The 53,532-nt window shown below is 60.6% G+C and carries 41 protein-coding genes and 6 pseudogenes; 23 read left to right on the top strand and 24 right to left on the bottom strand.

Annotation, left to right across the window (positions count from 1 at the left end; all coding sequences use genetic code 11):
- The first annotated feature begins 205 nt into the window (after nt 1-205).
- Both JWR98_RS25325 and JWR98_RS25330 read left to right on the top strand, forming a co-directional pair.
- Nucleotides 206-1,075: a Tim44 domain-containing protein gene (locus JWR98_RS25325; RefSeq protein WP_003177010.1), complete on the top strand. Its 870-nt coding sequence runs from the start codon at nt 206-208 to the stop codon at nt 1,073-1,075.
- 135 nt (nt 1,076-1,210) lie between these two features.
- Nucleotides 1,211-1,618, top strand: a complete 408-nt coding sequence (locus JWR98_RS25330; protein ID WP_078735291.1) for an SMI1/KNR4 family protein — start codon at nt 1,211-1,213, stop codon at nt 1,616-1,618.
- Between the two features lie 84 nt (nt 1,619-1,702).
- Here JWR98_RS25330 and JWR98_RS25335 read toward each other — a convergent pair whose 3' ends face one another.
- Nucleotides 1,703-3,466 (bottom strand): cation:proton antiporter, encoded by a 1,764-nt coding sequence (locus tag JWR98_RS25335; protein WP_078735292.1) that lies wholly within the window; start codon nt 3,464-3,466, stop codon nt 1,703-1,705.
- A 291-nt stretch (nt 3,467-3,757) separates the two neighbouring features.
- On the opposite strand from JWR98_RS25335, the gene JWR98_RS25340 reads away from it, so the two are divergent.
- Complete coding sequence (locus tag JWR98_RS25340; protein WP_003177014.1) at nt 3,758-4,243, top strand: acyl-CoA thioesterase; 486 nt, start codon at nt 3,758-3,760, stop codon at nt 4,241-4,243.
- 68 nt (nt 4,244-4,311) lie between these two features.
- On the opposite strand, the gene pdxY is transcribed toward JWR98_RS25340, so the two are convergent.
- Nucleotides 4,312-5,184: a pyridoxal kinase PdxY gene (pdxY, locus tag JWR98_RS25345; RefSeq protein WP_078826632.1), complete on the bottom strand. Its 873-nt coding sequence runs from the start codon at nt 5,182-5,184 to the stop codon at nt 4,312-4,314.
- Nucleotides 5,185-5,301: 117 nt separating this feature from the next.
- On the opposite strand from pdxY, the gene JWR98_RS25350 reads away from it, so the two are divergent.
- A complete protein-coding gene (locus JWR98_RS25350; RefSeq protein ID WP_003177016.1) occupies nt 5,302-5,697 on the top strand; it encodes a DUF3301 domain-containing protein in 396 nt (131 codons plus the stop codon).
- Here the strand turns inward: JWR98_RS25350 and JWR98_RS25355 are convergent.
- The 3 genes from JWR98_RS25355 to zigA are packed head-to-tail and all read right to left on the bottom strand — an operon-like array spanning nt 5,691 to nt 8,547.
- Entirely contained in the window at nt 5,691-6,653 is a 963-nt protein-coding gene (locus JWR98_RS25355) for a CobW family GTP-binding protein (RefSeq protein WP_078735415.1), read from the bottom strand. The genes JWR98_RS25350 and JWR98_RS25355 overlap by 7 nt on opposite strands.
- Nucleotides 6,654-6,697: 44 nt before the next feature.
- On the bottom strand, nt 6,698-7,342 hold the full coding sequence (locus tag JWR98_RS25360) for a DUF1826 domain-containing protein (RefSeq protein ID WP_205491504.1): 645 nt from the start codon (nt 7,340-7,342) through the stop codon (nt 6,698-6,700).
- Complete coding sequence (zigA, locus tag JWR98_RS25365; protein WP_205491505.1) at nt 7,342-8,547, bottom strand: zinc metallochaperone GTPase ZigA; 1,206 nt, start codon at nt 8,545-8,547, stop codon at nt 7,342-7,344. The genes JWR98_RS25360 and zigA overlap by 1 nt, the downstream gene beginning before the upstream one ends.
- A 156-nt stretch (nt 8,548-8,703) precedes the next feature.
- On the opposite strand from zigA, the gene JWR98_RS25370 reads away from it, so the two are divergent.
- Entirely contained in the window at nt 8,704-9,072 is a 369-nt protein-coding gene (locus JWR98_RS25370) for a glutamine synthetase (protein ID WP_078735296.1), read from the top strand.
- On the opposite strand, the gene JWR98_RS25375 is transcribed toward JWR98_RS25370, so the two are convergent.
- Entirely contained in the window at nt 9,069-10,271 is a 1,203-nt protein-coding gene (locus tag JWR98_RS25375; protein WP_205491506.1) for an N-acetylmuramoyl-L-alanine amidase, read from the bottom strand. The two genes, JWR98_RS25370 and JWR98_RS25375, sit on opposite strands and share 4 nt — an antisense overlap.
- 129 nt (nt 10,272-10,400) lie before the next feature.
- Between JWR98_RS25375 and folE2 the strand changes: the two genes are divergently transcribed.
- From folE2 to JWR98_RS25405, 6 genes and pseudogenes are all read left to right on the top strand, one after another.
- Nucleotides 10,401-11,291 (top strand): GTP cyclohydrolase FolE2, encoded by an 891-nt coding sequence (folE2, locus tag JWR98_RS25380; RefSeq protein WP_078735298.1) that lies wholly within the window; start codon nt 10,401-10,403, stop codon nt 11,289-11,291.
- Nucleotides 11,288-11,956 carry a metal ABC transporter ATP-binding protein gene (locus JWR98_RS25385; protein ID WP_078735299.1) on the top strand — a complete coding sequence of 223 codons (669 nt, stop codon included), beginning with the start codon at nt 11,288-11,290 and terminating at the stop codon, nt 11,954-11,956. Before folE2 ends, JWR98_RS25385 begins: the two co-directional genes overlap by 4 nt.
- A pseudogene (locus tag JWR98_RS25390) lies at nt 11,956-12,821 on the top strand (metal ABC transporter permease). Before JWR98_RS25385 ends, JWR98_RS25390 begins: the two are co-directional and overlap by 1 nt.
- 11 nt (nt 12,822-12,832) lie before the next feature.
- Nucleotides 12,833-13,711: a metal ABC transporter substrate-binding protein gene (locus JWR98_RS25395; RefSeq protein ID WP_205491508.1), complete on the top strand. Its 879-nt coding sequence runs from the start codon at nt 12,833-12,835 to the stop codon at nt 13,709-13,711.
- Nucleotides 13,708-14,268: a gamma carbonic anhydrase family protein gene (locus JWR98_RS25400; protein WP_003177026.1), complete on the top strand. Its 561-nt coding sequence runs from the start codon at nt 13,708-13,710 to the stop codon at nt 14,266-14,268. Before JWR98_RS25395 ends, JWR98_RS25400 begins: the two co-directional genes overlap by 4 nt.
- A 3-nt stretch (nt 14,269-14,271) precedes the next feature.
- Nucleotides 14,272-15,609, top strand: a complete 1,338-nt coding sequence (locus tag JWR98_RS25405; protein ID WP_078735302.1) for a dihydroorotase — start codon at nt 14,272-14,274, stop codon at nt 15,607-15,609.
- On the opposite strand, the gene JWR98_RS25410 is transcribed toward JWR98_RS25405, so the two are convergent.
- Nucleotides 15,606-16,127 (bottom strand): DUF3617 domain-containing protein, encoded by a 522-nt coding sequence (locus tag JWR98_RS25410; protein ID WP_078735303.1) that lies wholly within the window; start codon nt 16,125-16,127, stop codon nt 15,606-15,608. The two genes, JWR98_RS25405 and JWR98_RS25410, sit on opposite strands and share 4 nt — an antisense overlap.
- A 131-nt stretch (nt 16,128-16,258) precedes the next feature.
- On the opposite strand from JWR98_RS25410, the gene cls reads away from it, so the two are divergent.
- Entirely contained in the window at nt 16,259-17,698 is a 1,440-nt protein-coding gene (gene cls, locus JWR98_RS25415; protein ID WP_078735304.1) for a cardiolipin synthase, read from the top strand.
- Between the two features lie 71 nt (nt 17,699-17,769).
- Here cls and cfaB read toward each other — a convergent pair whose 3' ends face one another.
- The 8 genes and pseudogenes from cfaB to hflK (JWR98_RS25455) all read right to left on the bottom strand — a co-directional run bounded on the left by cfaB (nt 17,770) and on the right by hflK (JWR98_RS25455) (nt 26,941).
- Nucleotides 17,770-18,954 (bottom strand): C17 cyclopropane fatty acid synthase CfaB, encoded by a 1,185-nt coding sequence (gene cfaB / locus JWR98_RS25420; RefSeq protein ID WP_205491510.1) that lies wholly within the window; start codon nt 18,952-18,954, stop codon nt 17,770-17,772.
- Between the two features lie 87 nt (nt 18,955-19,041).
- Complete coding sequence (locus JWR98_RS25425) at nt 19,042-19,830, bottom strand: HvfC/BufC N-terminal domain-containing protein (RefSeq protein ID WP_205491512.1); 789 nt, start codon at nt 19,828-19,830, stop codon at nt 19,042-19,044.
- Nucleotides 19,821-20,666, bottom strand: a complete 846-nt coding sequence (gene bufB / locus JWR98_RS25430) for an MNIO family bufferin maturase (RefSeq protein WP_205491514.1) — start codon at nt 20,664-20,666, stop codon at nt 19,821-19,823. The genes JWR98_RS25425 and bufB overlap by 10 nt, the downstream gene beginning before the upstream one ends.
- 66 nt (nt 20,667-20,732) lie before the next feature.
- The gene (bufA2, locus tag JWR98_RS25435; RefSeq protein WP_078735308.1) at nt 20,733-20,984 is read right to left on the bottom strand and encodes a BufA2 family periplasmic bufferin-type metallophore; all 252 of its coding nucleotides are present in this window, start codon (nt 20,982-20,984) and stop codon (nt 20,733-20,735) included.
- 117 nt (nt 20,985-21,101) lie between these two features.
- Nucleotides 21,102-22,987 (bottom strand): annotated as a pseudogene (locus JWR98_RS25440) (cation-translocating P-type ATPase).
- Nucleotides 22,984-24,016: pseudogene (gene hflK, locus JWR98_RS25445) on the bottom strand (protease modulator HflK). Before hflK (JWR98_RS25445) ends, JWR98_RS25440 begins: the two co-directional pseudogenes overlap by 4 nt.
- On the bottom strand, nt 24,013-25,005 hold the full coding sequence (gene hflC / locus JWR98_RS25450; RefSeq protein WP_179119982.1) for a protease modulator HflC: 993 nt from the start codon (nt 25,003-25,005) through the stop codon (nt 24,013-24,015). Before hflC ends, hflK (JWR98_RS25445) begins: the two are co-directional and overlap by 4 nt.
- 9 nt (nt 25,006-25,014) lie before the next feature.
- Nucleotides 25,015-26,941, bottom strand: a pseudogene (gene hflK / locus JWR98_RS25455) (protease modulator HflK).
- Between the two features lie 224 nt (nt 26,942-27,165).
- Here hflK (JWR98_RS25455) and JWR98_RS25460 point away from each other — a divergent pair.
- The 7 genes and pseudogenes from JWR98_RS25460 to JWR98_RS25490 all read left to right on the top strand — a co-directional run bounded on the left by JWR98_RS25460 (nt 27,166) and on the right by JWR98_RS25490 (nt 32,979).
- Nucleotides 27,166-27,788, top strand: a pseudogene (locus tag JWR98_RS25460) (CDP-alcohol phosphatidyltransferase family protein).
- 10 nt (nt 27,789-27,798) lie between these two features.
- The gene (locus JWR98_RS25465) at nt 27,799-29,553 is read left to right on the top strand and encodes a bifunctional alpha/beta hydrolase/class I SAM-dependent methyltransferase (protein ID WP_205491516.1); all 1,755 of its coding nucleotides are present in this window, start codon (nt 27,799-27,801) and stop codon (nt 29,551-29,553) included.
- 2 nt (nt 29,554-29,555) lie between these two features.
- Nucleotides 29,556-30,854 carry a phosphatase PAP2/dual specificity phosphatase family protein gene (locus tag JWR98_RS25470; protein WP_205491518.1) on the top strand — a complete coding sequence of 433 codons (1,299 nt, stop codon included), beginning with the start codon at nt 29,556-29,558 and terminating at the stop codon, nt 30,852-30,854.
- Nucleotides 30,844-31,287, top strand: coding sequence for a hypothetical protein (locus tag JWR98_RS25475; RefSeq protein ID WP_205491520.1), 444 nt, complete (start codon nt 30,844-30,846; stop codon nt 31,285-31,287). Before JWR98_RS25470 ends, JWR98_RS25475 begins: the two co-directional genes overlap by 11 nt.
- A 9-nt stretch (nt 31,288-31,296) precedes the next feature.
- A complete protein-coding gene (locus tag JWR98_RS25480) occupies nt 31,297-31,917 on the top strand; it encodes a lysophospholipid acyltransferase family protein (protein WP_003177042.1) in 621 nt (206 codons plus the stop codon).
- A 1-nt stretch (nt 31,918) separates the two neighbouring features.
- Nucleotides 31,919-32,851 carry a phosphatidate cytidylyltransferase gene (locus JWR98_RS25485; protein WP_017528659.1) on the top strand — a complete coding sequence of 311 codons (933 nt, stop codon included), beginning with the start codon at nt 31,919-31,921 and terminating at the stop codon, nt 32,849-32,851.
- Nucleotides 32,842-32,979, top strand: a complete 138-nt coding sequence (locus JWR98_RS25490) for a hypothetical protein (RefSeq protein WP_179119979.1) — start codon at nt 32,842-32,844, stop codon at nt 32,977-32,979. The genes JWR98_RS25485 and JWR98_RS25490 overlap by 10 nt, the downstream gene beginning before the upstream one ends.
- A 140-nt stretch (nt 32,980-33,119) precedes the next feature.
- On the opposite strand, the gene JWR98_RS25495 is transcribed toward JWR98_RS25490, so the two are convergent.
- The gene (locus JWR98_RS25495) at nt 33,120-33,593 is read right to left on the bottom strand and encodes an Lrp/AsnC family transcriptional regulator (protein WP_078735416.1); all 474 of its coding nucleotides are present in this window, start codon (nt 33,591-33,593) and stop codon (nt 33,120-33,122) included.
- A gap of 139 nt (nt 33,594-33,732) precedes the next feature.
- Between JWR98_RS25495 and JWR98_RS25500 the strand changes: the two genes are divergently transcribed.
- The 3 genes from JWR98_RS25500 to pbpC all read left to right on the top strand — a co-directional run bounded on the left by JWR98_RS25500 (nt 33,733) and on the right by pbpC (nt 42,534).
- Complete coding sequence (locus JWR98_RS25500) at nt 33,733-34,362, top strand: LysE family translocator (protein WP_078735317.1); 630 nt, start codon at nt 33,733-33,735, stop codon at nt 34,360-34,362.
- Nucleotides 34,363-34,439: 77 nt separating this feature from the next.
- On the top strand, nt 34,440-40,256 hold the full coding sequence (locus JWR98_RS25505) for an alpha-2-macroglobulin (RefSeq protein ID WP_205491522.1): 5,817 nt from the start codon (nt 34,440-34,442) through the stop codon (nt 40,254-40,256).
- Nucleotides 40,237-42,534 carry a penicillin-binding protein 1C gene (gene pbpC / locus JWR98_RS25510; protein WP_205491523.1) on the top strand — a complete coding sequence of 766 codons (2,298 nt, stop codon included), beginning with the start codon at nt 40,237-40,239 and terminating at the stop codon, nt 42,532-42,534. The genes JWR98_RS25505 and pbpC overlap by 20 nt, the downstream gene beginning before the upstream one ends.
- On the opposite strand, the gene JWR98_RS25515 is transcribed toward pbpC, so the two are convergent.
- Entirely contained in the window at nt 42,531-42,911 is a 381-nt protein-coding gene (locus tag JWR98_RS25515) for an avidin-fold protein (protein ID WP_205491524.1), read from the bottom strand. The genes pbpC and JWR98_RS25515 overlap by 4 nt on opposite strands.
- 480 nt (nt 42,912-43,391) lie before the next feature.
- Between JWR98_RS25515 and JWR98_RS25520 the strand changes: the two genes are divergently transcribed.
- A complete protein-coding gene (locus JWR98_RS25520) occupies nt 43,392-44,294 on the top strand; it encodes a hypothetical protein (protein WP_164420171.1) in 903 nt (300 codons plus the stop codon).
- Between the two features lie 179 nt (nt 44,295-44,473).
- Here the strand turns inward: JWR98_RS25520 and JWR98_RS25525 are convergent, their stop codons facing one another.
- From JWR98_RS25525 to JWR98_RS25555, 7 genes and pseudogenes are all read right to left on the bottom strand, one after another.
- Nucleotides 44,474-45,508, bottom strand: a complete 1,035-nt coding sequence (locus JWR98_RS25525) for a Shedu immune nuclease family protein (RefSeq protein WP_122736353.1) — start codon at nt 45,506-45,508, stop codon at nt 44,474-44,476.
- A gap of 253 nt (nt 45,509-45,761) precedes the next feature.
- Nucleotides 45,762-47,051, bottom strand: a complete 1,290-nt coding sequence (locus JWR98_RS25530; RefSeq protein WP_225908858.1) for an abortive infection family protein — start codon at nt 47,049-47,051, stop codon at nt 45,762-45,764.
- A gap of 484 nt (nt 47,052-47,535) precedes the next feature.
- Nucleotides 47,536-48,339, bottom strand: coding sequence for an IS21-like element helper ATPase IstB (gene istB / locus JWR98_RS25535; protein ID WP_205491525.1), 804 nt, complete (start codon nt 48,337-48,339; stop codon nt 47,536-47,538).
- A pseudogene (gene istA, locus JWR98_RS25540) lies at nt 48,332-49,834 on the bottom strand (IS21 family transposase). The gene istB and the pseudogene istA overlap by 8 nt, the downstream one beginning before the upstream one ends.
- Before the next feature lie 84 nt (nt 49,835-49,918).
- Nucleotides 49,919-50,500: a TniQ family protein gene (locus JWR98_RS25545; protein ID WP_205491526.1), complete on the bottom strand. Its 582-nt coding sequence runs from the start codon at nt 50,498-50,500 to the stop codon at nt 49,919-49,921.
- Nucleotides 50,501-50,737: 237 nt separating this feature from the next.
- Nucleotides 50,738-52,570 (bottom strand): glutamine--fructose-6-phosphate transaminase (isomerizing), encoded by a 1,833-nt coding sequence (glmS, locus tag JWR98_RS25550; RefSeq protein WP_003177058.1) that lies wholly within the window; start codon nt 52,568-52,570, stop codon nt 50,738-50,740.
- 10 nt (nt 52,571-52,580) lie between these two features.
- Nucleotides 52,581-53,348 carry a DeoR/GlpR family DNA-binding transcription regulator gene (locus JWR98_RS25555; RefSeq protein ID WP_078735320.1) on the bottom strand — a complete coding sequence of 256 codons (768 nt, stop codon included), beginning with the start codon at nt 53,346-53,348 and terminating at the stop codon, nt 52,581-52,583.
- Between the last annotated feature and the right edge of the window lie 184 nt (nt 53,349-53,532).

The following is a 53,532-nucleotide window of genomic DNA, read 5'->3' on the forward strand; positions in this document are numbered from 1 at the left end:
CTCCCTCGCCACAAGAAACACTACGTAACATGAAGATTGTCGGCCCGCCCTTGTTTTAGACAAGTGCGGACCTACATCTGTAACTAGTCCTACAGCCCCTTCGGATTAGGTCTTACGCAAAAGCCCGAAACATTATGTCGCTAGCCACTGTCATTACACCTGTGCAACATGGCGCGCGTGCAATCCACAAATGGGAATTCCCTTTATGAAACGTTTTCTTAGCATCGCCATGGCGTTGTGCATCGGCCTGACGATGAGCCTCGACGCCAACGCCAAACGCTTCGGTGGCGGCAAAAGCTCGGGCGCGGCGCCGACTCACCAGACCAGCCAAATGGCTCCAACCGCCGGTGCGGGCGGTGCTGCGGCTACCGCGGGCGCAGCCGGTGCCACTGGCGCCGCCGCCAAGGCCGGCGGTGCTTCGCGCTGGTTGGGCCCTCTGGCCGGTATCGCAGCCGGTGGCCTGCTCGCGTCCATGTTCATGGGCGGCGGCTTCCAGGGCATGCAGATCTTCGACATCCTGATCATGGCCGTCATCGCCTTCCTGGTCTTCCGTTTCATCGCCGCCCGTCGTCGCAAGCAGCAGGAGCACCTGGCTCCAGCCGGCGCGCCGATGCAGCGTGAAGCGTTCGAGCAAAAACCTGCCATGGGTTCGATCTTCGGTGGTTCAGCAGCACCCGCTGCAGCCCGTCCGGTGATCAACGCACCGGCCTGGTTCAACGAAGAGCGCTTCGTCGAAGCGGCCCGCAGCCACTTCCAGTCCCTGCAACAGCACTGGGACGCCAACGAAATGGACAAGATCTCCGAGTTCGTGACCCCACAACTGCTGGAGTTCCTCAAGCGCGAACGCGCCGACCTGGGCGACGGCTTCCAGTCGACCTACATCGACGACCTGCGCGTACAGTTGGACGGTGTGGACGATCGCGCCGACAAGACCATCGCCACCCTGACCTTCAGCGGTGTGTCGAAGACCTCGCGTTTCGATCAGGGCGAAGCGTTCAGCGAAAGCTGGAACATGGAACGCGCCCAAGGCGACGACCAGCCGTGGCTGGTCGCCGGTATCCGCCAGAACGGCTGATCCCCTTACACGTGTGCAAGCTGTAACAAAACCCCGGACTTGTTCCGGGGTTTTCTATTTCACGGTTGCACTTATAGCGAGCTACTGTATAAAACGCCCCTATTAACCGCGCCATCTAGCAAGAGGATCCCGGCCGTGGAAGAAATCATCGAACAACTGCGTGAAGCCAACGAACCGGTCCCGGTTCCCTTGGAGCTACCTGACGAAGATCAACTGGTCGAAATCGAAGAACAGCTGTTCATCGATATCCCGTTTGTCTTCCGCGAATTCCTGCTGACCGTCAGCGACGTGGTCTACGGCAGCCTGGAGCCGGTCACCGTTACCGACCCACAATCCCACACCTACCTGCCAGACGTGGCCGCCAATGCCTGGGATGCCGGCGTTGATCGCAGCATGATCCCGATCTGCCAGGACGGCGACGACTACTACTGCGTCGAGGAAGACGGCACTGTGGTGCTGTGGTCCGCCGAAGAAGAACTCGTCCAGGAAGAAACCTGGGAATCGGTGTGGCACTGGGCGCGGGACGTCTGGCTGGAAAGCTGATAACTGCCCCACTAACCAATAGGCTTGCTGTGGTGAGTGGGCTTGCCCCGCGCCGGGCCGCGTAGCGGTCCCCATCAGCTCCCATTAGTGCTCCGGCGTATCCTTGTGGTTATCCAGCGTCTCCAGCAACGCGACCTGCATCCGCGTATGCACGCGGATGAACCAGCGCCAGAGCACGGCCGCCACCGCCGCCGCGACCACGGCAATCAGCACCAGCAACTTGTTGGTCGGCAGAATACTGGCCGACAAGGCTGCCAATAGCAGGAAGATCACCAGCAGCGACAAAATGGGGATCAGCTCTGCAATTACCCGGCGCACGCGCTGGGTATGCCGCCCGGCCATTTCCGGTTTCACGCTCATCTGCGCCAGCAACATCGACAGCGCCTTGAGCTTGCGGTACGCCGCGATCAAGAACGGCAGCGACAACAGCAAAGCCCCACCCCAGATCAATGCCTTCTGCCAGCTTGGATCGCTGATCCAGCCCTGCAGATAGCCGCCGATACGCGTTGCGAAAAAGCTGCCGGTGAAGAAGATCGCAATCACCAGCGCCAAGTTGACCCCCACCTGCAGGATAATTTTGCGGATCATCGACGCCAGCATCGCGCCCTCGCCTTGCGGCTGAATGCTGCGCAGCCACTCACCATACATACCGAATACCCGGCTCATGCGCTGGGGCATCACGGCGGCAAGCTTCAATGACAACGGATCGGCACCGCGAATCAGGTAAGGCGTGAGCAGCGTGGTAATCGCCGACACCGCGACCGCCACCGGATAAAGAAAATCGCTGGTGACCTGCAAGGTCATCCCCAACGCGGCGATGATGAAGGAGAACTCGCCAATCTGTGACAGCCCCATGCCCACACGCAGTGAGGTCCGACCATCATTGCCAGCGATAAACGCCCCCAGGCCGCAGGACAGCATCTTGCCCAGCACTACGGCCACGGTGATGACCGCAATTGGCCAGGCGTATTGCAGCAGGATCTGTGGATCGATCATCAAACCGATCGCCACGAAGAAGATGGCACTGAACATGTCGCGAACCGGCTCGATCAGGCGCTCGATCTTAATCAACTGTCGGGACTCGGCCATGATCGCGCCGATCAGGAACGCCCCCAGCACCATGCTGTATTCGAGCTTGACCACCAGCAGGCAAAAACCGAAGCACAGGCCCAGTACCGTGATCAGCAGCATCTCATTGCTGTCGAACTTGGCCACGTAGGCCAGCAAACGCGGCACCAGCAAAATCCCGATGACCAGGGCGACGATCATGAACAGCGACAGCTTGCCGACGGTGGAGAACACTTCGCCGGAACTCACCGTACCGCTGACGGCGATGCTCGACAGCAAGGCGATGATGCCGATGCCCAGGATGTCCTCGACGATCAGCACACCGAAGATCAGTTGGGCGAAGCGCTGGTCCTTCATCTTCAGATCATTGAGCGCCTTGACGATGATGGTGGTCGAGGAAATCGCCAGGATTGCACCGAGGAACAGCGAGTCCATGGTGTTCCAGTCGAACCACTGGCCGATCTCGTAGCCGATCCAGATCATCAGGATAATTTCCAGGAAGGCCGCGATAAACGCAGTGGCGCCGACCTTGAACAGCTTGCGCAGGCTGAATTCCAGGCCCAGGCAGAACATCAGGAAGATCACCCCGAGCTCGGCGAGGGTCTTGATGGTGTCTTCGTCGTGAATCAGGCCGAACGGCGGGGTGTGTGGACCGATGATGAAGCCGGCGACGATGTACCCAAGCACCACCGGCTGCTTTAGACGGTGAAACAGGACGGTGACTACCCCGGCTACCAGCATGATCACGGCCAAGTCCTGGATAAAGCTGATGGCGTGCATGGCGAGGGGCTCCTTATGGGTACTGACGCTTTTGCCACGTCCACCTGCGAACATAAAAAATCGCAAAGAGCGGAAGGAAAAGTCTGCCTTGATCGTAAGAAATACCCTGAGATGGGCTTTTGAAGGTTAACACCGCGACTTCCGCCGGAAAGCCGGTGCAATATATGGAAACAGATCGGTCCAGGCGTGACGGCAAGCCGCCCACCGGCGTCCCGTAAGGGATGGCGCTGCAAAGATTCCAGCACCCGCAGAGGTGCGCCCCAACCAATGCCTACAACCCGTGAGTGTGCTATGGAACCCGGAAACGCCCAGCTGTCGATGACAGTACTGATGACCCCTGATATGGCCAACTTCTCAGGCAATGTCCACGGCGGCACCCTGCTCAAGTACCTCGACGAAGTGGCTTACGCCTGCGCGAGCCGTTATGCAGGCCGCTATGTGGTGACGTTGTCGGTGGACCAGGTGATTTTCCGCGAGCCGATCCATGTGGGCGAGCTGGTGACGTTCCTGGCGTCGGTCAACTACACCGGCAATACCTCGATGGAAGTGGGTATCAAGGTCGTGACCGAGAACATTCGCGAGCGCTCGGTACGCCATACCAACAGCTGCTTTTTCACCATGGTGGCCGTGGACGACCAGCGCAAACCGGCCGCCGTACCGCCGCTGCAGCCGCACAACAGCGAAGACAAACGCCGGTTCGTGCAGGCCCAGCAACGCCGGCAGATTCGCCAGGAGCTGGAGAAGCGCTACCAGGAAATCAAGGCGGACGCGCTGTAGGCCCCAACTTGCAAAGAAGATCAAATGTGGGAGGGGGCTTGCTCCCTCCCACATTGGGTTTTGTGTACTTACAGTCCGATCGGTGTTGCTTCAAACCGCACACGCGGATGAGCAATACGATCCTGCGCCCGCACCAGTTCCAGTTCATAACTGGCACACGCCTGGGTTTCCAGCAGCACTTCATGTACCGCCGCCGCAGTGAACTCAAACGCCGCCAGCAGGCTATCGCCCAACAACACCCGTGCCAGAAACAAACCCGAAGTCAGGTCGCCCACGCCTACCGGCTGGCGCGGAAATGCCAGCAAGGGCCGGCGCAGGTGCCAACTGCCATCGGCCGTCACCAGCAGCATCTCGAAACCATCCGCCAGCTTGCCCGGGTAATCCAGGTGCTTGACCAATACCGCCTTGGGCCCGCGCGCCAGCAACGCCTTGGCCATGGCCAGGCAATCGAACAGCGACTGCGGCTTGCGCCCGGCAAAACTGTCCAGCTCCAGCTGGTTGGGGCACAGGAAATCAGCCATGGCGGCGGCTTCGTCGAGCAGGAAATCGCTGACGTCCTGGGGCACGATGCAACCTTTTTCCGGATGGCCCATCACCGGGTCACACAGGTACAGGGCCTTGGGGTTGATGGCTTTGATCCGCGCCACACCGGTAAGAATCGCCCGGCCCTGGTCCGCGCTGCCCAGGTAGCCGGAAAGGATCGCATCGCAGTTACCCAGCTCGCCAATGGCAGCGATGCCTTCCACCAGCGCAGGAATTTGCTGCGATGCCAACACTTCGCCCGCCCACTGTCCATACTGGGTGTGGTTGGAGAACTGCACCGTGTTCAGCGGCCACACATTTACCCCGACCCGCTGCATGGGGAACACGGCGGCGCTGTTTCCGGCGTGGCCGAAGACCACATGAGACTGGATCGCAAGCAGATGAGGTGTGCGTTTCATGCAGGGGATTTCCGTAAAGCCGTTGAAATTCTGGCCGCGCAGTATGCGACTAAACGCAGCCTGTACGACAGACCGGCGACGCAGTTAAGCTGCGCTCACTTTGTTGGAGTTTTTCACATGCTGACCCTGGGAAACATGTTCGTGTTGATGCTGCTGGCGACGGGCGCTGCCTGGGTATGGCACAACCACGGCTTGCGCGAGCGGGCGCTGGAGAGGGTCAAGCAGCATTGCGCCAAGCTCGATATCGAGTTGCTCGACGGTGCGGTGGCCTTGAAGCGCATAGGCTTTGTGAAGGATGCCAGCGGGCGGCGACGTTTGGCGCGTGTCTACAATTTCGAGTTCACGGTGACGGGCGAGGCTCGCCACAGCGGGACCATCACCCAATTCGGCGCCCACAGCGCGCAGATCGAACTGGCGCCCTACCCGTTCGAAGCCAAGGAACCGCTGCCCAGCGCGGACGTGATCGAGCTGAGCCAGTGGCGTCAGGACCACGCGACCAAGAAGCGTCAGTAACGGCAGGCCGCCAGTGCGGCCTGTAACGCGGCCAGGTCCTGTGGTGCGCTGAAAATCAATTCGATACGCGAATCTCGCCGCCACTCGCTGGGTTGCCAGACGAGCGGGTTGTTATCCACAGAATTAGCGCTGAGCCATGCGTCACGGCTGTGGATAACCAGTTTGGCGCGGCGCCAATCAAGGCGTGTCAGCCACAAAACCAGGCGTTGCGGGTCAAATGGCTGGCTCGGGTGCCAGCGCCAGCCCACACTCCAGCCGCCCTCCTGGGCCTGACTCAAGCAAATCGGCACGGCGGGATCACTCCAGATCGCCGGCATTTGCGCCAATCCCTTGGGCACAGCGAAGTTATCCACAGCGGCGTCCGCTTTAGCATTAAGCCCAGGCAAGTGTGCCAACGGCAGCTGCGCCTGACGGGTCCAATAACGTGGACAATCGGGTAGTTGCCGTTCGATTGCCTGACGTTGCGCGGCGTTGAGCGCCTCGTCCTTGTTCAATACCAGCAACCCGGCACTGGCCAGCGCTTGCTGCTGAGCCTGCGGCAAGGGTTTGCCTGCCGCCAGGGCCTGTGCATCGAGTACCAGCACGCAGGGCTGAACGGCCAGCACGGTCTGCCACGGCGCTTCACGCAATTGCTTGAGCAACTGCGCAGGGTGGCCCAGGCCCGAGGGTTCGATAAACAGCCGATCCGGCTTGGCCTTACGCAGCAGACGACCCAGGCCTACCTGGAACGGTGCACCGTTCACACAGCACAGGCAGCCACCGGCCACTTCCCCAATAGCAATGCCGTCGTCATCCAGGCTCAGCAACGCGGCGTCCAGGCCTATCTGGCCGAACTCGTTGATCAACACCGCCCAGCGCTCGTTGACCGGGCGTTGGGCGAGCAGGTGCTTGATCAGGCTGGTCTTGCCGGCGCCCAAAGGTCCGGCAATCACGTGAGTGGGAATGTTCTGCAGCATCAGGGGCATCGTTCGGGCCGTGTAGAGCGTTTGATCCTACGCGGTTATGCGAGCCAATCCAGCGTCAGAATCAATCGGCGCTCATCGGCTTTCAGGGCAGGTGAGCGGTGAATCAGGCCATGAGCTTCGTTGCCATGCCATTTGGTGCCCTTGAGCAACGCCACTTCGCCACACTGGATCTGCTCAATCCGCTCAAGGGGTTCGGCGTCCGGTTGGCTCAGTTTGCGTCGGTCCATAACGCCCTCACGCAACCATTGGCTACCGACGCCGGCATAGGTGGTGATCAACCGAACCGGCACATGATCGACGTGAAAACGCGGGCACATGGCTTTGTCCAGCAAGCGCAGGCGCACGCCGATGCGCTTGGCGCCGAGCAGGCAGGCAAACGCGCTGACCAACCATGCCACATCGGCGATAAACCCTTCGTAGCCTTCAAGATCGCGGCAACTGGACGCCAAATCGCGCAAGTTAGGTTCGGCGTCTTCGCTGTTGAGCTCAATGACCATCGAGTCGGCCAGCGGCTCGTCAAGCGCCACCAGCAAGGCGCCGAATTCCGCGATGTGCAGCGGCAATTGGCGCTGCCACAGCGCCAGGTTGACGCCGTCTTCGAGGATCTCGGACAGCGCCAGCGGGGTGTCGCCACGGGTCTGGCGAATCACAGGACGCAAGGGGGTAAGGGGTGCCAGCATCAGGCTGCCTCTTCATACCAGGGGCCAAACGGATCAGCCAACAGGCGCCAACCTTCAACACCCAGGTCCATTTCTTCATCAGTGAGCAGGCAGGCGTCCAACTCGGCACGCATTTGCGCAAAGTCGATGTGCTGCCCGATAAACACCAGTTCCTGGCGGCAGTCGCCGGTGCTCAGCTGCCAATTGCCCATGATCGCCGCGACGCTTTCTTCGTCTTGCGGCCATTGGCTTTTCGGCACGAAGCGCCACCAGCGTCCGGCAAAACCGTGGCGCATCAGGCCACCGGCCTGGGACCAACTGCCCGCATCCTGGTGCTTGCTGGCCAACCAGAAAAACCCCTTGGAGCGCAGCAATTTGCCGTTGACCCAAGGGCGGTCGATAAAATCAAAAAAACGTTGCGGGTGGAACGGGCGACGGGCGCGATAGGCGGTGGAGGCGATACCGTATTCCTCGGTCTCCGGCACGTGTTCACCACGCAGCTCCTGCAACCAACCCGGCGCTTGCGCGGCGCGTTCGAAGTCGAAGCGGCCGGTGTTGAGGATCTTGTCCAACGGCACTTCACCCATGACCATCGGGATGATTTGCGCCTGGGCGTTGAGGCGTTCGAGGATCGCCATCAACTCTTCGCGCTCATGGCTGCCGATCAGGTCGATCTTGCTGATCAGGATGACGTCGGCGAATTCGATCTGTTCGATCAGCAGGTCAGTAATGGAGCGCTCATCCTCTTCACCGAGGGTTTCGCCCCGTGAGGCCAGGCTTTCGGCGGCTTGGTAGTCGAGCAGGAAATTCATGCCGTCGACCACGGTGACCATGGTGTCCAGCCGCGCGATATCGGCCAGGCTTTGCTCGTTTTCATCGCGGAAGGTGAAGGTTTCGGCCACCGGCAAAGGTTCGGAGATACCGGTGGATTCGATCAGCAGGTAATTGAACCGACCTTCCCTGGCGAGTTTTCCGACCTCTTCGAGCAGGTCCTCACGCAAGGTACAGCAGATGCAGCCGTTGCTCATTTCCACCAGTTTTTCTTCGGCGCGATTGAGCGTGACGTCGCGCTGCACCTCACTGCCGTCGATATTGATTTCACTCATGTCGTTGACGATCACCGCCACCCGCAGGTTTTCGCGGTTGCGCAGAACATAGTTGAGCAGCGTGCTTTTACCGGCGCCAAGAAAGCCGGACAACACGGTAACGGGGAGACGATTGGGCATCAGGTGGTTCTCATCAGGGGTGGCCGATCATGGCAAGCGGTTCACGGGTCAGGCTGCTTATTAATGTTATAGTATAACAACACAAATAAGCCAATCCCCTTGCTCCTTACGACGAAGGGCGCAATGCTTGAACCCTTCCCCGCCCCGAGGAACCTTATGAAATACCTGGTGTGCGCCCTCTTAATCACAGCGGCGGGATCTGCTTGCGCCCAAGCACCAAGCCTGCTGGCCAACTGCACGCGCAGCGCCAATCTGTTGGCCTGTAAGGATCCGCTGGGCAATGCCTACAGCGTGGCGACCGCAGGCAACACCACGTACTTGCGCGGTTTCGAGGTCGTCGGCAAACGTTACTGGGCACAAACCAATAGCCGCTATGGGCAGCTGACGTTCTTTACCGGGTTGGCTTCGGACGGTGAGGCGTGGGTCGGCTATACGCGGCGCGTGGGCTGGACCACCATCAACCGGTTTTCCAGCTCGGGCGGTGCCAGCGCCAGGTTCACCTGCAGCCGTATCACCGGCTGTTAAGCCTGGACGTCCTTCTGCTCCTGGACCCAGGCCATGTAGCTGTTCATCGGCGGGTTCTTCTGGAAGTAGTTTTTCAACCCTTCGAACAGGCCATCCGCGACCGCTTGTTGATGGCGTGCCGTTACCAGGCGCTGGGCATCGCGGGTATTGGAGATAAAGCCGGTCTCCACCAGGATCGACGGCACATCCGGTGACTTGAGCACGGCGAACCCGGCCTGCTCCACACGCTTTTGATGCAGGCTGGTGATGCCTTGCAGGCTACCCAGCACCGAGCTGCCCAGTTGCAGGCTGGAGGCGATGGTGGCGTTCATCGACATGTCCAGAATCACCCCGGCCAGCATCGGGTCCTTGTCTTTGAGGTGGAGCAGCGTGGTAGCGCCGAGCAGGTCCGCGCCGTTTTCGCGCTGGGCCATAAAGCGTGCCGTGGCCGACGTGGCGCCGCCCTCGGACAACGCATACACCGAGGCGCCCGAGGCCGTGAGCCGTGGCGCCGCGTCGGCATGCACCGAGATGAACATATCGGCCTTGTGCTGGCGGGCGATGTCCACACGCTTGCGCAGCGGCACGAAGAAGTCGTCGTTGCGCACCAGCTTCACGTCAAACCCCTTCTCGCGCTTCAAGCGTTTGGCCAGCAACTGGGCGATCGACAACACCACGTCTTTTTCGCGCTGGCCCTTGGAGCCGATCGCGCCCGGGTCTTTGCCGCCGTGGCCGGGGTCGACCACCACGATGATGTCGCGCTTGGGATGGGCCTTGTCCACCAATGGACTGGGCTCATGCGCAATCTGACGAGGCGCCTGGGTAGCGCTGGTGAGATCGAGTACCAGGCGATGCCCCTGCCCGTCCTGGGGCGGCAGTACAAAACTGTTGAGCTGCATCGGCGCGGCCAGGTCGAGCACGATACGCGTGTCGTTCGTACCAAAATGCCCCGAGCGAATCGAGGTGATGCCGCTGTTCTTCAACTCCAGCTGAGAAAAGTCACCGCTAAGCCCCGCGCCGCTCAGATCAATGATCAGGCGTTCCGGCGCCGTCAGGGAAAAGGTCTTGTATTGCACCGGGCCACTTAGATCGAAGACCAGCCGCAGCTTGTTGTCCGAGCGCCATAGGCGTGCATTGCGGATCTGCGTGGCATTCGCCGCGAACGGCAAGGTGAAGAGCGGGCTGACCAGGAGCAGGTTAAGGAGCTGACGTCTGTGCATGACAAATACCGCAAATAAAAGGAGCGTCCGTACTCGACATGACTGAAAAAAGACCGGTGCAGAAAATTCATCGTCGTCTCTATTGTTATACTATAACATGTCTAATTATTTCCAACGATGGACCTGCTTATGAATGCGCTGACTCTGCCGGATATCGCCGCGCAGGCTTCACGCCAAGCCTTGCCACTCGATTGGGTGGGCATGTGCGGCATCGCCCTACCGATACTGATCGACGGTCAGCGTCTAACCGCCACCGCGGATGCCGGCGTCAGCCTGGACGATGGCACCGCCCGTGGCATTCATATGTCACGTCTGTACCTGGCGCTGGAGATGTTCGACGAGCAACCCCTCACGCCTGCACTTCTGCGCAATGTACTGCAGCGTTTTCTTGAGAGTCATGAAGATTTATCTAAGAACGCCTACCTGCGTCTTCATACAAATCTGCTGCTCAAGCGCCCAGCGCTGGTCAGCCCTTTGGCCGGTTGGAAGCGCTATCCGATCAGCATCGAAGCGCGTCTGGAAAACCAGATGTTCCACGTGGAACAAAAAATTGACGTGACTTATTCATCCACTTGCCCCTGCTCCGCCGCCCTTGCCAGGCAGTTGATCCAACAGCAATTTCTCGACGATTTCGCCAACACGCCGTTGCACCATGAAGATGTACTCACCTGGCTCGGCAGCGCCAACGGTATCGTCGCCACGCCGCACAGCCAGCGCAGCAGCGCGCAACTGCATGTGCACCTGCAAGGCGATCATCTGGCACTGACTGAACTGATCGACGCCGCCGAAGCCGCACTCGGCACCGCTGTACAAACCGCTGTAAAGCGCGCGGACGAACAAGCCTTCGCCCTGGCCAATGGGCAGAACCTGATGTTCTGCGAAGACGCCGCCCGCCGTCTGAACCTCGCCTTGAAGCGCTCGGATGCCGTCAAAGCCTTCCATCTCAAAGTGATCCACGCCGAAAGCCTGCACGCGCACGATGCTGTGGCTGAAAGCCGCTGGACGAGAAACCCTGCATGATCACCTGCACCGCTTTGCGCTGGGGCGCCCCCGGCCAACCGCTTACACCCGCTGTGGACTTCACTCTGAAAAGAGGCAGCCTCACCGGGGTGATAGGTCCCAACGGCTGCGGCAAAAGCAGCCTGCTCAAAGTCATCGCCGGGCTGCAAAAGCCGCTGGCGGGGAAAGTCAGCGTGGAGGTTCCACGCCGCGGTGGCCTGGCGTTCCTGCCACAGCAGCAGCACCTCGACCGTCAATTCCCCATCAATCTGCAAGAACTGGTGGCCGCTGGTTTCTGGGGCACCCAACTCACCCCACAGCAACGCAGCCAACGCCTGCACGCAGTGCTGGAAGACTGGTGCCTCAGCGGTCTGGAGCAAAGGCCCTTGATGGCCTTGTCCGGCGGGCAACTGCAACGCGCCCTGCTCGCCCGCATGAGCCTGGCCGATTCGCCGGTGTTGCTGCTCGACGAGCCCCACGCCGCCCTCGATGAAGACGGCCAGGCGCTGTGCTGGAAACATATCCATGCCTGGCACGCCGAAGGCCGCACAGTGGTGGTGGTTTGCCACGATTTGGCTTCAGTCCGCCAGCATACCCAGCAGGTCGTGCAGATCAAAAGCAGCGGCTGCCTCGTCGGCCCCAGCAAAGAGCTGATCCGCCCACAGCCCCAGATGCAGGTGGCCTGATGCACTTCGCTGCCCACCTGTGGATGCCCTTTGCCGATTTCGTATTCATGCGCCGCGCCCTGCTTGGCGGGCTGGTGCTGGCGTGCAGCACTGCACCGCTGGGCGTATTCCTGATCCTGCGCCGCATGAGCCTGATCGGCGACGCGGTGGCCCACGGTATCCTGCCCGGCGCCGCCCTGGGCTTCTGGTTCGCCGGCCTCAGTCTGTCCGCGCTGACCATCGGCGCCTCGGCGCCGGCCTGGGCATGGCCGGTTTGTCGGCCTGGATCACCCGCCGCACCGGCCTGCGTGAAGACGCCAGCCTCGCGGCCATCTACCCCATCTCCCTCGCCGCCGGCGTGCTGATCCTCGGCATCGCCGGCAAACGCCTGGATCTCCTGCACCTGCTGTTCGGCTCGGCCCTGGCGGTGGACGAAACCACCCTCACCGGCATGCTCTGGGTCTCCGGGTTCAGCCTGATCGCCATGGGGCTGATCTACAAACCGTTGCTGCTGGACACCCTCGACCCGCTGTTCCTGCAAACCGTCAGCCGCCTGGGCCCGCTGGCCCACGGGCTGTTTCTGACGCTAGTGGTGCTGAATCTGGTGATCGGTTTCCAGGCCATCGGCGCCTTGATGGTGGTGGGTTTGATGATGTTGCCGGCCATCGCTTCACGTTTCTGGAGCCGGCGCCTGCCGGTTCTGATCGCGGTATCGGCGGTGCTGGGATGCCTGTCGGTGTGGCTTGGTCTGTTGCTGTCGTTTTACTACTCGTTGCCCAGCGGCCCGGCGATTGTGCTGGTGGCGGGTGCCGGGTATTTGCTGTCCGTGGTCTTCGGTCCGGTGCACGGTTTGCTGCGCCGCCCGCCTTTGCTGTCATCCCAATGAGGTGTTTCCCGATGCGCGCTCTACTCGTGCTGTTCAGTCTGCTGCTGCCGCTGTCGATGGCCCAGGCCGCCGACAAACTCCAAGTGGTCACCAGCTTCAGTATTCTCGATGACATCACCCATCAGATTGGTGGCGATCACATCCAGATCAGCAACATGGTCGGCCCCGACGCCGACGCCCATACCTACGAGCCGACGCCGGACGACGCCAAGGCGCTGCTCAAGGCCAAGCTGATCATCAAGAACGGCCTGGGCTTTGAACCCTGGCTGGACCGCCTGGTGACCAGCACCGAAACCAAGGCCACGGTGGTCACCGCCAGTAAAGGCGTGGTCTCCCACACCATGGACGAAGACGGTGAAACCATTCCCGATCCGCACGCCTGGCATAACCTGGCCAACGCCGAAATTTATGTGAACAACATCACCAAGGCACTGATCGCCGCCGACCCGGCCAATACCGCCGACTACCAGCGCAACAGCCAAACCTACCTGAAAGAAATCTACCGCCTGCTGGCCGAGGCCAAAGCCAAGTTCGGCGCCCTGCCACCGGGCAACCGTCGCATCGTCACCTCCCATGACGCCTTCGGCTACCTGGGCCAGGCCTATGGCATTCAGTTCCTGGCGCCGCAGGGCTTGTCCACCGAGCGTGAACCGTCGGCCGCCGAAGTGGCGGCGCTGATCACCCAGATCCGCAAGGAAAAGGTCAAGGCGGTTTTCATGGAGAACATCAAGGATTCACGCCTGCTCAAACAGATCGCCGATGAAAGCGGCGCGCAGATCGGCGGCACGCTGTACTCCGATGCCCTCGCCGCAGAAGGCCCGGCCAGCACCTTTACCGGTCTGTTCGAATACAACCTCAACACCCTGTGCGCTGCGTTGGGCAAGCCATGATCCGCAAGAACCCTTCCGGCGATCTGCCGGTGATTGCCGAATCGGCCTACGTCGACAAGACCGCCATCATCTGCGGCAAGGTGATCATCGGCGAGAACGTGTTCGTCGGCCCCTACGCCGTGATCCGCGCCGATGAAGTCGACGCCAGTGGCGCCATGGACCCGATCACCATTGGGGCCAACTCCAATATCCAGGACGGGGTGGTCATCCACTCCAAGTCCGGCGCGGCAGTGACCATCGGCGAATTCACCTCGATCGCCCACCGCTCTATTGTCCATGGGCCGTGCAGCGTCGGTGACCGCGTATTTATCGGCTTCAACAGCGTGCTGTTCAACTGCGTCGTGGGTGACGGTTGCGTGGTACGCCACAACTCGGTGGTCGATGGCCGGGATTTGCCGGATGCGTTCTATGTGCCGTCCACCACCCGTATCGGGCCCAACACTGACCTGTCGCAGTTCCCGCCGGTGAGCGTCAGCGCCTCGGAGTTTTCCGAAGACGTGGCGCGCACCAACGTTGACCTGGTGCGCGGTTACAAAGCCCTGCAAAACGAGTTCTGAACCATGAGCCGCCTGCTGATCCGCAACGCTCGCCTGGTGAATGAAGGCCGGATATTCGACGCCGACGTACTGGTCGCCAACGGCCGCATCGAGAAAATCGCCGGCAGCATCGAGGGCTGTAAAGCCCCCTTGTCCATCGATGCAGCAGGCCAATGGCTGCTGCCCGGGATGATCGATGACCAGGTGCATTTTCGTGACCCTGGCGCGCCGGACAAGGGCAGCGTCTACAGTGAATCCCGGGCGGCCGTGGCCGGCGGTATCACCAGCTTCATGGACATGCCCAACACCCAACCGGCGACGCTTGACCTGCAAGCCCTGGCCGACAAAAAGCACCGTGCGGCGCTGCATTCGGTGGCCAACTACGGCTTTCACTTCGGTGTGAGCAACGACAACCTCGACACGGTTGCCGCCCTCGATCCGCGTGAGGTAGCCGGGGTCAAGGTATTCATGGGTGCTTCCACCGGCAATATGCTGGTGGACGATCCGCGAATCCTTGAGCGGCTGTTCGCAGAAGTGCCGACCCTTTTGCTGGCCCACTGCGAACACACACCCAGTATCCAGGCCAACGAGCGGCGCCTGCGCGAGCGTTTCGGCAATCACATTCCCGCCGTCGCGCACCCGCTGATCCGCGATGCCGAGGCGTGCTATCGCTCCTCGTCCCACGCGGTTGAATTGGCGACACGTCACGGCACCCGCCTGCATGTGTTGCACCTGACCAGCGCCCGCGAGCTGGCGCTGTTTGAAGACAAGCCCCTGGCGCAAAAACGCATCACCGCCGAAGTCTGCCTGCACCACCTGCTGTTCGATGACCGCGACTATGCACGGCTGGGCCACCAGATCAAATGCAACCCGGCGATCAAGACACGCGCCGACCGCGACGCGCTGCGCCTGGCTTTATTGAGTGATCGTCTGGATGTGATTGGCACAGACCATGCGCCACATACCTGGGCGCAAAAGCAGTTGGAGTATCGTGAAGCACCGTCGGGGCTGCCACTGGTGCAACATGCGCTGCCGGCGCTATTGGAGTTGGTGGCGGACGGCGTTCTACCGCTGACCACACTGGTCGCTAAAACCAGTCACCGGGTTGCCGACCTGTTCAGCATCCCCGACCGTGGCTACCTGCGCGAGGGCTACTGGGCCGACCTTGTTCTGATCAAACCCGAACCAGAAGGCAAGCCGGTCCGCGAAGAACCGATCCTGGCCCGCTGCGGCTGGACCCCGTTCGCCGAACGCCGTTTTCGCCACAGCGTCAGCACTACCTTGGTGTCCGGCCACCTGGCGTGGCACAGCGGCCAGGTGGTCAACAGTTGTCAGGGCTTACCGTTGCTTTTTGAACGTTAGGCGCGCGGCTTGACCGTCCCGCAATTGTTGCCAAGCCACTGGGCGTGGGTATCCAGGCTGCCCTTTTGCTGAATACCGGTGGCATTGAAGGTGCCGTTGACGGTGGTGGTGAATTCCTTCTGGCTTTGGAAAGTGGCGACGCCGGTACCCTGGGCTTTCGGGCAACTGAAGCGGAATGTCCACTGGTTGCCGGTCTTGTCGGTCACTTCCTGCTTGCAGCCCGATTGCGGGTCGGTCAGGGGGATCGAGTCGGAGGCAACCTGGGCGGGGGTGAGGCACACCTGCACGCCTTTGCCGGCCATGGTGATGCCCTGTTTTTCCAGCATGGCGCGCTGTTCGGGGGTCATCTGTTGCTTGAGCTGACCGAGGATCAGGGACAAGTCCGGCAGGTCCTGGTTATCGACCTTCATATTGCTGGTGGTCAATTCCCACAAGCCCGGCGCCAGCATCTGCGCCTGTGCTGCCACCGGCAGCGACAAACCAACAACCATGGCTAAACCAAGCAGACGAGCATTCATCGGGTAACTCCTGGGTAATTGTGGGCGTTAGACGCTGCAAACGTGCCAGTGTTGCATGGCAAATAAAATAGCGACATTCAAGGCCGAACATGGTCTGTTAGGGCACTGGATTGTCTGGAGTAACGTCGTCCATGGATTTCTTTGGCCCGCACCTGCTCGCCTACGTCATCGCCACGCTGCACTTTCTCGGGACCCTTGCCGCGATCCATGCGGTGCTGACCGTCAGGACCGCCCAAGGCTCGATCGCCTGGGCCTTGTCACTGATGTTCATGCCCTACCTCACGTTGGTCCCCTACCTGATTTTCGGCCGCAGTACCTTCGACGCGTATATCCAGGCGCGCCGCCAGGCCAACCAGGAAATGCACACCGCCATCACCGAGCTGAACTGGCGCCCCTGGGTCGAAGAAGCCCTGGCTGCACGCAACTCCAGCGCCTACGCCTCGCTGCGCGCCATGCCCAAACTGGGGCGCATGCCGTGCCTGGCGAACAATGAAGTGCGCCTGCTGGTGAATGGCGACGCCACTTTCAGCGCGATCTTCGACGCGATTCGCGCTGCTAAAACGGCGGTGCTGTTCCAGTTTTTCATCATTCATGACGACGAGCTCGGCCGCCAGTTGCACGCCCTGCTCAAGGCAAAGGCCGCCGAAGGTGTCGCGATTCACGTGCTGTACGACCGCATCGGCAGCCACGCCCTGCCCCATCGGTATGTGCAATCGCTGCGCGACGCGGGCGTCAAGGTCAAGGCCTTCGCCACCCGCAGCGGTTGGCTCAACCGCTTCCAGGTCAACTTCCGCAACCACCGCAAGATCGTAGTCGTGGATGGCATCACCGGGTTTGTCGGCGGACATAACGTGGGCGATGAATACCTGGGCAAAAAACCGCCGCTGGCGCCGTGGCGCGATACGCATGTGCAAGTCACCGGGCCGGTGGTGGCGTGCCTGCAAGAGTCGTTCGCCGAAGACTGGTTCTGGGCCGCGCGGGAACTGCCGCCGCTGATATTGCCCGACGCCTACCCCGAGGACGGGGTGCTCTGCCAATTACTCGCCAGCGGCCCGGCGGACCCGTATGAAACCTGCTCGCTGTTTTTTGTCGAGGCCATCCACGCGGCGACCGAGCGCGTCTGGATCACCAGCCCGTATTTCGTCCCCGATGAGGCGGTGTTTGCCGCCCTGCGCCTGGCGGTGCTGCGCGGCGTCGATGTGCGCCTGCTGCTGCCGTCGCGGCCCGACCACCGCATCGTGTATGCCGCCTCCAGCCTTTATGCGATCGAAGCCGTGCGCGCCGGGGTGCGGGTGTTCCGCTACACGCCAGGCTTTCTGCATCAGAAAGTGGTGCTGGTCGACAGCGAAATCAGCGCCATCGGCAGCGCGAACATGGACAACCGTTCGTTCCGGCTTAACTTCGAGGTGATGCTGCTGACCGTCGACGAGGCCTTCGCCAAGGAGGTCGAGCACATGTTGCTGGATGACTTCGCCCAGGCCCATGAAGTCAGCCAGGAAGAAAGCCGCGAGACGCGGCGGTTGCAGCAACTGGGCATGCGGGTGGCGCGCTTGATCTCACCGATTCTCTAACAAACAATGCGGTAGAAAAATGTGGGAGGGGGCTTGCTCCCTCCCACATTTAAATCTCCACTGGTCTTCAGTCACCGGTAGATATCTTCTCGTGTCCACGGCAGTTCATGGCTGCCATCGGCATGCGGCTTCACCGCCAGGATCTGATGCAAGTTGATCCAACCCCGCGCAAACGCATAGGCGCAGCCGGCCAAATACAGGCGCCAGATACGCAGCGCCTGCTCCGGCACCCTCTTCGCCGCCGCTTCCAGGTTGTCTTCCAGGCGTTCGCTCCAATGGTCCAGGGTACGCGCGTAATGCAGGCGCAGGCTTTCGACGTCGACCACTTCCAGCCCCACTTCGCTGATTTCGGCGGTCATCATCGCCAGGTGCGGCAGTTCGCCATTGGGAAACACATAGCGCTCGATAAACTCGCCGGCGCCACGCCCCACCGGGCGGCCATCGGTGTGCTTGGCGGTAATGCCATGGTTCATCACCAGGCCGCCTTCGCGCACCGCGCCAAATAACGTCTGACAGTACTGCGCCAGGTTGGCGTGGCCGACGTGCTCGAACATGCCCACGCTCACCACTTTGTCGAAGCGGCCGTCCTGGGGCAGGTCGCGGTAGTCGAGCAGTTGCAGCTCGATCTGGTCTTCCAGGCCTTCGGCTTTCACCCGCTCCCGGGCCAGTGCCAACTGTTCCTTGCTCAGGGTGATGCCAAATACTTTCACCCCGAATTCCCGCGCTGCGTAACGCGCCAGCCCACCCCAGCCACAGCCGACGTCGAGCAAATAATCCCCCGGCTGCAAGCGCAACTTGCGGCACAGGTGGCGAAATTTGTCTTGTTGCGCCTGGTCGATGGATTCTCTGCCGGTTTCGAAATAGCCGCAGGAGTACGCCATGTCCTGATCCAGCCACAGCTGGTAGAACTCGTTGGACAGGTCGTAATGATAGGAAATCGCCGCTGCGTCAGTGGCCTTATCGTGGATCGAGCGAACCGGACGACTGTCTTCGTCGTCCTCGACCAGGGCGTGACTCAACTCGTCACACACCCGGATCACCTCGCTGATGGAGCCTTCCAGCTCCAGTTTGCCCTCGACGAAGGCCTCGCCCAGTGTGTCGAGCGTCGGATGGGTCAGTTGCGTGACGACCGTGGGGTCCTTCACCACGATGGTGACACTGGGCTCGGGGCCCAAGTTGAATTCATGGCCATCCCAGAGTCGAAGACGCAGCGGCAGCTGAAGATTCTGTAAGGCCGGTGGAAGTTGCGCGAGCATGAGTAGTCCCCCCTTGTTTCAGACGTCTGCTGAGAGGGTAGACCATCCCCAGAAAAAGTAGGAGGCTATCGATTTAATAGCCTTCTTCTATGGAGCTCGGTGTTGGAGTAACCCCTCCTGGAGCCATTGTTTGAGCCACGTAGCGGCCTGCAACGGCGCCCCCTCTGAATAAGTGACTGCCAGTTGCTCGCACAGTTCTGCGAAGGTCCAACCGGTCGTCACCATGCCCGACAGGGCGAACGATTCGGCGGGCTCCAGGCTACGGTAATTGCATACGTTCTGATGGCGCCAGATCAAGCAGAGCTGCGCAGAATCCAAGGCTTGGCTGCCGGGAAAATCCGACTCGCCCTTATTCGCTCGCCAGATCGCCAGCGTGTTGAAGCGACATAGCAGCGTCTGCACCGAAGGCGTCAGTTCGACCTGCAAACCCGGCCAGGCTTGCGGTGGCAGCACCGCCATATCCTCCAAGTTCAGCGGCGCGCCCTGTGGCGCATCGAATGCTAGCGTAAAGGCCCACTCCAACCGCGCCAGCTCCGCCAACGGCGCGCTTTGCTCGGCCACAAAATGTTCGAGGATGAACGCCGGCAACCGCTCACCCAGCCAGCGCAGGCTGAAATGGATCGACGGATAGCGACGCACATAAGCCTCAGCCAGCGCGGCAAACTCGTCATCTCCCAACCAATAGAAAATGGCGCTGAAGTCATGGCGCAGTACCTCCTGCAACCGCGCCCTGTAGGCGTTGTGGTAGATCGCCAGGCCCGTGTCCACATCCAGCGTCGGCCCACCGAGCAAAGTGGCGGCGAAGCCATTGTCGGCCTCCGGCGTTTGCGCTAATAAGTGCCGCTCAAAGGCCAACTGCCAATCGATCAGGCGCATAACGCCCTCCTGGCCAAGGCGCCGGCGCCCAGTTCGCGGGCCTTGCTCAATTCGCTGAGCAGCTCTTCGAAGGGCGGGAAATGGTCGTCGCGTTCCAGCAGCGTCGAGACCGGCCCCAGATGCTCCAGCGTTTGTTGATACAGGGCCCACACCGGATCGCACACCGGATGGTCATGGGTATCGACCACGTAGTCGCCATAGTCCATGTGCCCCGCCAGGTGCAATTGGCGAATGCTGTGGGGCGGCAAATTGCGAATGAACGTCCAGGCGTCGAACCCATGATTGCGCGAGCTGACATACACGTTGTTCACGTCCAGCAACAACTGGCACCCGGACAGGTGAGACAGCGCGTTGAGAAATTCCCACTCGGTGAATTCATCGGTCTTGGCGCGCACATAACTGGAGACGTTTTCCAGCACCAGCGGGCGCTGCAACACATCCTGCACTTGGCGAACGCGGCCAGCCACGTGGTAGAGGCTTTCTTCGGTGTACGGCAGCGGCAGCAGGTCATGCAACTGGTGCGCGCTGCCACGGCTCCAGCACAGGTGATCGGAAACCCACGCCGGCTGGATACGCTCGGCGAGCTGTTTGATTTGCTTCAGATAATCCATATCAAGGGCGTGAGGCCCGCCGATGGACAAGGACACCCCGTGCATCGCCAGCGGGTAGCGCTCGGCAATGGCGTCCAGGAAGTACAGGGCCTTACCGCCCTGCACCAGATAATTCTCGGAGATCACTTCGAACCAATCCACAGGCGGCGATTGCTCAAGGATCTGCTGGTAGTACTCACTGCGTAAGCCCAGGCCATAACCCAGACTTGGAAGGCAAGCGGACATGACTCGCTCCTGAGAAACGTGTCCGCAGCGGTGGGGGGCTCCGCTGCGGTTGCACGCGTTGGCCGGTTATTCGCCGACTTTGCCGCCCGCCTTGGCGCACTCAGCCTTGGTCATGGCCTTGAAGCCATGACCCTTGCAGACGGCCTGGCCTTTGCAGGCGTTTTCAGCGGTCTTGCAATCGTTCATGCCTTTGCACGAAGTCACGCCATAGCAATGCACTTGTGCATCTGCCGCTTGTACCTGGGTGGCAACACCGGCAAACATCGTAGCGGCGGCCATTGCGAGAGCGGCACCAGCAGCAGCGGATTTAATGTTCATTGTTGTATTCCTCATGATCGGTAGGGGTGTCGGTCTGAACGGGTTGTTCAGTCTCGACACACCACTAGAGTGAGGCCCCCATCCGGCGTTACAGCCCTGTACAAATATTTCTGAAATTTATTCGTCGAGCTTCAACAGAGGCTCCTGGAAGCGCAGCAAACGCCCGGCATTCCCCAGCACCAACAACGTACTAAGGTTGTGCAACACCGCCGCAATCATCGCACCAGCCGCGCCCAACCAGCCGAATGCGGCAAACACCACGATCGCCAACGTCCACCCCAAACCGATGATCACGTTGACCTGCAACGTGTGCCGGCACTGGCGACTCAAGCGCACGCAGTGCCCAGCCGGCGCAGGTCGCTGCCGATCAACACCACATCCGCCGACGCCAGGGCGATATCCGCACCGCCCGCGCCCATCGCCACCCCCACCACACCGGCCTTGAGCGCCAGGGAATCGTTGATGCCGTCGCCCACCACCATTGGCCGGAAACCGCTGGCGATTTCCCCCAGCACGCGGTTGAGCTTGTCCTCGGGCAACGCCTGGGCTTCGACATCACTGATGCCGACGTCCAGCGCCAGGCTGTCGGCCACGCTTTGACGGTCGCCCGTCAGCAGCAATTGGCGGCCCAGGCCCAGGTCGCGCAGTTCCTGCAGGGCCTGGCGCGCTTCCGGCTTGACGCTGTCGGCCAGCAACAGCCAGGCAAGGAATTGCCCGTTCAACGCCAGCCCGGCAATCGGGCCGTCATGGGTTGGCACCGTGGTGGTGACGATGCCCAACTGTTCGAACAACTCCGGCCGCCCCAGCGCCGCTTCGCCCCGCTCGGTCTGCGCCACCACGCCGAGGCCCTGACGTTCGCGAATGTCGGTCAATGCCAGCAGGTATTCCTGAGCCGCCAGCCCGGCCAACGCACGGCTGACCGGGTGGCTGCTGGCCGAACCCAGGCTGGCCGCCAGGTTGAGCAGCGCCTGGCGATCGGTGAACGAGGTTTCGATGGACTGCAAACGCAGGGTGCCAAAGGTCAGGGTGCCGGTCTTGTCGACCACCAGCGAGGTCAAATCCGCCAGTTCTTCAAGGAACGCCGAGCTGCGAATCAGGATCCCGTGGCGCGCCGCCACGGCAATCCCGGCAATCGCCGTGGCCGGTGCCGACAACACCAACGCACACGGGCACGCCGCCACCAGCACGGCGAGCATCGCCTGGGCGTCGTTAGTCACAAACCAGGTCACCGCCGCCAGCAGCAATACCAACACCATATAACTGCCCGCATAGCGTTCCAGCAGCCGAGTGATCGGCGGCTTGGAACGTTCGGCGTTCTGCATCAGCGCAATGACTTTGCCCAGGGTCGACTCATTGCCTGTGCGCGTCACTTGCAAACGCAGCAGCCCGTCGAGGTTGATCGCACCGCCAAACACCTGCACACCCACGCTGGCTTCCAACGGCACCGACTCACCGGTGATCGGCGCCGTGTCCAGGCTCGCCTGGCCGGACAGCACCACGCCATCGGCCGGCACGCGGTCACCGGCGCGCACTTCGACGATATCGCCGGTGTTCAGCGTGCCGTTGTCCACTTCGACGATGCTGCCGTCGGCCTGCACCAAGCGTGCGTGGCTGCGGGTCAGTTTGCCCAGGGCATGGATCGCCTCCTGGGAACCGATCACGCTGCGCTCTTCCAGCACATGGCCGAAGATCATGATGATCGGCAGCAACGCAGCGGTCAGCAGATCGCCCGTGGCCCAGGCACCGAGCATGGCCAGGGCGATCAGTTGGTCGGTGATGCCATGCAGGCTGGGGAACCGCAGGCTGAACCAGGCCGAGCGCATCACCGGCACGGCCACCAGCAAGGACGCCACGCCCAGCAGCAACTGGCTGACACCCGTCTGGTCCGGCGCCAGCCAGCGCCACGCCAGGCCCAGTACCAGCAAGCCCAGCGCCAACATCGCCAGGGTCAATTGCCGGGCGGCGCTGCGCTGCTCGGCGGAGGTCAGCATGGGTGCGCTCATTGCTCGGCTCCCTGGATGATCAAGCGGGAGTCGTCTTTAGGGTCGACCGTGGTCACAGAGCCGGCCTGCCGAGAATCTTCGGCAGGCGCTCGCGGTACAGCCGCAACAGCAAGCCAGGGTCTTTGACCTGGGCAAGGCTGGCGACGGTGGCGGTTTGCGCCTGGGCGTTGGCCAGGCGCTCGCTGGCCTGGGCATGGGCAACCTGCACCAGGCGGTCGGCGGCCTGAGTCGCAGTCTGGGTGAGTTTTTCCGCGTCGGTACGCGCGTTGGCCACCGCTTTGTCAGCCTGCTGGCTGGCGGTGAGCACCGCATTGAACGCGTTCACCGCCGGGCTCGGCAGACTCGATTGCACGTCCACGCGGGTGACTTCGATGCCCAGGCCCAAGCCGCTGGCAGTCAGTTCCGCCAGGCGTTTATTGATGCCTTGTACCAAGTCACCACGCAGACGCTCGCGCCGCTCGGCGGCGCCGTTGTCAGTGCCGATCAACTCGGGGCGCGCAACCAGGATCGTGTCCAGGTCGCGCGCGCCGTCAGGGCCACGGCGCTGCGCGTCACCAAGCGGTCCAGGGCCGGCAATACGTGATCGCCCTGCAAGACAAAGGCATACGGCTGCGTGACCTTGTAGAACACCCGCACATCCAGTTGCACCACCCCGGCATCGCCGGTCAGCAGGTAACCGGAGCCGGCCAGAGCATCGCTCAACGGCGTCGCAAAACTGGCCACGCGGTCGGCCTGGATGGCGGCATCGGAACGCAGCAGGTTCTCCACCCGCCGCTCGATCACACGGTCAGCCGCCGGCAGCAGCACCACCTGCTCGAACGGTTGCGGCCAGGCCAACAAAAGCCCGGCATTCTGGATGCGGTCCAGGGCGCCAAAGTGCAGCACCACGGCACGGTTCTGCGGGTCGATCTGGCGCACATTGGAAAACGCCCAGGCCAACGCCGCCAATACCGTCACCGCGTAGAGCGCCATGAATGTCAGGCGTCCGGCCTGGATCCACGGGCTGTCCGGGCTGTCACGCTCGGTCATGGCTGGACGTCCTTGGGCCCATCCACCAGCGCGCGGAACGGCGCGGCGTCGGTGCGCAGGATAATTTTGGTGCCCGGCGTGACCACCGTACCCAAGGTATCCAACGAACGCAGCAGGTTATACAACTGCGGATTGCCGGCGTAGGCCCGCCCGTAGATCTGCGCCGCCTCGACCCGCGATTGCGCTTCGATATCGGCGGCTTTCACCGTGGCGTCGGCCTGCACGATGCGCGCATCGCGCTCGGCGGCGGAGCGAATTTGCGCCGCTTCGCGCTTGCCCACGGCGGTGCGTTCGGTGGCGATGGTCTCGCGCTCGGCCCGCATGCGGTCGACGGTGGCGGTGAGCGTCACCGACGGCAACGTCAGGCGTTCGATACCGACCTGGGCCACGCGCACGCCATAGGTGGCGAGTAGCTGTTGATCGATCTGCTGGCGCAACTGCGCCTCGAAATCGGCAATACGCACCTGGCTGGCGTCGGTATTGATCAGGCTGGACAGGTCGAAGCTGGCCGCCGTGGTTTCCAGCGCCGAGCCGACAAACGTGCGAATCTGCCGCGCCGCTTCATCCGGCTGGTTCTGCACAGCCCGCATAAAGCGCTGAACATTGTCGGCATCGCCTTGTACCTGCCACGCCACGTAGGCCTGCACGATGATGCGCAGGCCATCGCGGGTGCCCACGTCCTGCAAACCGCTGGAGGTGGTGCGCAGGCGCAGGTCCACCGGGATCGCCGCTTCGAACGGCGCCGGCCAGCGCCAGCCCAGGCCCGGCTCCAGCAGCACCCGCGAGGGGTTGCCGAACCGTGTGATCACCGTGGCTTCGCCGGAACGCACCTGCACCAGGCTGGCCGCCGCAACCGCAAACAGCACCAGCAATACCGCCCAGGCCATGCGCCGCCACGGAAAGGGGCCGGCCGCCTGTTCGTCACCATGATGGTGATGGTGGCCGTGATGATGGTGATGACCGTGATCGTGAGAATGAGCGCTCAACAGACAGACTCCTTATTGAACGGCTTTACGCGGCACCGAGGGGTCGGCCGGCAAGGTAAAAGAACGCAGATCGATCGTCGGTGCGCCGTTGGCGCCCAGGCGGTGATCCAGAATCAGCAGCTTGGCGTGGGCCAGGCCTTGGCTCAGTTGGCCAAGGTATTGCTCCAGCACGAAGGCCTGGCCCGCGCTGGCGTAGGCTTTTTGTTCGGCGGCAAAGCGCAGGTTTCGCCGCCTGGGCGCCGGCATTCACTTCGCGCGCGGTGGCCACGGCCTGGTCGCGGGCGGTGCTGGCTTGCAGCAACGCCTGGTTGGTTTGCTCACTGGCGGCGCCGCGTTCGCGGGAGATCAGCGCTTGGGCGCCGATCTGCGCGGCTTGCACGCCGTGGTAGGCATTGGCGGCACCGGCGGGTGGGTGGATGGCCTCCACCACAGTGGCAAGGATTTCCACACCGCTGTCGAGTTTTTGCAGGTCGGCCTGCACGGCGCGGCCGATCTCGTCGGCCAGGAGGGTGCGCTGTTCACCGAGCAATTCGTCGAGGGTGCGCGAGGCGAAATCGTGGACCAGGATGCGGCTGGCGGTGCTGCGAATCAGGCTCGGCACATTCGCGCTGTGATAGATCGCGGCCAGCGCGGCCTGGTCGGTCAGGCCGATGCGGTAGACGAAACGCACGTCCATATTGACGATCTGGAAGCCCTGCTTGTCGCCGCTGCTGCTGGCGATCACCTGGGATTTGTCATTCACATGGCTGGCGTCCCATAAGCGGTTGGCGATGGCGGGCGGAGGGCCTTCGGCGGCGGCCAGCTCAGGCGCGGCGGCTTCGCTGACGCTGGTGGCCAGCTCATGCACCACGCCGTTTTCCACCGGGATGACGCGACCCAGCGGCCATGGCAAGCCGGCATGCAGGCCGGGGCCGAACACCTGCACCGGTTTGCCGAAGCGCTCATAAATCCCACGGCCTTGCAGGGGTACTTCATGCACGCCGGTCAGCGCCCATCCCACGGCCATCACCACCAGCAGCACCGGCAGAAAGGCGCGGCGCATGTAGGTAAAGGCCCAGATCTGACGCAGATCGATGCCGAAGCGGTTATGCAATTCGTGCTGCAACGCCAGCAGCGGCTGAGGCGGCCAGCGCAGCAACCCGGCGATAAAACTCTGCGCCATCAGGCGCGGTTCGAGGCGCGGTTGGCGCGGGCTGAACAGCGACAATGCGGCCCTGAGCAGAAACTCCACCGCCACCAGCGCGGGTAGCAGGCCGATCAGCGCGGCCAGGCGCAACGGCCACACCGATTCGGCACCGGCAAACAGCAGGCAAACCGCACTGACCAGCAGGCAAATGATCGCCACACGGCTTAACTGTGCCAGTTGCGAAGCTTCCGGCCATTGCGCGGCGGTTTCCTGGGCCAGGCGCCGTTCAAACACCAGCAAACCAAATGCGAGTGCCAACGCCAACGCCGCGCCGATACTGGCTGACTGGCCGACCACCGCAGCCGGCAGCGCCAGGTTCCAGAATTCGATAATGCTGACCAGCGCCAGCAGCGACCAACCCGCGAGCCACAACACCGGCGTGCCGATCTGCGCCAGCAAGCCGCTGCCCAGGCGCCCGACGAGGCGCGCATAAGCGCTGGTGTCTTCAGCCAACTGGGGGGTCAACTCAACGGTCGGCTCTTCCAAGGCCTGGGCGCGCCAGTCCGCCACCCACCAGGCCGATTGCAACCCGGCCACCAACACCAGCAAGGCCGACGCACAGTTGATCAGCATCACCGGCCAGATCGACAACGGTGCGAACAGCGCGACAAACAGCGCCAACACCCAACCACCGACGGCCAGCACCGTGAGGCTGATACCGGCCTGGCGCAACCGACGAGCATGGAACAGCCCCTGCTGAAAACGCGGCAGGCCTTCCACCGAAGCGCCGTCCGCTTCTAGATCCACTTGCATCGACTCAACGCCCGCTCATACACAGTTCGTTACGATATAACACGCGGCGTGAAATTTTTGTTTGTGAATACATCACAAGCGCCCTCCCACATTTGTTCCCGTGCGCGTTCGAAATCGTGATTAACCCCCCATAAACACGAGCCATCACTGGTGCACGCTGCGTTTAATCGGCACACTCCCAACCAGCTTTTCGCGGGCCCACGGACAAGGAAGCGTCACCCCCCATGATTTCGATCTATCAGCTCAAACCGCGTTTTCAAAATCTGCTGCGGCCTCTCGTGCAGCGCCTCTACGACAACGGCACCACCGCCAACCAGATCACCGTGCTGGCCGGGGTGGTTTCGCTGCTGGTGGGCCTGCTCATCGCCAGCTTCGCCCAGCATTTATGGCTGTTTGCGCTGATCCCGCTGTGGATGATCCTGCGCATGGCCCTCAACGCCATCGACGGCATGCTCGCTCGGGAATTCGGCCAGCAGTCGCGCCTGGGCGCCTACCTCAATGAACTGTGCGACGTGATCGCCGACAGTGCACTGATCCTGCCGTTTGCGTTGATTCCAGGTGTAAGCCTGCGCCGGTACTGCTGGTGGCACTGCTCGCGGTATTCAGCGAATACGCCGGCGTGCTCGGCCCCATGGTCGGCGCTTCGCGACGCTACGACGGGCCGATGGGCAAGAGTGACCGCGCGTTTGTACTCGGCGTGCTGGCCACCGGCGTTGCGCTGGGCTGGCTCGGTGCCAATTGGGTCGACACGGTGATGTGGCTGGTCGCCGCCCTGCTCGCTTACACCCTGGTCAACCGGGTGCGTCAGGGCCTCAAAGAAGAACAATCCATCTCCCCTTCTGCATAAGGATTTTGCGATGCGCGAACAGCAACAGCACACCTTCAGTACCCATGACGGCGTCGAGCTTTTCTATCGGCATTGGCCAGCCACCGCCTCAATGGATGGCGAGCCCCGCCAAGCCATCGTGCTGTTCCATCGCGGCCACGAGCACTCGGGGCGCATCGCCCACCTGGTCGATGAGCTGAACCTGCCGCAATTCGATTTCTTCGCCTGGGACGCCCGCGGCCATGGCCAGTCCCCCGGCGAGCGCGGTGACAGCCCCAGCTTCGCCACCAGCGCCCGGGACGTGCAGACCTTCTGCGACCATATCGGCGCCACGTATGGCATCGAGGAAGAAAACTTCGCGGTGATCGCGCAAAGCGTTGGCGCAGTGATTGCGGCCACCTGGGTGCACGATTACGCCCCCCGGATCCGTGCGCTGGTGCTCGCCTCCCCGGCGTTCAAGGTCAAGCTGTACGTGCCCTTCGCCCGCCCGGGCCTGGCGCTGATGCGCAAGTTCCGCGGCAACTTTTTCGTCAATAGCTACGTCAAGGCCAAGTTCCTCAGCCATGACCCGGAGCGCGTGGCGTCCTACGACAGCGACCCACTGATCACCAAGGCGATTTCGGTAAATGTGCTGCTGGGCCTGTACGAAGCCGCCGATCGGGTTGTAGCCGATGCCCAGGCGATCCAGGTGCCGACCCAATTGCTCGTCTCCGGCTCAGACTTCGTGGTGCACCGCAAACCCCAGCAGCAATTTTTCGACCGCCTCGGCAGCCTGAAAAAAGAACTGCACATCCTTCCCGGGTTCTTCCACGACACCCTCGGCGAACGCGACCGCGCCGTGGCCGTGAGCAGCGCCCGGCGCTTTATCCTGCAGAATTTCGCACACCCGCTGGACCGCGCCTCGCTGCTGGACGCCGACAAACTCGGCGCCACCTGCGCCGAATCCGAATCCCTTGCCGCGCCACTGCCGCGCAATTCCTTGCGCGACCTGTACTGGCGCATGACCCGCGCCAGCATGGGCCTGGGCAAGAACCTGTCGGACGGCGTAAAGCTGGGCTTCGACACCGGTTTCGACTCCGGCAGTACCCTCGACTACGTGTACCGCAACACGCCCACCGGCAAGGGTGGGCTGGGGCGGATGATCGACACCAACTACCTCAACTCCATCGGCTGGCGCGGCATTCGCCAGCGCAAGCTGAACGTCGAAGAACTGCTGCGCCTGGCCATGGCCAAGCTGCGCGCGGATGATCGTGAAGTGCGTATCGTCGACATCGCCGCCGGCCACGGGCGCTACATCCTGGAAGCCTTGCAGGGCGTGTCGCCGCTGCCGGAATCAATCCTGCTGCGTGACTACAGCGATATCAACGTGCGCGACGGTGGCGCGTTGATTCGTGAAAAGGGCCTGGGGGACATCGCACAGTTCGTCAAAGGCGATGCATTCGACCGCCTGGACCTGGCGGCACTGGAGCCCAAGCCGACGTTGGCCGTGGTGTCCGGGCTGTATGAGCTGTTTGCCGACAACGGCATGGTCGGCGGTTCGCTGGCCGGCCTGGCCGAAGCGGTCGAACCGGGGGGTTACCTGGTGTACACCGGCCAGCCATGGCATCCGCAGCTGGAACTGATCGCCCGCGCCCTCACCAGCCACCGCCAGGGCCAGGCCTGGGTGATGCGCCGTCGCAGCCAGGCGGAAATGGATCAGTTGGTCGAAGCTGCGGGCTTTCGCAAAATCACCCAACGCGTGGATGAGTGGGGCATCTTCACCGTGTCCCTGGCGCAGAAGATCTGAGCATGCGCGAACCCGGTTTATTAAAGCCCGCGGTCTTGTGGCTGCTGCTGTTGGCGCCGCTGTTCTTCAGCACCTATGGCTTTGCCACCTGGGTCACCAGCCAGCGCAGCGACGTGGGCACGCTGGTGTTCGGCTGGGAAACCCATATGCCGTTCTGGGCGTGGACCATCGTGCCCTACTGGTCCATTGACCTGCTCTACGGTTTCTCCCTGCTGCTGCCCAACACCCGCCACGAACTCAAGCAACATGCCCTGCGCCTGCTGAGCGCGCAGGTGATTGCGGTGAGCTGCTTCCTGATCTGGCCGCTGCGTTTCACTTTCGAACGGCCGGAACTGGATGGCGTGTTTGGCTGGCTGTTCGCCGTGTTGGCGGGCTTCGATAAGCCGTTCAACCAGGCGCCGTCGCTGCATATCGCATTGCTGGTGATTTTATGGGTCATGTTCCAACGCCACACCCAAGGCTTCTGGCGATGGCTGGCACATGGCTGGTTCGCGCTGATCGGTATTTCGGTACTGACCACTTACCAACATCACTTTGTCGACTTACCCACAGGCGCCCTGGCCGGCTGGCTATGTGTGTGGTTATGGCCGATGGAACACCCAAGCCCGCTGCTGAACGCGCGATTAACCCGAGATTCTAAGCGCTGGCGGCTGGGGGCGCGCTACGGGTTGGGCGCGCTGGCGCTGATCATCCTGGCGTTCAGCCTGGGCGGCGGATGGCTGTGGCTACTGTGGCCGGCGGTGTCACTGGGCTTGGTCAAGGCGAACTATTTCGTACTGGGCGCGGCGGGCTTCCAGAAACGCGCCGATGGCCGGCTGACGCCCGCTGCGCGCTGGCTGTATGCGCCTTACCTGGCGGCAGCATGGGTCAATTCGCGGTGGTGGACACGCAAGCATCCACAGCCGGACCTGATTGTGGATAACGTTTGGCTTGGGCGGATTCCTACCTCTAGAGAGCAGGATTCGTTCAGTGCCATCGTCGATCTCTGCGCCGAATTGCCGATTAATCCACAAGCGCGAGCGTATCAATGTATCCCCGTGCTGGATTTGATCGCGCCGACTTCAGCCGAATGCCGGCAAGCGGCTGAGGCCATCGAACGCTTGCGCGCAAGCGGGCCGTTGCTGGTGTGTTGCGCGCTTGGCTACTCGCGCAGCGCCACCGCCGTGGCCGCCTGGCTGTTGCACAGTGGGCGCGCTGCGACGGTGGAGGATGCGCTGACTATCATTCGTTCAGCGCGGACCGACGTTGTCCTGCACCCCGCTCACCGTGAAGCATTGGAGGGTCTGCCCCATGCTTGCTGATATGGAACTCCAAGTGGTTGCCAGCCTGTTGCGCCGTGGTCGCGCGCTGGATCAGTTATCCACAGGCCTGACCGTGGCCGGCGTAATATTCGGCCTGGCGCAATTGCTGATGCCGAGCATCACGCCGATCTGCCTGCTGCTCAGCCTGTGGATGATTATCCTCGGGCTGCTGCAAAAGTACTGGGCGCTACGCGTGGCCTTCGATGCCGACCTGTTTGCCCTGCTGGCACGCGATATCGCGCGCACCGCAGACCTCGACCAGGCCCTGCAGACCCTCGGCCTGCAATCGCCCAAACGTGCCGGCCGGCCCTGGACTGAACGGCGTCGCGGTGCGCTCAAACTGCTGCGCAAACAAGCCTGGCTGCTCGGTGCGCAAGCGCTGCTGACCCTGGGTGTGATCCTCGCCAGCCCTTGGCTGCCTTTTGCCGGATAAGGAATCACCATGTTCGAACCTGTGGTTGCCACGCTGATAACCTCCATGGCCCGCACTGTCACCGGTGCCCGCAGCCTGTGGCTGGGTTGCGCGCCAGTGCCGGTGCAGCGCATCTACTTCGCCAACCACAGCAGCCACGGCGACTTCGTGCTGCTGTGGGCCTCGCTGCCGCAAAACCTGCGCAAATTCACGCGCCCGGTGGCCGGCAGCGATTACTGGAACAAAAGCGCGCTGCGTCGCTACATCATCAACCGCGTGTTCAACGGCGTGCTGATTGATCGCGAGCGCAAGGAGCCTGTGGATAACCCTCTGCAGCCGATGCTCGCCGCACTGGAGGGTGGCGATTCGCTGATCATCTTCCCCGAAGGCACGCGCAATCTGGAGGACGGCTTGCTGCCGTTCAAGAGCGGTTTGTATCACTTGGCTAAAAGTTACCCACAAGCCGAACTGATCCCGGTGTGGATCGCCAACCTCAACCGGGTCATGCCCAAGGGCCGCGTCTTGCCGCTGCCGCTGCTGTGCACCACCAGCTTCGGCGCGCCGCTGCAACTGGAAGACGGTGAAGACAAGGCGCTGTTCCTCGCCCGCACCCGCGACGCCCTGCTCGCCCTCGCCCCGGAGCATTCCTGACATGGATAGCCAAACCCTGATGTTATTCGGCGGGATCGGCGCGATCCTCGTGCTGGCCTCGCTGATCGGCCTGATCCTCAAACTGCGCACCCGTGGCACGCCAAATGCGGTGATCGACAACCTCAACGCGCGCATCAACGCCTGGTGGGTCATGGTGGTGGTGATCGGCATCGCCTTCTGGCTCGGCACCGGCGCGGTGATTCTGCTGTTCTACGCGGTGTCGTTCTACGCCCTGCGCGAATTCCTCACCCTCACCCCCACCCGTCGCAGCGACTACCCGGCGCTGGTGGCCGCGTTCTACCTGGCGCTACCGCTGCAATATCTGCTGATTTATTCCGATTGGTACGGGCTGTTCTCGATCTTCATCCCGGTGTACGTGTTTTTGCTGCTACCCATCCTCGCCTCGTTGGGCGGCGACAGCACGCACTTCCTGGAGCGCGCCTCCAAGGTGCAATGGGGCCTGATGATCGCGGTGTTCTGCGTGTCGTTCGTGCCGGCGCTGCTGACCCTGGACATCCCCGGCTACGAAGGGCGCAACCTGCTGTTGATTGCCTACCTGGTGATCGTGGTGCAGCTGTCGGACGTGCTGCAGTACGTGTGCGGCAAGCTGTTCGGCAAACACAAGATCGCACCCAACTTGTCACCCTCCAAAACCGTGGAAGGCTTTGTCGGCGGGATTTTGCTGTCATCGCTGATAGGCGCGGCGCTGTGGTGGACCACGCCGTTCAACCCGTGGCAGTCGTTTCTGATTGCACTGCTGATCAACCTGCTGGGGTTTGCCGGTGGGATTGTGATGTCGGCAATCAAGCGTGATCGGGGGGTCAAAGACTGGGGCCATATGATCGAAGGGCACGGCGGCATGCTGGATCGGCTGGATTCGGTGTGTTTTGCGGCACCGATTTTCTTTCATCTGGTGCGGTACTGGTGGACCTGACCCACACCGCCCCAAAACCGCTGCACTGCGCCGAGCAGTTACTCGACTCCCGGCAGGCTGCCGGTCATCTGGTCGAGATGGCCAAGGTCATGGTGGACCGCTCGCTGGACTGCATGAACCCGCAATAACCCTGTGGCGAGGGAGCTTGCTCCCGTTGGGCCGCGAAGCGGCCCCAGCTCTTTGTGTTGAAAAAGCTGTGACTGCTGCGCAGTCCAACGGGAGCAAGCTCCGTCGCCACAAAATACAGTGTTCGCCCTTAACTTTTTACCTAGCCCGGCAAATGCCCCAGCGGCAACGCCCCTGGGGTTTTCACCGTCTGAATCGCAAAATTGCTGCGAATGTCACGCACCCCCGGCAGCTTCAACAAACTGCCGGTCACAAACCGCTCATACCCGCGCAGATCCGGCACCACCACCTGCAACAGAAAATCCGACTCCCCCGACACCAGAAACGCCGAGATCACTTCCGGTAATGCGCTCACCGCCTCGCGGAAGGCATTCGCTTCGGTGTCGTTATGCCGCTCCACCTTCACTCCCACGAACACCATCATGCCCAGCCCCACTTCATCGCGGTCGAGGGTGGCCTGGTAGCCGCGGATCACCCCGGCCTCTTCCAACAGGCGAACACGGCGCAGGCAGGGTGACGCCGACAGGCCGATTTCGTCGGCCAGTTGCACATTGCTCAGGCGGCCATCTCGTTGCAGGGCTTCCAGAATTCTGCGGTCAAAAGCATCAAGTTTCAGATTTGGCATAAGTGAATGACCAATTAGCTATTAAGTGGCAGACAGTGCCAAGACTAGACAGTTTTATGGTTGATTACGCAAGCACCTGCCCTGCCTTCCCGCCCTAGAATTAGCCGAGAAATCAAAAGGGGGGGTGGGGATGAAAGAGCTCTGGTTGTTCTTCATGGCGCTGTCGGTGGCATACCTGCTGCCAGGACCGGACATGATCCTGCTGCTGCAAACCGGCGCGCGCCAGGGCAAGGCCTTGGCGCTGACCACGGCGATCGGTTTGGGCATCGCCCGGGCATGCCATGTGGCATTGGCGGCCATGGGCCTGGCGACCCTGTTCAAGGTGGCACCCTGGACCTTCGATGTGGTGCGCCTGTGTGGCGCCGCGTACTTATTGTGGCTGGGTGTTCAGTGCCTGCGCGCGCCCATGTTGCCGACCCTTGATCCGGCACAGGGTATGCCCGCGACAAAGGCCTGGCGCACTGCGCTACAACGCGGCCTGCTGACCAACCTGCTCAACCCCAAGGCGCTGTTGTTCTGTTCGGTGTTGCTGCCGCAGTTCATCAACCCCCAAGGCGGCTCGGTGGCGGCGCAGTTCGCCTTGCTAGGCATGATCCTGGTGGGCGTGGGTTTTATCTTCGACTGCGGCTATGCCCTGGCCGGTGCGCGTATGGGCCAGTGGCTGGCGCGCAATCGCTCGGCACAGCGTATCCAGCAGTGGTTATTCGGCAGCCTTTTGATCGGTTTTGCGGTGCGTCTCACTTTTGTGCAACACGCCTAGCAATACAGCGTATCGACGACATCTTTTGTAGCAAAGACGCGTGTAAGATACGCCGCACTTAGCCAGGGATGCTCACCATGTTCGATTCGCTCAAAGCCATCAGCCGTCGTGTTGTCGGTGTGTTTCTGACCGTGGCGAGGGCCGTTTTCGGACAATGGCAGCCGCCGCAATGGCTGCGCGCCGTCGGCCGTGGCGTGGCGAACCTGGGGGGTAAAGCCCGTGCTTACCCGCGCCAGACCGGTGCCGGGGTGCTCGGCCTCGTGCTGCTCGCCGCTGCGGGTTTCTACGGCTGGCACTGGTATTCCAACCTGCCGAAGCCGCACACCGCGAGTTATTCGCTGCATAAACCGAACCTGACCGACTACACCCAGCCAACCCCGGTTGTGGATAACTTGCAGGTGCGCTTCGCCGAATCCGTGGCCCCACTGGCGGCCATCGGCAAACCGGTGACCGAGGGCATTACCCTCAAACCCGAGGTTGCCGGTACCTGGCGCTGGGCGGATGACCGCAGCCTGTTGTTCGTGCCGGAAAAAGACTGGCCCATCGACGCCCATTACACCCTCGACCTGGCGAAGAAAAACCTGCTCGCCGATGGTGTGTTGCTCGACCAATACAGCACGCAATTTTCCACCCAGCCGTTCCGCGCCACCCTGGCGCAAAACGAGCTGTACCAAGACCCGTCCAATCCGACGCTGAAACAGCTTGTTGCAACCTTCCATTTTTCCCACCCGGTAGATGAAGACAACCTACGCAAACGCGTAACGGTGACCCTCGGCAAAGGCTTGGCCTACCGCGACGCCCAGCTGCCCAACCGTCCGGAAATCACCTTCGACGAGAAAAAACTCAACGCCTACGTACGCTCCGCCGCCCTGGCCACGCCGCTGGAAAGTACCCCGGTCAGCGCCAAACTCGATGAAGGCATCAAGGCGCGTGACGGTGGCAATGCCAGCACCGCGCCGTTGGTGGCGGAAGTTACCGTGCCCGGCCGCTATCGCCTGACCTTTACTGGCGCCGAAGTCAGCTTTGTGGACAACGAGCGCGGCGAGCCCGAGCCGGTGTTGATGTTCAGCAGCTCCAGCGCCGTGGCCGATGAGACCATCGCCGGTAAGGTGCAAGCCTGGCTGCTGCCGGAAAAAGCCCAGGACGACACCCGCCCCTATAACACCAACGAGATCGACGACGCCTTGCTGGCCCGCAGCGCCAAGGTCACGCTGACCCACGTGCCCAGCGTCGAACCGCTGAACACCCTGCACGCCTTCAAATTCAAGGCACCGGCCGGCCGCGCGCTGTATGTGCGCGTGCCCGCCAACCTGGAAGCCATTGGTGGGTATCTGGCGAAGAATCCTACGGCGTCGCTGGTGAGCATGCCGGCGTATCCGCGCACGTTGCAGTTCTTGTCTGACGGCGCATTGCTCAGCCTCAATGGCGAAAAACGCCTGGGCTTCATGGCCCGTGGTGTGCCCGGCGCTCACGTGGAAATCGCCCGTCTGTTGCCCAACCAGTTGCAACATCTGGTGGACCAGAGCAGCGGCAGCTTTGCCCGGCCGAACTTCGGCAATGAATACTTCGATCGCATGGTTGAGCGTCAGACGTTGGACATCCCGCTGTCGTCCAACGACCCGGCCAAAACCGTCTACGACAACGTGGACCTGAGCCACTACCTCACCGCCAACGGCGGCCGGCGCGGTATTTTTGTGCTCAAGCTCAGCCCACAGGATGAACCGGCCGAGCGCACCTTCGACTACGATCGCAGCAGTACCAGCGACCTGCGGTTTATCGTGGTGACCGACCTCGGCATCATTGCCAAGCGTTCCAGTGATGGCAGCCACGATGTGTATGTGCAGTCCATCGGCAACGGTTCGCCGGTGGCCGACGCCCAGGTCGACATCATTGGTCGCAACGGTCTGCCCGTAAGCAGTGGGCACACCGACGGCGAAGGCCACGTGCATTTCGCCAAGCTGGACGAACTGCGCCGCGAGAAAACGCCGCTGATGTATGTGGTCAGCCGCGGCAATGACCAGTCGTTCCTGCCGATTGCCCGTCAGTCCCAGCAACTGGATTTGTCGCGCTTCGATGTAGGCGGTTTGGAAGAAGACGGCGCGATTGATCGCCTCAGTGCCTACCTGTTTACCGACCGTGGCCTGTACCGGCCCGGCGAAACCGCGCACTTGGGCATGATCGTGCGCAGCGGCAACTGGAAAGGCGCCTTGCAAGGCCTGCCTGTGGAGTTGCAAATCACCGACCCACGCGGCCTGGAAGTGATCCGTCAACCGCTGAAGCTGTCGACCAGCGGTTTTGAGACCTTTGATTTCCCGAGCAGCGAAGTCAGCCCCGCCGGGGAATACACCGCAACCTTGCAACTGATTGGCCAGAAGCAGACCCGCACCGACCTGGGCAGTGTCAGCTTCAAGGTCCGCGACTTTGAGCCGGACCGTATGAAAGTCAGCCTGAGCCTGCACGACACACCGGTGCAGGGCTGGATTCCACCGGACCAGGTGGTGGCCAAAGTCACTGCGATGCACCTGTTCGGCGCCCCGGGGGCAGGTCGTCGCGTGACCGCGAAGATGGCCCTGAGCCCGACGCTCGCGGCTTTCGACCGCTACCCCGATTACCGTTTCCGTCTCAATGACTCGCTGGAAGACGCCAGCACCGAAGACCTGGCCGAAACCACTGTCGACGATAACGGCCAGGCCGTGCTCGACCTCAACCTGCAACGTTTTGCCAACAGCACCTATCGCCTGCAAGTGATGACCCAGGTGTACGAGGCCGAAGGTGGGCGCAACGTGGCCGCGCAAAGTGCGTTGCTGGTGTCGTCCGCGCCCTACCTGGTGGGTGTGAAAAGTCAGGATTCGCTGTCGTACGTCGCCAAGGACGCCCCGCGCCAGGTGCACTGGCTCGCCGTCGCACCGGACCTCACACCGTTGGCGGTGGACGGCCTGACCAGCGAAGTGGTCGAACACCGATATGTGTCGGTGCTGGTGAAGCAATCCAACGGCACCTACAAGTACGAATCGCGCATCAAGAACATCAGCCAACCGGCCTCACCGCTGGTGATGACCAAAGAGGGCGCCAAGCAGAGCCTGAACACCGGCACGCCGGGGGATTTCACCCTGCAACTGAAGGACGCCAACGGCAACCTGCTCAACCAGATCGACTACAGCGTGGCCGGGCGCGGCAATACTTCGCGCTCGCTGGAACGCAACGCCGAGTTGCAACTGCGCCTGGATAAACGCAGCTACGCCACCGGTGACGAGATCGCCATCAGCATCCGCGCGCCGTATACCGGCGCGGGCTTGATCACCATCGAGCGCGACAAGGTCTACACCCAGCAGTGGTTCAAGGCCGACAGCACCAACAGCGTGCAACACATCCGCGTGCCGGCCGGGCTTGAGGGCAATGCCTACGTCAACGTGCAGTTCGTGCGCGACATCGGCTCGGCCGAGGTCTACATGAGCCCGCTGTCCTACGGCGTGGTGCCGTTCAGCATCAACCTGGATGCGCGACGCATGGCGCTGAAGGTCGAAGGCCCGGCGAAGATCGAACCGGGGCAGACCCTGGATATCAAGGTCAACGCCGACCGACCGGGCCGCGCAGTGGTGTACGCCGTGGACGAGGGCATCCTGCAGGTGGCGCGCTACCAGACGCCGGACCCATTGGGCTTCTTCTTCCAGAAACGTGCGTTGGAGGTGGGTACCAGTCAGATCCTTGACCTGATCCTGCCGGAATTCTCCCGCCTTCTCAGTGGGGCGGCGCCCGGTGGCGATACGGAAGGCGCACTGGCCAACCACCTCAACCCGTTCAAACGTAAACATCAACCGCCAGTGGCGTGGTGGTCCGGGCTGGTGGATTTGCCGGCCGGTGAAACCGTGCTGCATTACCAGGTGCCGGACAGCTTCAACGGCAAGTTGCACCTGTTTGCGGTGGCGGTGGATACCGACAGCGTGGGCGTCAGCGAGGCCACCACCGACGTGCGTGGGCCCATCGTGATCACGCCGAACGTACCGGCCTTCGTCGCACCGGGGGATGTGTTCAATGTCAGCGCCGGGGTGTTCAGTAACCTCGACGCGGCGGCGGATGTGAAGTTTGAAGTGCAGACCAGCGCCGGCCTTGTGGTGCAGGGCGACAAGGGCAGCACCCTGTCGCTGCAACCGCGCAAGGAAGGCACTGCCGAGTTCAAGATCAAGGTCGGCGACACCCTCGGCTCGGCAGACCTGCGATTTGTCGCGGTATTGCCGGGTGGCAAGCGCATCCAGGTGGCTGAAACCACCTCGATCCGCCCCCTGAGCGAACACCGCGTGGCCCTGAGCCTGGGCCGTTTCGATAGCGCCAGCAAAGAGCTTAAACCGACGCGTGAGCTGTTCAGTCAACTGCGCGACGTACAGTTGGGCGTGGCCGCTTCGCCGCTGGTATGGGCCAACGGCCTCAAGCACTACCTGGATGACTACGGCTACGCGTGCACCGAGCAATTGGTGTCCAAGGCCATGCCGGCGTTGATCTGGGGCGGCACCGCACCCGAGGCCGAACAAGCCTTCGCCGGCGCGGTGCGCATGCTGCGCCAACGCCAGAACCAGGCCGGCGGTTTCGGTTTGTGGGCGGCCAACCCGGATGTGGCGCCGTACGCCAGCCTGTACGCCACCGACTTCCTGATTGAAGCCAAGGAACGCGGGCTGCCGGTACCGGAAGACCTGCTGGTGCGCGCCAATACCTATCTGACCGACCTGGCCAACGGCCCGAGCGAAGGCTTGTCGGAACTGCGCAACCGCGCCTACGCCAGTTACTTGCTGAGCCGTCAGGGGATTCTGGTAAGCGGCGCCTTGAGCGATATTCGCGAACGCTACGAAAGCTACTTCAAGGACAGTTGGCAGAACGACCTGGGTGCCGCTTACCTGGCCGCCAGTTACAAGCTGCTCAAGCAGGATCGCCAGGCCGATACCCTGTTCCGCAAAATCCCTTGGCGTTCGCTGGTGGATAAGTGGGACAGCGACGGCCTGTACTACGACCCGCTGGTGCACGACGCCGAACACTTGCACCTGTTGGCGCGCCACTTCCCTGAGCTGATGGACGACGTGCCCACGGCGCTGCTGGATAAACTCGGCAAGCGTCTCAATGAGCAACGCTACAACTCGCTGTCGGCGGCCCTGTTGCTGCGCGCCCTGGACAACTATGGCCAGCGTGCGCAAAGCGATATGACCCTCAAGGCTACCGCCTGGCTGGGCGACAAACAGCAACAACTGCTGGAAATGGCCGGCCAGCCGCCCCGCGCCGCCGTACCAGGCACTACGCAAAAGTTGGTGATGGAAAAATCCGACGGCCCAGCGGCGTTCTACATGCTCAGCGAAGCCGGTTTCGATAAGGGTGCCAAGCTCAAGGCCATCAACAATGGCCTGGAGATCATCCACGAATACCTCGACCTCAAGGGTGAGCCGGTGAGCAAAGTTGCAGTGGGCGATGAGTTCCTGGTACGCCTGCGTCTGCGCGCTACCGACCGTGACCAGGTGCAGCAAGTGGCGGTTGTCGACCTGCTGCCCGGTGGCGTCGAGCCTGTGTATAACTTGCCGCCGGAGCCGGAACCGCAAGCCGCCAACAGCGAGGAAAGCGAAGGTGAAGGCGAGGAATCCGAGTACGTGGAAGCCAGCGACGAAGAAGTCGACACCTGGCAGGCGCCCATCGGTGAAACCGAGCTGAGCAACTGGCAACCGGACTACGTGGATGTGCGTGACGACCGCGTGGTGCTGTACGGCACCGCACTGCGCGATGTAGGCACTTTCGTATACCGCGTGCGCGCTACCAACGCAGGGACGTTCAATACGCCACCGGCCTATGCCGAAGGCATGTACGAAACCACCCTGCAAGGGCGCGGTAAAGTAGGCCAGCTTGAAATTACCAAGCCTTAAACGCCTGACACCGCTGCTGGCAGCAGCGGCGGTGCTGGCGGGGTTGCGGTGTTGGCCCCATGCGCCGCTGGAACAAACCGTCACCTCCTCCAGGGTGGTGCTGGCTGACGACGGCTCGCTGTTACGCATGACCCTCGCGGATGACGGCCAATACCGCCTGTGGCTACCGCTGGAGCGGATTTCGCCGTCATTGGTCCAGGCGCTGTTGCTCAAGGAAGACCGCAATTTCTACTGGCACCCGGGGGTCAATCCTGCAGCGTTGCTGCGTGCGGCCATGGCCACTTACAGCGGCGGCCAACGCCAGGGCGGATCGACCTTGAGCATGCAACTGGCGCGACGCCTGTGGGACCTGAACACCCGCCAGATCCCCGGCAAAGTGCAGCAGATGGCGTTGGCGCTGTGGCTGGAGGCGCGCTACAGCAAGCACGACATCCTTGAGGCCTACCTGAACCTGGCACCCATGGGCGGCAATATCGAAGGCGCCGAGGCGGCCAGCCGCATCTACTTTGGCAAGTCGTCGGCGCAGTTGTCGTTGTCCGAGGCCCTGGCCCTGGCGGTGATTCCGCAACAGCCGGGACGGCGCGCGCGCTTCGGCCCTTCACTGCAAACCGCGCGGCTGCGACTGATGAATGACTGGCGCGAGACTTATCCACAAGACCCGCGCAATGACAGTCTGCTGGACCTGCCGCTGGAGGCGCGCAACCGCCAGCAAATCCCGTTTCTGGCGCCGCACCTGAGCGAACAACTGCTGGCGTCCCAGGCCGGCAATGAATTGAACAGCACGCTTAACCTGCCCTTGCAGCAGTTGCTCGAACGGCTGATCACAGGCTTTGTTGCCGAGCGGCGCAGCACCGGGGTGGAAAACGCCACGGCGATTCTGGTCGACAGCCGCGACCAGAGCGTCAAGGCGCTGGTGGGCTCGGCCGATTACTTATCCACAGGCATCCACGGGCAGGTCAATGGCGTGCTGTCGCGACGGTCTCCAGGTTCAACGCTTAAACCGTTTCTGTATGGGTTGGCGCTGGACCAGGGGGTGATCCATCCCATGAGTATCCTCAAAGACCTGCCGAGTAACTTCGGCTACTTCCAGCCGGAAAATTTCGACGGCAGTTTTGTCGGGCCGCTGACTGCACGCGACGCATTGATCCGTAGCCGCAATATCCCGGCGGTGTGGCTGGCCAGCCAGGTTAAATCGCCTTCGCTGTATGGGTTGTTGCAACGGGCCGGTATCAAAGGAATGCGCGACGAAAGCCATTACGGCCTGGCCCTGGCGCTCGGCGGCGGCGAGATGACGCCGGAGGAGCTGGCGCGGCTGTATGTGATGCTGGCCGGCGACGGGCACCTGCGGCCATTACGTTATCTACAGGAACAAACGCCCTCTACCGGCGCGCAACTGCTCACGCCCCAGGCGGCGTTTATGGTGCGCGACATGCTGCGCCGTAACCCACGCCCGGATGGCCTGCCCAGCCGACATTGGCGCGTCGCGTGGAAAACCGGCACCTCGTGGGGCTTTCACGATGCATGGAGCGCGGGCCTGGTCGGCCCCTATGTGCTGGTGGTGTGGGTGGGTAATTTCGATGGCCGGCCGAATCCGACGTTTATCGGCGCCAAGACCGCCGCGCCGCTGTTCTTCCGCATCGCCGACGCCCTGCCGCTGGCTTTACCCAACGTCGCCGTCAAAGCCGATAAGCCGCCCGCCGGGCTGGTGCGCATCGACATTTGCGCGGCCTCCGGCGAACTGCCCAACCGCTGGTGCCCGCAAACCCGCAAGACGTGGTACATCCCTGGCGTCTCACCGATTCGTGTGTCCAACCTGCACCGCCCGGTACTGATCGACACCCGCACCGGCAAGGCGGCGTGCCCGCCGTACGATGCGCAGTACAACCGCGAAGAAGTATTCGAATTCTGGCCCAGCGACGTACAACGTCTGTACCGCGCCGCCGGCCTGCCCCGCCGCACACCGCCCAACGTGATGAAAAATTGCCAGCCCAACCGCATCAGCGACCAGAGCGAAGCACCGCAAATCCGCTCACCGCTGACTCAGGTGAGCTACCAGCTACGCCTGTCCCAGCCCCAGGAAAGCATCCCGCTGAACGCCAACGCCGCCAGCGATGCGGCGACCCTGTACTGGTTCGCCGACCAGACATTGATCGGCCAGGGCCCGCCGCAAACCACGCTGAACTGGCGTCCGGGCAAGTCCGGGGAGTATCGGTTGCGGGTCAGTGATGATCAGGGGCGCAGTGCGAGTCGGGGGCTGCGGGTGGAGTTTGTGCCTTAAGTATGGCGGTTGTTCTCAACAACCTCTATGTAGCTCGACTCCCCACCCCCTGCCGCACCCGACAACCAACCCCAGACAAAACTCAGGCGAGTACGCCCAGACTTATCCACAGCCACCGTGCCCCGCGACCAACCGGACAACAGTTCACCGTCCAGCGTCAGGCACTGGAAAAGCAGCTCGAGGGTATCGGCGCCGGTTACGCGTCCGACTTGCGTGCCCAGGCGAATTCGACCGCCCTGGTAGGTACTGGAAATGGCGTCACCCTCGACAAGGTAGTGAAACACCGTGCCGGCACCGGATAACCCGTGGGTGTTGTTGGCGACCGCAAATCGACGATTGTGCAAACGCTCGCCGAGTTGGGAAAAAGGAGGTGTCATCACTGTCGCGTCCTTGCGTGGGCGTCTGGAGGTCCAACGCGGGTGAATTTTGAGAATTAAAGCTGTCTTAGCCAGCCCCCAAAACTCGCGGCCTCCAGCCGTCACAAGAATCGCGCAAAACTGTCGCAACCTCCCAAGAAGCCTGCAGATACCAACGCGCTTGAGAATTAAAGCTGTCGCAACTATAACTGATGCACGTCTGTGTCAGCTCTGGGCACTGCCGTTGATGCAGAACTGGCCCAGCTGACGACCTAACGCTGACCTACGTCTCATCGGAAAAAGACCAGAGCGGCCTTTAGAATCATATTTCTGTGTCAAAGGAGGATGGACCAGAAAGCTTGCACGGCTATTTGAGGCAGTTGGTCGCGTATTTTTTTGCGTTTGGCAGAGCAGAAACTTTGACCATAAGTCTAGATCATAACAACTTGATTCCGTTTATGATGTTCATACCGAATAGATATCAAGGACGAAGGGGGGAGCATGTCAAACACAGTGACAACGGTCTGCTATCTGTGTGGGTTACACCCCACGGGGGAAGAAAGCCATATTATACCAAGGTTTGTGTCGACCAGAATCGCCAGAGACTGCGGAGGATTTTCGTTCAGAGAAGCATCGAATCCCAATCAGGTGATTCAGGATACGATTTCGTTTCCACTACTATGCGAAAAATGTGAGGATCGTTTTGGTGTCTGGGAAGACGAATTCGCAATAGAAACGTACCGTCCCTACTTCGATGCGCCTGCTCACCCTGTAATTTTAAGCCCCAGCACATACGATTTAATGGTTTCTATAACTTGGCGGATACTGAAATATACTCTTTTAGAGCACCCACCAACTCTGAGTTTTAGTTACTTCCATGAGGCGGAAAAGTCTTGGCGTGAGTATCTCCTAAAAGAGCGGAAAAGTGTCGACCCATTTAATATATATCTAATTTTAGATGATGACTTTTCAGACTCTACAATTAAATCTTCCAAAGCTTTAAGCCGCACCCACCTAAGACATACCATTGTTCAGGGGATATTTGATATACCATACTTCGGTATGCTACCAATTTTGGGACGCCACGTAGTCATGGCTAAGCTAGGACCATTTATCCTGTATGGATCTATGTTCAATATGGAGAATCTAAGCAACCAGCCGGACTCTTGGTCAGATCTTAAGCTAAGTGTTACTAACACTGCTAGAGTGGCGCCTTCAGAGTTACCAGAGGATTTGGTTTCTCATTTGGATAGGGTGTCTTCTCGAATTACCGAAGGCATGGAGCGCCTCTCTGAACGCCAGAAAGAAAAACAGACCGATTTTGTCAAGAAAAAACTACCAAAAGCAGCTGTAAGGCACCTTGTTGATAGAGACCAGCAAATTTTTGGGGAACCAGAACCCTAGCGCTCCCCCAGAAGATTTCGACACTAAAGGCTTAAAAGATCGCTTAAAACTGAGAATAAGTTAGCCAGATTTCGTGAAAGGGCCGTTGAACCCTTTTATGACCCAGACCTCGAGTCTGCCTACTAGATCGCGTAAAGCTTTCTACTCAACTTAAAACAGGAGAGTTTTTCCTTTGACGGTCATATCTGATTGAACATGGAGAACTGATGATAGAGCTCGTCAAACGTCACAATTGTCACGTGCGAGGCAACCGCCTGCCTTTGCATTTCAAAAGCTTTGAGCTTTATCTTGTCCTCGCCTAGACTTTTGAGAGTCCCTGCAATTATGAAACATTTTGGAGCAAAAACCTCAAATGCTTTTGGGCTGCTGTATGATTTGCCGAAGAAGTTTAAGGTCAATTCATTTCTTTGATTCAACACTTGGCTGATCGTTCCAGACATTTCACTTGAAAAGGGATACGTGCTTCTATATTCAGTACCTAGAAGTTTGGTGCTAGGGGTTTTGATCTCTATCAAGGATATATTGTTATTAATGCTATCCACCAACGCAAAGTCGGCACGTTTGCTGCCAGCGCCTTCGCTGTTGGTGCTGCCAACGTGAAACTCACGTTGCAAAAACACTGCAAACCCTCCAAGAAGCCTTTCTAGTATGCCTTTGCGGGCTTCCAGCTCGGTCTGCCAGAAACTCTCATCGGTGGCTTTTTCAACTGCTGACATTTCCCATACAGATATCGCATCAGCCAAGTCTTCAGAATAAATCCCTCTCTTGATCAGCGGGACAACGTCCTGCTCCAAAAGCATTGAATTAATATCTGTAAATGCATTTATACACAGAGCTGCGAACTCTTTTGCTTCATCTCCAACGTCATTATCATCCATATATTCCTTGAGTTCTACGACGCTACTTTTTGCCCTCAGTCCCAGTTTTACTTTTTCCTCAAACCCAGGAACACCTTTAATGGCTAGCTCAAATGCTTGTCGATCATACGCTTCTCCTAAGACTTCTATGAGCGATTTTTTGGTATGGTCAGCGATAAACTCGAGAAGGTCGCTTAAGCCTTCCTCCATATCATTTTCCGGGTCGAAATGATGGGAAAGCTTATAAGTTAGCGCTTTACTGATATCTTCCGCATCATTTACTCTTGCAGCTAGCAAGTTTCGGGAAAGTTTCATAGACCGCATTATTTCTTCGAACAACGTGTCATCTACACTCATAATATATTCCTTGAGCTTGTCTCAAACCAACATACTGTCAAAAAATCGCTACGATCGATCCACCTGCAGTAGCATAGTGATCGAAAGATACACCAGTTGCCGACAGTCAACGACTGTAGTGGTCAACTAATCTCGGATACCGCATTAAGTTTTTCCTCAGCCACAGCGGGCTGTCAGCTCGCCGTTCCTTGATGGGTATCAAGAAGCGTCTGACTGGAAGCTAGCAGATCAGGGCTAATGCCCTTCGGGCCCATCAAACGACTGCTCTGCCAAGCTCTTCACTTCTCCGGCTCGGAAGCTTCTCGGTATCGATGCGTTTCCGACACGAAATCGATAAATGCCACTGCTGCGGCAACCGCAAGCCGAGCATGCCTGGCTGCAGCCCGCGATGTTGGCCGTCCTTGCCATGTCCGGTACCGTACAAACCTCTCAACTGCGTGAGATTGCTGGTCAACTGAGTGAGGTTGCGGAGGATATTCTTGATGTTTTCAGCGCCCTTAGCTGCTTCACTGACTCCGTCGGGAACCAACTGCAATGCTTTGGTAACCTTCTTTGTCAGATTGCCTAGGTCATCGGCCTTGGTGAACTGAATTTCTCGTTTCGTGAGAATGGACTTACAGCAGCTTTCTACCAGTTCTTTGGCCGTCCCGATCGCCAATTCGGGGTCTGAATCTACGGCATATTCCAGACGTTCAATTTGCTTCGCCATCCATCCGGCGCTCAGCGCCTCGACAACAACTCTCGCTCGCATGACCGACCTGGTTGCGTTCGCTTCTGTCGAAGCGCTGCTTATCAACCGGTAGGAAAAGCGCGGGCGGCCGGCGATTTGCTGCTCCTGGTACAACTCCCAGCCGGAGTTCTGGAGTTGATCGTTGAAATGCTCAACGAGCTTAATCGCTTCTTCTCGTTGGGGGCGAACTACGGGGTGCACCGTTTCGCAGAGAAACCGGAGAAATGCCTCAGCGCTCCCATCGAAGAGGTTGAATCGGGAGTCGCTGAAGACCCAGTCATCATCCCAGTCATCGTTGTTATAGCGATGTTGCCAAATGTCGCCGACGGCGTCTTTGTAGCGATTGTCTGTGGAAGGAAGGGTTTCGAGCTCATACAGGCGACTCAGAAACTCAACATCATTGAGCTCGCCATACCACTTTACGTTCTCTAGACGTAGGCCATCCGTGATGTTTTGCCGCACCGACTTCGGTAGGTTGGAAGACTTCCCGGAACGCCAATCCACCTGATACTCACGTGCAGGTACGATCAGCGCTGAGTACGCGTCGCTTTGCTCGTGCTCAGTTACCGTCCTTAGCGCGGTTGTGATCCTTTCCTGGAGCTGGACCCGTTTGACCCCAAGCTTGGCGTACTCCAAAGCAGGAATGATAAAGTGGATTTCCCAATAGTTGGTTCCGCCATTCCAGTTGTCGTTGCCTGTCAGTACCGCATTCGCAGGATGACCGCGGACTACCTCCGCCGCCTCATCAGCACCCTCTGCGCGGAGAACCGCGTATACCGTCGCCAAAAGCGGCTCAATTTCGGTTTGCTCCATACGGCCCCCAATCCAGATAACTGAGAGTCATCGTAGCTAGCAGGAAGGGCCATCTGCTATCAAAAAATAGATAGGTCGGTGAAAAGCTAAACCCGAGGCATGCCCAGCAAACCAGGGGCCATTCGCATGCCTTTCAGTTTTCAGCCCTTTCCCTACTTGTGGTCCTCATTCCCTGAACCTGCAAGCGTGCCTTCCCTTCAGCTAACCCCGCTTACGAGATGTAGACCCTGTCCGAGACGGCGACGCCACTTCCTCCGCTGCCAGCCGGATTACCTCCCAACAGAGTGTCAGCCGACGGTGATGAACCGAATCAAAACCCATCCTGTTGGCGCTGATTGAAAACTGACCCACCCTGCCGATTGAAAATTGACCCAGGACGGATTGCTAATTTCTGTCCCAGCAATTGTGGATAAGCTTAGCAGCAGTGTTCCGATTAAAGACGCATCAAGCCCCACCGCATGCAGCAGGGCATTTATGGTGCGGATCAAAATGGCTCATCGTCCTCGATATCATTTCCGTCCTTTCGCTTTCGTTCGCGTGTTTTGATCTTTGTCTGGGCAGCCAATGTGCTGTGTTGCAGGCGGTAAGACTCGTTGCCTGTTTCAACGATATGGCAGTGGTGTGTCAGCCGATCCAGCAGCGCCGTAGTCATTTTGGCGTCGCCAAACACACTCGACCATTCCGAGAAGCTCAGGTTGGTGGTGATAACCACGCTGGTGTGTTCGTACAGTTTGGACAGCAGGTGAAATAACAGGGCACCGCCGCTTTGACTGAAGGGCAAATACCCCAGCTCATCGAGTATCACCAGGTCTGTTCGTAGCAGTCCCTGGGCGATTCGGCCTGCCTTACCATCGTACTTTTCACGCTCCAGCAGATTGACCAGATCCACCGTGGAGAAAAAGCGCACGCGTTTGTTGTGGGCCGTAATTCCGGATACAGCCAAGGCACTGGCCAGGTGTGTTTTCCCGGTTCCAGGGCCGCCGATGAACACGACATTCTGCGCGGTTTCAGTGAACGCTAAGCTGGATAGATCGCTGACCAGCCGGGCATCAGCGCTGGAAGCGCTGAAGTCAAAGCCAGCTAAGTCACGGTGCATGCGGAGTTTTGCCATGTTCATCTGATGATTCACCGAGCGCACCGCGCGATCTGCATGTTCCTGCTGAAGCAGATGTTCCAGCAGCCATTTCGATGAAGCCGTCGACGCTGTTCCTTGAGATACCAGTTCTTCCCAAGCACTGGCCATGCCGTGCAGGCGCAGTTCTTTGAGTTCAGTCATCAGGTCACGCATTGCGATTCTCCTCATCGGTCGTACGGAGCCGGTCGTAGCGCGCCGTATTGGCAACAGGCGCGACCTTGAGTTGCAGGCTGGTTTCTACACAGGGAGGTGGTGCGGTGGAGGTCAGGCGGGCAAGGACATTGAGGATGTGATCGGCGCTCAGACTTCCCGATTCAAGTACCAGCTCCACCGCCACCAGCACAGGTTCGAGACCCGCAATTGGCACAGCAGCCAGTACCTGCATCATGATTCGATCACCGTTGGTGTGACGCCTCAGCCCTCGTTTGAGAAGCCGTAACGGTTTTGGCAGATCAGCAAATGGCGCGCCATTGCGCAGTGCACCAGGCTTGCGTTCGATGAGTGGGATGTAGTGCTGCCAGTCAAAACTGACCTGATCTCGATCAAAGAGGCGCTCATGGCTGGCGATCACCGTTTCGTCGGCAATGACCACGATCCGCTAAGGGTACAAACGGCTGCTGACCCACTGACCAACACGCTCGCAAGGCACCGAATAACGATTGCGCGCCACGCTGATCAGGCAGGTGCTAGAGACACGGACGGTGCGTTCCACGTAGCCATCAAAGGCCGTCGGCATCGGCATCATTTCAGCCTGCTCCAGCTCCAGGACTTCTGCCACCGTCAAACCGTTGTACTGCGGATGTACAAGTTCGGCCCAGAGCGTACGACAGCGTTGGCCGAGCCAGACGTTCAGCTCCTCGAAGGTATGGAACATGCAGTTTTGAGCATCGAGCCAGATTCGTCTCCGGCTGTCCTGCACGTTCTTTTCGACGATGCCTTTCTCCCAGCCAGAGGCCACGTTGCAGAAGTCCGGATCGAACAGATAGTGCGCGCACATCACGGAAAACCGGGCGTTGACCGTGCGGCCTTTGCCTTTGTTGACCTTGTCGACAGCCGTTTTCATGTTGTCGTAGATGCCGCGACGTGGCACGCCACCCAACGCTCCAAACGAACGGGTATGGGCATCAAACAGCATCTCGTGGCCTTGGCTGGGGTACGCAACCAACCAGAATGCGCGACTGGCGCACAGCTTCATGTGGGAGACCTGGATACGTCGAAACAGGCCACCGATCAGCAGACTCTCTTCGCTCCAGTCAAATTGAAACGCCTCGCCGAGCGCAAAAGTCAGCGGTACAAAAGCGCGTAAAGACTTGCCTTGCTCACCTCGCCAAGAGCGTACAAACGCCGTGAGCTGGCTGTAGCCGCCGTCGTAACCCTCGGCCTTGATCTGCTCGAAAAAAAGCGCTTTGGCGCTCCTGCGGTTGTGTTTTGGCCGGAACGAATCGGCCTTGAGCGCCTGTTCCAGCGTCTCGTGGAAAGGGCTGAGTTTGTTGAAGGTTGCGCACCGTTGGTACGCCGGCTGAGTGGCTTCGGGCGCTCTGACCCATTTTCGGATGGTGTTTCTAGAAAGCCCGGTACGCTTGGCTATCTGATGCAGCGAGAGCTTGTCGCGGAAGTACATCCGCCGGATTTTCCCCAACATTTCCATGCTGATCACCCTGTGTTCTCCTGCTCAAAAAGTGAGCAGAAGCAGTTGAACACCTGGGTCAGTTTTCAGTCGGCAGAACAGCCTCTACTGGGTCAGTTTTCGGTCAGCGGCAACACGTCGAAGCGCCAGCGCATCCAAATTTGGAGTTGAAGGCGCTTCACAGAGTTGCCTGCCTTTACACCCTCTCCACATCACATCCAGGCTGTGCCCCTTATAGGAAAAGGGCCTTTCGCAGAAGTGGCAACGCTCTAAAAGGACCGTGTTGTGTTTGTGGCACACCGTCACCTTAGGATAGGTGTAGCGCCTCCAGTAGGAAAACCCCTGGCTTTCCAAATCCTCCCTGACACAGTCCGGGCAGTAGGCAGAGCTGAGCATGTCTAGGCGGGAGGCCTTCGAAGCGTACAGAGGTCCAGAATAGGAGATGTCCTGGTCGACCTTGATAACATGCTTCGCTGCCAACATTGTGTGGTTGTGAACCAACCGGTTAAACCCGTAGCAGCCTCCCCAGCCTGTAAGTCCAGCAATTTTTCGCAACTGCTTGGTGTCGAAGGAGCTGCGAGGAGACAGATCATCTAGTAGGGAGAGCTCTGGCGAGTACTGATTGATATGAATTGTTCGTATCACAAACGAGATGAGGGATTCATCGGGCTGGATCTGCAAAAGCATCAGAAGGTCCTGAGGTTGGCTGCGGCCGAGTGTAGGCACCAAACGAAAAACGCTATTGCATGAGGGATGCCGTGAAACGGCTCCCTGAAAGCTGCGACAATTTTTTATCTTCTAAACCACCGGAGAAAGCGTCACTGGCTAGTCAAGCGGAGGATCGGAGGCGCCAGCGACAGACTTTATTTAGTTCCGACAGACTTTATTTCGTAGCTTCAAGCGGGCCTCCAGACGCAGGGCGGGTTATTCCACCGTCACCGACTTGGCCAGGTTGCGCGGCTGGTCAACGTCGGTGCCCTTGAGCACGGCCACGTAGTACGACAGCAGCTGCAGCGGGATGGTGTAGAGGATCGGCGACAGGGTGTCGTTGATGTGCGGCATGTTGATGACGTGGGTGCCTTCGCCGTTGGTCATGCCGGCTTTCTCGTCGGCGAAGACCACCAATTGGCCGCCACGGGCGCGCACTTCCTGCAGGTTGGATTTGAGTTTTTCCAGCAGTTCGTTGTTCGGCGCCACGGTGACCACCGGCATGTCGTCATCCACCAGGGCCAACGGGCCGTGTTTGAGCTCACCGGCCGGGTAGGCTTCGGCGTGGATGTAGGAGATTTCCTTGAGCTTGAGGGAGCCTTCCATCGCCACCGGGTATTGCGCGCCACGGCCCAGGAACAGGGTGTGGTTCTTGTCGGCGAACAACTCGGCGACTTTTTCCACAACGCTGTCCATGGCCAGGGCTTCGCCCAAGCGGGTCGGCAGGCGGCGCAGTTCTTCGACCAGCGTGGCTTCGACGCCGCTGGCCAGGGTGCCGCGTACTTGGCCCAGGGACAGGGTCAACAGCAGCAGGCCCACCAGTTGGGTGGTGAAGGCTTTGGTGGAGGCCACGCCGATTTCGCGACCGGCCTGGGTCAGCAGGGTCAGGTCGGATTCACGCACCAGGGAGCTGATGCTGACGTTGCAGATCGCCAGGCTGGCGAGGAAGCCCAGCTCTTTGGCATTGCGCAGGGCGGCCAGGGTGTCGGCGGTTTCGCCGGACTGTGAGATGGTCACGAACAGGGTGTCGGGCTGTACCACCACTTTGCGGTAGCGGAACTCGCTGGCCACTTCGACCTGGCACGGGATGCCGGCCAGTTCTTCCAACCAGTAACGGGCAACCATGCCGGCGTGGTAGCTGGTGCCGCAGGCAACGATTTGCACATTGCGTACTTTGGCGAACAGCTCGGCGGCTTGTGGGCCGAAGGCGTTGACCAGTACGTGTTTGTCGCCCAGGCGACCTTCCAGGGTGCGTTGCACCACGGCCGGTTGCTCGTGGATTTCCTTGAGCATGAAGTGGCGGAATTCACCTTTGTCGGCCGCTTCGGCACCGTCGCGGTATTGCACGGCTTCGCGTTCGACGGATTGACCGTTCACGTCCCAGATTTGCACGCTTTCACGGCGAATGTCGGCGATATCGCCCTCTTCGAGGTACATGAAGCGGTCAGTGACCTGGCGCAGGGCAAGTTGGTCGGACGCAAGGAAGTTTTCCCCCAGGCCCAGGCCGATCACCAGCGGACTGCCACTGCGAGCAGCAACCACCCGGTCAGGTTGGCTGGCGCTGATCACGGCCAGGCCGTAGGCGCCGTGCAGTTCCTTGACCGTGGCCTTGAGGGCGGTGGTCAGGTCGCTGTGGTCCTTGAGTTTGTGGTTGAGCAGGTGGGCAATGACTTCGGTGTCGGTGTCCGAAGTGAATACGTAGCCCAGGCCCTTGAGCTGTTCGCGCAACACTTCGTGGTTTTCGATGATGCCGTTGTGCACCACGGCCAGGTCACCGGAGAAGTGCGGATGGGCGTTACGCTCGCACGGTGCGCCGTGGGTGGCCCAGCGGGTGTGGGCAATCCCTAAGCGCCCCACCAGCGGCTCGCCGGCCAGGGCCTGGTCCAGTTCGCTGACTTTACCTGGGCGACGCACGCGCTCAAGCTTGCCGGCGTTGGTGAAAACCGCCACACCAGCGCTGTCATAGCCGCGGTATTCGAGGCGCTTGAGGCCTTCGATCAGGATCGCGGTAACGTTACGTTCGGCAACTGCGCCAACAATTCCACACATGGTGTTTCTCCTAGATGATTGCCGCGCATATCAGCGTAATGCCGCGGGCTTGGATCTGGTCGCGGGCCTCCAGCGGCAGGCGATCATCGGTGATAAGGGTATGGACGCTGCTCCAGGGCAGTTCCAGGTTGGGAATCTTGCGGCCGATCTTGTCGGATTCGACCATCACCACTACTTCACGGGCGACCTCGGCCATCACGCGGCTCAGGCCCAGCAGTTCATTGAAGGTGGTGGTACCGCGCTCCAGATCGATGCCATCGGCACCGATGAACAGTTGATCGAAGTCGTAGGAACGCAGTACCTGCTCGGCCACCTGGCCCTGAAACGAATCCGAATGCGGGTCCCACGTGCCGCCGGTCATCAACAACACCGGTTCATGTTCCAGTTCGCTCAACGCGCTGGCCACGTGCAGGGAGTTGGTCATGACGACCAGGCCAGGCTGGTGGCCCAGTTCCGGGATCATGGCGGCGGTGGTGCTGCCGCTGTCGATGATAATGCGGGCGTGTTCGCGCAAGCGCACCACGGCAGCACGGGCAATGGCGCGTTTGTAGACCGAGATAGGTTGGGCGGGGTCGCCGACCAGCTCCTGAGGCATGGTGATAGCGCCACCGTAGCGGCGCAGCAGCAGGCCGTTGCTTTCGAGGGCGGCCAAGTCTTTGCGGATGGTCACTTCCGAGGTTTCGAAACGCTTGGCCAATTCGTCCACGCTGACTTCGCCTTGTTCGTTGAGCAAGGTGAGGATGTTGTGGCGACGTTGCGGTGTATTTCGTTTCGACATGGCGATGATAAGTTTCGTTTCGAAAGATAACGAAGGCAATCAAAACCTATTGGCGAAAGATCGTCAAGCGTTTGGAACAGATTCTTCCAACAATACAGGCCAAATGTGGGAGGGGGCTTGCCCCCGATTGCGGTGGATCAGTCCACAAAATCATCGACTGAAAATCCGCCATCGGGAGCAAGCC

The organism is Pseudomonas lactucae, from assembly GCF_016937615.1.
Lineage (GTDB): Bacteria > Pseudomonadota > Gammaproteobacteria > Pseudomonadales > Pseudomonadaceae > Aquipseudomonas > Aquipseudomonas lactucae.

Bases quoted from the DNA above. Each gene is read 5' to 3' on its own strand.
- JWR98_RS25325 (WP_003177010.1), top strand. From the start codon at position 206: ATGAAACGTTTTCTTAGCATCGCCATGGCGTTGTGCATCGGCCTGACG.
- JWR98_RS25335 (WP_078735292.1), bottom strand. From the start codon at position 3,466: ATGCACGCCATCAGCTTTATCCAGGACTTGGCCGTGATCATGCTGGTA.
- JWR98_RS25340 (WP_003177014.1), top strand. From the start codon at position 3,758: ATGGAACCCGGAAACGCCCAGCTGTCGATGACAGTACTGATGACCCCT.
- pdxY (WP_078826632.1), bottom strand. From the start codon at position 5,184: ATGAAACGCACACCTCATCTGCTTGCGATCCAGTCTCATGTGGTCTTC.
- JWR98_RS25350 (WP_003177016.1), top strand. From the start codon at position 5,302: ATGCTGACCCTGGGAAACATGTTCGTGTTGATGCTGCTGGCGACGGGC.
- JWR98_RS25355 (WP_078735415.1), bottom strand. From the start codon at position 6,653: ATGCTGCAGAACATTCCCACTCACGTGATTGCCGGACCTTTGGGCGCC.
- JWR98_RS25360 (WP_205491504.1), bottom strand. From the start codon at position 7,342: ATGCTGGCACCCCTTACCCCCTTGCGTCCTGTGATTCGCCAGACCCGT.
- zigA (WP_205491505.1), bottom strand. From the start codon at position 8,547: ATGCCCAATCGTCTCCCCGTTACCGTGTTGTCCGGCTTTCTTGGCGCC.
- JWR98_RS25370 (WP_078735296.1), top strand. From the start codon at position 8,704: ATGAAATACCTGGTGTGCGCCCTCTTAATCACAGCGGCGGGATCTGCT.
- JWR98_RS25375 (WP_205491506.1), bottom strand. From the start codon at position 10,271: ATGCACAGACGTCAGCTCCTTAACCTGCTCCTGGTCAGCCCGCTCTTC.
- folE2 (WP_078735298.1), top strand. From the start codon at position 10,401: ATGAATGCGCTGACTCTGCCGGATATCGCCGCGCAGGCTTCACGCCAA.
- JWR98_RS25385 (WP_078735299.1), top strand. From the start codon at position 11,288: ATGATCACCTGCACCGCTTTGCGCTGGGGCGCCCCCGGCCAACCGCTT.
- JWR98_RS25395 (WP_205491508.1), top strand. From the start codon at position 12,833: ATGCGCGCTCTACTCGTGCTGTTCAGTCTGCTGCTGCCGCTGTCGATG.
- JWR98_RS25400 (WP_003177026.1), top strand. From the start codon at position 13,708: ATGATCCGCAAGAACCCTTCCGGCGATCTGCCGGTGATTGCCGAATCG.
- JWR98_RS25405 (WP_078735302.1), top strand. From the start codon at position 14,272: ATGAGCCGCCTGCTGATCCGCAACGCTCGCCTGGTGAATGAAGGCCGG.
- JWR98_RS25410 (WP_078735303.1), bottom strand. From the start codon at position 16,127: ATGAATGCTCGTCTGCTTGGTTTAGCCATGGTTGTTGGTTTGTCGCTG.
- cls (WP_078735304.1), top strand. From the start codon at position 16,259: ATGGATTTCTTTGGCCCGCACCTGCTCGCCTACGTCATCGCCACGCTG.
- cfaB (WP_205491510.1), bottom strand. From the start codon at position 18,954: ATGCTCGCGCAACTTCCACCGGCCTTACAGAATCTTCAGCTGCCGCTG.
- JWR98_RS25425 (WP_205491512.1), bottom strand. From the start codon at position 19,830: ATGCGCCTGATCGATTGGCAGTTGGCCTTTGAGCGGCACTTATTAGCG.
- bufB (WP_205491514.1), bottom strand. From the start codon at position 20,666: ATGTCCGCTTGCCTTCCAAGTCTGGGTTATGGCCTGGGCTTACGCAGT.
- bufA2 (WP_078735308.1), bottom strand. From the start codon at position 20,984: ATGAACATTAAATCCGCTGCTGCTGGTGCCGCTCTCGCAATGGCCGCC.
- JWR98_RS25465 (WP_205491516.1), top strand. From the start codon at position 27,799: ATGCGCGAACAGCAACAGCACACCTTCAGTACCCATGACGGCGTCGAG.
- JWR98_RS25470 (WP_205491518.1), top strand. From the start codon at position 29,556: ATGCGCGAACCCGGTTTATTAAAGCCCGCGGTCTTGTGGCTGCTGCTG.
- JWR98_RS25475 (WP_205491520.1), top strand. From the start codon at position 30,844: ATGCTTGCTGATATGGAACTCCAAGTGGTTGCCAGCCTGTTGCGCCGT.
- JWR98_RS25480 (WP_003177042.1), top strand. From the start codon at position 31,297: ATGTTCGAACCTGTGGTTGCCACGCTGATAACCTCCATGGCCCGCACT.
- JWR98_RS25485 (WP_017528659.1), top strand. From the start codon at position 31,919: ATGGATAGCCAAACCCTGATGTTATTCGGCGGGATCGGCGCGATCCTC.
- JWR98_RS25500 (WP_078735317.1), top strand. From the start codon at position 33,733: ATGAAAGAGCTCTGGTTGTTCTTCATGGCGCTGTCGGTGGCATACCTG.
- JWR98_RS25505 (WP_205491522.1), top strand. From the start codon at position 34,440: ATGTTCGATTCGCTCAAAGCCATCAGCCGTCGTGTTGTCGGTGTGTTT.
- JWR98_RS25515 (WP_205491524.1), bottom strand. From the start codon at position 42,911: ATGACACCTCCTTTTTCCCAACTCGGCGAGCGTTTGCACAATCGTCGA.
- JWR98_RS25520 (WP_164420171.1), top strand. From the start codon at position 43,392: ATGTCAAACACAGTGACAACGGTCTGCTATCTGTGTGGGTTACACCCC.
- JWR98_RS25525 (WP_122736353.1), bottom strand. From the start codon at position 45,508: ATGAGTGTAGATGACACGTTGTTCGAAGAAATAATGCGGTCTATGAAA.
- JWR98_RS25530 (WP_225908858.1), bottom strand. From the start codon at position 47,051: ATGGAGCAAACCGAAATTGAGCCGCTTTTGGCGACGGTATACGCGGTT.
- istB (WP_205491525.1), bottom strand. From the start codon at position 48,339: ATGCGTGACCTGATGACTGAACTCAAAGAACTGCGCCTGCACGGCATG.
- JWR98_RS25545 (WP_205491526.1), bottom strand. From the start codon at position 50,500: ATGCTTTTGCAGATCCAGCCCGATGAATCCCTCATCTCGTTTGTGATA.
- glmS (WP_003177058.1), bottom strand. From the start codon at position 52,570: ATGTGTGGAATTGTTGGCGCAGTTGCCGAACGTAACGTTACCGCGATC.
- JWR98_RS25555 (WP_078735320.1), bottom strand. From the start codon at position 53,348: ATGTCGAAACGAAATACACCGCAACGTCGCCACAACATCCTCACCTTG.